Raw genomic sequence first — 57,671 nt, 5'->3', positions numbered from 1 at the left:
ATGTCAGGATATGATTTAGCTACCCCCTGATTAGTATCAGACATCATAAAAAATACGTTTTCGAATACCGCCTGTGCCATACTTACAGGTCGCAGATACAGTTGGATATCCTGGTGTTTTTCATCGCCAGAATATTTCGTCAAATTACGTTTATACGTTACCGTACCTGTAATATAGGTAACACCAGACAGATTTGAATAACTATCATTAAGAGTTTCGGGGGCATTCAAATCAATAACCTGAGTGTTATCAAAAGAGATACTAATCTCATCATCGAGATCAGTATTTGACTCCAGTACATAATATTGGCAGTTACATGTTACTGGCGCACCTGCTCCCTGGGCTTGTACAGTAAATGTCAAGTCGATCGCGTTATCGCCCAGAGCAACCTTGTTAGTTACCTTGAACGAATACTTGTACATATAAGCTTTGCCACCATCAGTATCCGTAAATTCTCCCTGACCATGTAGGTCTGCAGAAATATTGTTGCTCACCACATCCAGTTTTGTTGCGTTAGGATCCAGGGCAGTTTCTCCAGTCTGGTATTTATAATAAAATTCCAGATAAACAGTCTGCCCTTGCACTATCCCTTTCTGGGAAGGGAAGCTGCATGTTAATGCTCCTGGAGTGAGGGCGTTAACATGAGAAGTCACCGGATGAACATCTCTGAGATATTGTTCAGATTTAAACTTCTCTACAGATTTAATTTTTCGCATATTTAACATGACATCACCTTTAACTTTATTAATTACATTGTTATATCAATGAATACTTCTCGCAGATAAGAGTATTCCTGCTTATTCTGGCAGAAGTATTCCATTCTCAGCGTGCTCTGATCCACGCCCTGCGGCGGCATATCACAGCCCGCCAGATCTTCTGCGGAAATAATATCCGTCAGATAGCCCAGGTTGATATCAGCCTCTGTCACTGTGTAGAGCTGATTTAATTTCAACAGCGGGTTACTGTTTTCCATTTCCTGCGTCTGTTTATTCCACGCGTGCAGATATGCCGTGGCCATTATCTGGTCGCCCGCCACCAGGTGTTTTTGCCCGCCGGATAACGGAATGCGATATTCCAGCCCCTGATAACCGATTTCATTACGCCCGAGCAGGACATCATCTTCATCAATCACCGCGCCGTCTTTACAAACAAATTCCGGCGCCCGGTATGTCCGCTTCACCCCTTCCGGTACGGCGGGCTGCTCCTGCGGAATTTCAAATTTGATTTCCTGCAGACGAAGGTAATTCACTCCCTTGTGCAGATAAGCGTTTTCAACAAGACAGGCGTGGATGTAATAGGTCTTTCCGGCCTCAAAGTTAGATTCGGTAAAATACAGGGCGATATCGGGCGCGCCACCATCGGCTTTAAGCGGGATCTGCGTTTTTCCCAGCAACATCAACGGGGTGTAGTGGTTCTTTTTCTGTATCTCTTTTCCGGCAAACAGATAGACTGCACCGCCCAGCAGATCGTGCGCCTTGACCGCCTCCCAGTTAGAAAGCAGCGGAAATGTCGCCAGGGCATAGCTGTCATCACCCGGACGGGCCTGAGGGTTCTGTCCTTCCGTCACGCTGACAGCTGGAACACTCGCGGTTTCCCAGGCACTGTTGATAAAAAAGTTCGCGGTGTTAATCATCGTCCCGACGCCATAAATCCCGGCGCTAAACGCGGTAAGCAGCGTGCGGTTTGCCCGGGGCTGCACGTTAATGACAGCGCTCCCCTGGTCGTCCAGCATGACGTAAAAATAATCACCACTGATTCTGTCCACCGCACAGGGGACAATTTCACTGAACGACTCGTCGCTGATGATGGCGTCTTCGGTAATGCGGGTCACGAGGGGATAAAAACAGGCCTGGGTGTTTCTCAGTCCCGGTACGGTCAGCCGCCAGGTCATGGTGGGACGTGAGGATAACGGTCGCGAACTGTCATTACTGTAATCAATTAACGCGGATGTATCAGCGGCAAAAGTGACGTCAACATCGATATCGGCATCCCAGGCCACATTCCAGTTCACCGTTTCAGAGGCTACCGGAACTCCGGTATTATTAAGGCAGCAGGAAACCGTCCACGACAGCCGGTCGCCTTTCTTCAGGCTGTCATCCACAGTCAGTAAGCAGCCGCCATATAAGGTATTCCCGTCCTTCCACCAGGAAATCTCAGGAGGATAAAAAGCCCCCCGGTTTAATTTAAATGGACATTCGGTTCCGGAAAAAACTTCACCGGCTTTCAGTGCATACTGGAAAGTGGCATAAACCGTCTGCCCCGGAAAGATATTGCTGTTGTTTTGCGGGATGATTATAATTTCGGATTGGGGTTGAGAATTAACTTCCCGACAACGTAACGGTGAAGATAAAAAACCAGATGTATTAGCTCCATAGGCCCAGACGGCTCGATTATTAATTTCACTCTCAGTAAATGGCATTTTGGCTCGATTATTTTTATCTACCGGAACCCCGACCAAATCTTTATCCTCATATATGTAATCGGCATCTTCACGAAAACCAAAATACACTTTTTTACTTAACTGTGGGTACTCAAGATCATAAACTGATGGAGAGTAAATTACTGTATCAGTAATATCTCTATAGTTACCTGTAGAATTATTCACCACTGGATAGTCATCCAGAGACGAAAGATTTAGTGGGTCAAAAGTATCATCAACATTTATTACAGCTCGAACATCAACATCATCAACTATAAAAATCAATTCAACTACTGCATAAGTATATGGCCCATCTGTATTACTTTTAGTTTGATTGTTCCCTTTTTTTATCAGACAAGGGAGCAAGCCAGCGAGATATTCACCATTACTGTCAATATTTACATTAGTCCAGACACCAACCTCAGGGTTACTTTTCTTTAAATCTCCAGAGTAGTCTATTACTGATTCAAAACCGTTATAATCAGAGACTGTATGAAATGTAATAGCATCTACGCGTAGCTTTATTTGTTTTCCAGAGACGGGATTACCATATTTGTCATTTATCTTAAGAAGATAATAAATATGATATTTTTCGATATCCCCCAGAACCTCCAGTTCAGCATTGTCGAAGTATACTCCTCCTCTATAAACACCTTTACGCATGCTTAATGTCACTGTTAGTCCATCATACGTAGTTTTTTTTTCATATACTGTTGAAGTCATATCAAAACCTTGAACCCTTTCTTCTCTGATAGATTCAACAAGATTAATAAAAATCAAAATAAACAAAAAACCATAAAACAGTTATAATTAACAGCAATAAGCATTACAGGCTATCGTTTAAATTAATTATCAAAAATATAATAAAAAAACACCCCATATAAACTGGTTAGAAATGGTACTTAAAAGGGGGAAGAGCCTTGATTGAAACAATGGATATATAATTATAGTATCAGCCGTGCATATGCATAATGCTATGAATTTAATCCTGAAGATATTGTCGATATAAAAATAACCAAATCTTAATAATAATATATATCCACATATGCTTTGGCAGTAATATCTCTGGGGTTCCCGCTGTTATCCCTGATTTTCCATCGCGTGATGTAGGTTTTTGTCTTCACTGTCTCCCCCTTATTAAACCACATAACATCACTCATAGTAAAACCGGTTTGCGGGTCATCGCCGGGATCAGCAACACAACCAAAATAAGAATGATATTCACCCAGTAACGAACAATCAGTAGAACAATTGAATTGACTAAATCGCACAGAATAGCCCAGTATAGTTCCCTTCGTACTGGTGGCTGCCCCAGAACAACTAACCCCAATATTAATGATCACCTGTTTCGACTCACTATTTGGTTTTATAATCCCCATATCAGTGGTGTCTGGAGGAGTAATAAGATAACAGAAAACAGAACCAGTCTCTGCTGGTACGGTCTTATAATTGATTACGACATAACTAGGCAATTCCCATACATCAGGCTGGTTTTTAAAATTACTGAATAATCCAGCAATGTATAACCCGGGGTATTTCATTAGGTCGGAATTATTAAAAGATATCTGACATAAAACTTGCCCTGCCCCCACATTAAACAAATACCCCGAAGAGTATAGAGCGCTTACATCCTGTTCTGCAGGGGGGGACGTAGTGTTAATCACTGTTCCCAATGGTGAAGATTGCAAATTCTGGGATCCATTACAGTTCACAGAAACAGCACCAGGAGCAGGAGCAGGACCAGACCACCCCAGAGTCAGGGCAAATATTCGATTATTTTGTGTGTGGTAACGACAGAGAACACCAAGTTCAGCAGGAGAAGTAGCACCTTGTGTATGACTTATACCAGTAATTTCGCATTGTGCCTGACTTCCATCAGAGACAGATTTTGCTAAGAATGATGATGCATAGGAACAAGAACAGACTATAAGGAACAGCAGAAGCATAAATCTGAACATAAGTTTACCTCGAGGAAAAAGGGTGTTGATGACAAGTCAGGGTTAATTCATCTAAATAACGCCCGGAATCATGCGGGAGATTGAAAGATGCACTGCACTGTTTATTTATTTCATTACCCCATATAACCTTTAAGTCTCCTTCATCAGTTAATCCTGATAAGTAAACTTCACCATTTTCGCCGACAATCCCCGCATTCCCTTTATTATGATCCGTCGCTAAACTTACCATCGCACCAAAAGGAACAACACCTCGCTGATAATGCAACGTTATAATGGCCTGCCTTCCGGTGCGTACAGGATATTCTGCAACAACAACAGCCCCTTTTGTCGGCACAACGCGTCTTCCGGTTTCCGTTAACATAACATGGCTATCCAGACCATCAGGATCGAGATTAATCGCGTTATAGCGATAATTAGTGAGTGACGGAACCACGGCATAACCTTGCCAATCGGTATTTTCGTGAGTATTTACGATATGAACCCCGGAAGCGCCGGGGGCGCGGATCAGAGCAATACTTTCCCCTAAAACAGGTGCAAGCGTCACTCCCCAGGAATGGATGACAACGCCGCCAGTAGCACTGGCGCTCGCTGTCTTCTGATGATGACTCCAGTCATAAGCAAATTGCGCATTACCCGTACTTCCGTCATATCCCATGTTTAACATTGTCATCGCGTCCTGACCTTGTGACGATGACTGTCCAAACTCATAATTCCAGTTGTCATTTAACATTCCGGAAAGGCTGGCCATTTGACTGAAATTCCCCCGAGGGTCGCGAATTGCCTGGTAACTGAGATCACCATAACGGGAATTTGAATTGGATGAGAAGGCATCAAGCGGTACTGAAAGGTTGAAAGAAACCTCACAATTCTTTTTCTGCCCTGGCATGGTGAGCTGATTTTTATTAACGGAAATGTTAATCGACATAGAAACTGCACTAACAGACAATCCATATCCAAAACTAAAACGGTTATCAGTTTCACTTGAATTCCAGTAATCCTCATGAATTGCGCTAAGATTCATACTTCCCCAATGACTAAAATTTTGTCGCAAAATGATTTGCTGCGAATTCCGCTGACGCCTTCTGTTTCTGTATAATTCGCCTGATACCTGACTCCCCGTTAAAGAGCTCATAACCGGTAAAGTCTGACTATCCATAAAGGATATATAACCACGCGACGCATAACGAAAATCATAGATATCAATAGTTGTACCCGTAGTAATAAGATTTTTTGAGTACTTAAGTCGCCATGCATTACCCGATATCGTAGAACTCTGAGGCTGGCTTGCATGCGACCAGGTATTATCAATCGATACAGCCCCCAACTCTCCCAGTGAAACGCCAGCACCTGCCGTCATGGCTATATATTTTCGAGAAAGCAAAAATCCTCCATAGCCAGTAGTGTTTGCAGGTAAACCATAAATAAGAGTTCCCTGGCCGAATGTAGGTTGAACATCCTTATGATAAGAGTTAAATATAGCCCTCCCTATCTCAACCTCATATTCAGCATGGCCATTTCGCTGCATGATGGGGAGTCCGGTGTAGGGCTGAACCCACTGCTGGGTATTACCATTCGCTTCCCTGACAATTACCGTCAACTCACCGCTATTCATTGTCTGTGGAATATCTGTTAAGCGGAAATCTCCAGCGGCAACGGATGTCTGATAGATGAGATTATGGTTCTGATAGATACTAACTTGCGCACGCGAGCTGGCAATACCAGAAATAACAGGCGCAAAACCACGTTGATTGTCAGGTTTCATGCCATCACTGGATTTCAACTTAAGACCTGTAAAATTAACACTGTCCAGTATGTCATTTTGTGTCCATGTTTCACCCAGAGTAAGTTCACTCTTTAGTTTTTTTAGATCTCTCGCAATATATCGGTTAGAGAATATCGGTGAATTTGCCTGTTGCGACCACGTAATGGAACTGCGTAACCGCCATGGCCCCCAATTTGCACCGCCTTGCGATGAAAGAAAAAGTGAACGCATTCTTGCATGTCTGTTGGAGAAATCAGCATCACTTTGCATACCACTGAACATATAATTAAACATCAGAGCTGGTATGCCGTCATCCCATTTGTCGACTGCAGGAAGCTGAGAAGATTCGGATGGTTTCATTACTATTTGTGGAATCTCAACATTAAGTTTTAGTTTCTGCTGTTCAAAACGAATCGTTGCGCCGGGAATAACACGTGACAAATCATCAACATATTCACCGTTTTTTAAAGCTGCAAGGGCATCATTACTATTAGTATTAACTCCCCAACGGCTAAGTTGTTCGCGGTTTAACTGTGCGGTTAGTTTTCCTCCGCGAGGAGATACTTTAAACTTAACCATTTCTGAGGATATCCATACAGTATTAACAATAACATCAACAAGATATGTTCCTTCAGCAAGTGATGATTCCTTTTCAAACTGACTAAGATCTATTTTTTCTATGCTTCCCTGCTGGTCGGTCATCAGAAGGTCAGGATCGAAATAATCTTCAGCGTGGCTCGATTTCTGGAAAAGAAAAGGCCCAACAATCATTAATATTAATGATAATCTAAGAAGGTTTATTTCGACTCTGAATAAGAGTAGATCAATAATTTTCTTATGATTCATGATTAGATGAAGAATAATGAGATATCTAATGCAGCGTGAAATTGACCATTTCCTGAATCACCATCAGGAGGAATGCAAATACCTGTGAATAGTTTTGCCTTACTATTATTCAATGAGTGGAGTTCACCAGAAGGTGCAGGCTTTACAGGCCAGGGAAGTAAATTTGCAGTAAGATTATTATAATCAATTACATTAGCCTGGCTGCAATGTGCAATGTTGGGTGTCGTTAATTGATCGGTAAAATTAAAAACAGCGGATAGCTTAACATTTTTCGAATCTGCTGCACGGAAAGTATAGTCGGTATCGGCCTCCTGCCCACTAAAACCAACCATCACATTCTTTCCCGCATCAATAAGGCCTGTGCAGTTATTCAAAGTTAGCTCGAGAATCTCAAGTGGATAAACATTATTAGGACCTATAGTAGTCAGTATTGATTTGTTTATCGACGTTTCAACCTCCGTTTTATCCAAAGAGATATCGCATGTTGTAGCTTCAACAATTGCATGAAAGTTTAAATATGCGTATTCCTGTAAAGGAGTAGATGCCAGAGTTGCCTGCTCAAAAACAGGGACAACAAACATCTGAATGCCACAAAAAATAAAGGAAAATTTTCTTATCAGAACATTCATACCATAACTCGCTAAAAATCCATTTGATATAAGTCAGATGGCATACCAGAGTCATTCCGAAAACGCCATGAAACCTGATGCACACCTGGTGAGCAATGTTGAACAGAAGTATTTATTTCCAATTTACCATAAGGTGGTACGGGTCTAATGAGTATTGACTTTTTGATCCTAAACTTATCAATAAATAGCTGCGCCACTTCCCTGTAATAACCTGAGCGATTGAAAATATTCAACTCACCATTATCGCAAGAAAAGTAAATGTTTTTTTCATTAATTGGATCAAGCATAGGGCGCCAGTAAACCCTGATGTTATAGGCAGTGACTAAATGTAATTTAGCTGAGTTGTACACTTTAATTTCAGAGGGTATTAACCTTAGCGTCAAATAGTATAAACTCTCTCTATTTGATGGTAAGAGCGTTGCGCGTGATGGCACGACAAGTAAAGACAAAAAAATATCATCACCGGCACGTAGTTCGTGAAGTGGAGGCGAAACTATAAAGGGTGTAACTTGATTATCATTAACTGCCATCCCCGTTTTAGGGTCGTAACTTTGAATTACTGCCTGTAATAAATAATGATCGGCAGTATTGTTAACCACCCTGAGAACAATTTTATTTAAATGCGAAGAGAAGACCAGTTTGGTTTTATTAATGAAAATACCCTGCGTACCCTCATCACACAGCCCTTTGTTTGTTATTACTATTATCAGAAACATAACTATCTGGCGCAAAAAGGGCATATATATCCTTCGTTATAATAAATTGCAAGTCATCATCCTGGTTTCACCGCCCTGATCGTTGATGATAGTCCATTTTATTTCATCCCCTGGCGATGTTATTACCTTATCGAGAATAATTTTACTAAAAGGGGTAATCATTCTCTGTTTACCCTCTAACGCTATTTCTGTTCCATTGACAAAAACTCTGCTAAGCGTCAGAAAGTAAGGACTGGTATTGCTGATCGTCAATGCATGTACATTTTTCGTAAATGATAATAATGAAACAGACTTCTCCCACGATACATCAAGTTCCGCAGGACGTGAAAGAAGCTTAATAATTAAACTCAGTGATACCGATAGCTGCTGTTTTACCTTGTTCAGTTCAAAAAATGTTTTATCAATCGCCGGTATACTCTTGAAAACAATATACTGTAATGTTTCTTGATTATGTTGTTCTATAGGTTGTCGACGAATTATCCGTACTGTTTGCGACTGACCTGATGGTAATTTGAAAATTGGCGGTAAAATGTAAAAATTTGCCGATGGCGTTAGTTTCTCTGCACTGCCAGAAGAATTAACAATTCTACTCTGCACAAGCCAGGTATATCTGCTGGTATTGCTAATCACAATCTCTGTGCTGTGCAATGTAGAGCTCATAATAACTCTGGTATGATCAATACTTAACCCATCAGCATGACTTGTCACAGGTAAACATAAGATAATTAACAAAAAGTAAAGGGCGCGCATATTAATGAATTTTTCGCTCATGCATTTCTGCCATACCAAGATCGTTGAGAGTCACCCATGACACCTGTCTGCTATTCGCTATTTTTGTGGAAGTTAACTCTATAGACTCAAAGGGGGAGATCATCCCCATATTTTTCAGACCAAGAGTCGCTATACTATTGTGATCAAAAAAGAGGTCATGAAGCGAAACGTAATACGGACTATTATTCATGATTTTGACGCCCGTAACAGTTCGGTTAAATACGATTTCTTTGGCTGCTTGATCAGCCCCCTCTTCCGTTAATCCAGCTGGGCGGTAAAACATCTTTATTTGTGAGGATAAGGAAAATATAATCCCAGCCTGCGTTTTCGTTGAGATTTCTACTTCTAATGGGTTTGATGCGACAATGCCTCGAGAAATAAAGTAGAATACTGACTCTTTATCACCAGGAAGTTTATCAGTTTCCTCTGTCGCAATAACCCTGATGGTTGCGCTATTTCTTGGAGAAATTTTTTCAATCCCAGGAAGAACCTTAAAATACTGCCCGTCTGGTTTGCCAGCACTCACTCTTGTAATATAACTCTGCATCAACCAGGTACTGTCAGTATTATTTCTCAAACTTACTGAAACTGACTTCTTTTCTGCTGGATAAATTATTCTTAGCGCATTAATCCCAATACCATCTGCCCATGCAGATGGCAGCAGGAACAAAAACAAAAATAAATACCTTTGCAAAAAATTAAGCACTATAGCCTCTTACCTCGTGTCTATTGGTAGACCATCATGAAATCTACAGGTACTTTAATATGCTGTGCAGCAGCAGTATAAGCAGTTGTCGCCTGCAATGATGCGGTTATAATTGCTTGTTTTCCATCAATTGTACTTACGTTCGTTCCTGCAGAGACATCTGCTAACTGAATATAATCATTGTTTTTAATATCTGCAGTAGTTGATGTTTTAGTAGCAAAGTCATACACACTGCCTCTAAGAACGACACCTACATCATTCTTCCCTGTGTTACTCCATAATGTTGTTTCACCGGGAATAGCCATTCCTGGACTAAATAAAACTTCTGCATAAACACCGCCTGCACTATTGGTTACCCCTGTAGGGCTACCAGACTCGGCACAATTAGAGGCACTCAAGGAAAAAGATTTTCCGCCAACATTTGTTTTCGCTGTTGCAAAATCTTTTGCAGAGAAAGTGCCTAATATTATGTTCTCATCTGATACATTTATATCACATGTTGTTTCCGAGATTTCTGCATAAACGTCTATATGCGCTGGCTTGCCGATTGCAACAGCATTATTCCACATTCCCATAGTAACTATGGCCATCAGAATATTAACTGAATACCAGTATTTCACAATAATTACCTTACTCATTATTTATAACGATATATAAATCCCCCCTGTCATTCCTGAATCTAGTTACAAAACTAAACTCATTTTCAGGAAAATATATCGTTCACAAGCAAAAAATTCTTGTAGTTGAGTATATACAGCTCTGTAAATCAGAAATAGTATCGGAAACATAATAAAAAAAGAAAAAAAGAAGATATATATCAAAACAATAATTACGTCTTTTAGCTAAATTCCTGGAATAAAATTATTCACTAAAAAAAACAAAATACTGTACCTGTACTCATTGGAGCTATTTGATTTTATCATTTCTGCGGATCATGCTACGCAACTTGAAGTTTTCAACATCCATCAACGATAAGTCGAGCCTGGAACACCTGAACATCAGGAGGTGTGTTCAATGTGCTGGCGATTGTATTGACGACTTCTGAACGATGAAGCTCCATTATGATTGCCCAGGCTCAGTGCCAGCATTAAACCATCGCAGATTGGTCACCTTATCCACGACTTGATGAATACAGCTGTAAATAGTGGTTCTGCCGTAGATTCGGTTATGGCGAGAGACGAAATCTCAGCGGGTCATTGGTTGGTATGCACCATCAATGTGTTTCGTATCCCTGCTTTATCAATGAGGTAAAAAAGATCTGACTGACATTATCAATATCAGCCCATGTCTTATCACTGTACAGTCTTCACCTGAATCCGATACGGTGAATATGGAAATTAATGAATGGGCATACTTGCAACAATCTGCATTTTGCCAGTGTGCAAGAATTCAGGGATTCGATGTCGTTTTTTTACCTCCTTTCTGGAAATAGCGATGCTGATAGCATCCAGAATTATTGCTAATTTTAAAATAGTGAAAAAATCACCTTAGGTTCTTTGTGTATACTTCATTTCGTCAAGTAACTTTTATCTTGCTTATTAAACTTTTGATTTACATAAGTGCCTGCCAAAATTCACAAAAAAATCACCAGGGACATAAAAATAATTATGACAGTATCAGAATTCTGTTATCAGGTGGTTATTAATTATTTTGTTTTAACCAGTTTCACGTATTGATAATAGATTAATGTTTATATGGTAATACATATTTGGCAAGGAGATATAATATGAACTCTGAATTGAATTTTGATGATGAAACCGGTGTACTTATGTTTGGTAAAAAATCGACCCGATTAAGCCCAAAAGAAGCGGCATTGTTTTCGTCGCTGATGCACAAGCAGCAGTCAGATAGTATTCTACCACGAAATGAACTTGCTCAATCTGTTTGGGGAGAACGATGGGAGGTAATCAGTAATAATAACATTCAACAGCTTATTCTTCAGCTTCGTAGAAAAATTGATGCTGTAGGTGGACCAGTGATAATCGAAAATATTTACAAGCGAGGTTATAAAATGACCATTCATGCACAAGGAGCTGGAAATGCGATAAGACGTAATTTAATTACTCGCTTTGTTTCACTAATATTAAATTTTATTTGAGTTCAATCCACACACCCTATACCTATAATTATTTATTTAGCCTAATAGTTTAGGCCCTTATTAATGATATTCAAACAATTAAATTTCAATATTACGCAATGCTTCAGCTATTGTTCCTCTGTGCATTCGGATGGCAGGGGAATATTTTTATTAGCACTACAATATAGCAACCACAGTATCATTCCAGACGAAACATTTACAGGAAATATAATTAACACGTAAATCATTTTCTAACTAATTTCTCAGCAGAAAATGCAACTCTATTGCATCTTTCATCTTCTTTAATGGCAAGGTTGTATCACGGCCAACAAGTTCGGGTTACTGACGAGGCGCACCTTGCATGATTCCTCAGTTCCCCCCGGTATCTTTGGTTACGTCCAGAGATACATGGTGAATTTTAAACATGTTCCTTGATATCGTTTATCTCACTTATAATGTGCATTTCATTACGTTATAACCAAAACAACATTTCCCAGCAACTTGTTATTCTTCATTGATGTAATTAAATGACAGGTAATGCCAGATTTCATAATTACCATCAAGATTTTATTATTTTTCGTGCAAAAATGAATGTATCTGATAGTTCAATAATTATGGATTATATTGTTTTTAATGGAGAATTACATGATAACAGCTAGATTCCTTTTTACCGGTGCACTAATTCTTCCCACAATTGCCTTTTCTTCAGTTCTTACTACACAGCAAAAAAATTATCTTGAAGAAATCATGACAACACAAATCAGTAATGAACAAGATAGAACGGTAATCAAGAACGAGTGGACTGAAGCACATCAAATAGCAGAATTCTTATGCCGCCCCGTTGCAACGACTGTTATACAAAGACAGGAATCTCTCGTCGAGAAAGTCATTCTCAGTGACGGGGAACAAAATACTTTAACTTTACATAGTCCTATCAGACTAACTGGTAATGGCCAATACCTTATTTCCGGGGAGAAATGGATTCCATTTTATTTCCGCTGCGATTTATCTTCTATAACCGGCAAAGTTACCCGTTTTGTTATTGATCACCATACCCCGTTTCCTCATAGAAATGCCGTTTTACAATAAAACTAACCCGCAAGCTTAACATTTATCATTGATAATTCATTCCTGTCACCAGACGGGAATGAGTATTATTGCTGTTCTTCACTGAGAAGATATCCTTATTTTTTGTTACGGTAACTTCATGCTTCCCGCATCCACGATTTTCCGCCGTATATGCCCCTGTTGTTTCTCTTATTTTTCTATGACCATTCCATACTCAGCCATAACTGAGTTTACGTTCTGAACTATCGTATCCTGGTTTTCGTCATCATTTCGTAACAAGGGTGATAACAACTGTCTGATGCCAGTTAGCGTCTAAGCACCTGAGGATTATGACATATTTAACCACCTTCAATGATCACAGACATAAGTAATCAACTGTATTGAATATCTGATACAAATCTTCTATTTTTATATTTTTCCATTATTTTTATTACACAGGTCAATAAGATAATTTTCGCTTCGACGATACTGTTCAGTTAGACAAACGTAGTGTGTGTGATATAAGAAGTCGATACTCAAACAGAACATAAGGAACATGATATGAAAAAAATACACTTACTACTATTCTCATTCATATTATCAGGATGTACAACAGAATGGCAACGCACTCGCTATGATGCCCAGGATCTTTCAACTGCACAATATGAATGCGGAACATTGGCTGAAGAGAAATATCCCGTTAAGAATAGAGTCGCGGAAAGAACAGTTTATGAAACACACGTTGAAAAATGTCGCAACAACAAGCACTGCAAAAAAAAGTATGAAAGCTCACCAGCCTTACGAAGTTATGTGATTGATGTAAATGAACATACTCGTTATGAGTGGATGGAACTTTGTATGCAACAAAGGGGATGGATATCCAAAGTCAAAGTACTTATGTAAGGTAAGTGATAAGAATAATTATCAAACTAAATTTCGTCAGGCAATGGCCCTATATACACAATTTTTAATCCTGTTAATAATGATTCTTGTGTGAGGTAACTCCTGCTACAACCGTCCTACTCATTGTTCGATTTCCCCACCATGTATCATGGTGGGTATTTTTTTATCTAAAAAATATCATCTAAATATGATTACGTTCGATTATCTTTATCGTTAGAATTTTAGTCATTGCGCTTTTTGTATTCTTCCATATATCTCTGTTCATTACCGGTACATTATTGTATTGCTATATAGCTCCCCCTACTGACATCATACATCGACAGCTTGCCACAAAACTACGGGCATACGCTTCACTATATTTTTCACAGCGCCGCTATATGCCCAAACTAAAACAGCAATATGTTACTGTAAGCCCCGGATTCTGGTTTCTGTCAGAAAGTCTCGCTCAACTGGGCTACTGCACCGTACGTCCGGCCAGCACCTACCAGACCAGCCAGATCAAGATGCACCACATTGAATGGAGAAATGCCGATACCGGCAGTAAATGCGTTGCCCTCTGAAGAGGCGATATTCTGACGATACCCCGCACGTAATTGCACCCAATTCCAGGCATTAAATTCAGCCCCCAGACCCGCAAACTGACGCTTTTTATCACGGATAAAACCACTGGCCGGCGTCAGATCTACATCCAGCGCAGTCGTCACGATTCCGTTATGCCATGAGCCCCCGGCAGTCACCTGCGGGCGAATTCTGAAGGTTTCTTTCAGCCCATTAACCTCTTTCGTATCAATGCTGCGGGGAACAATATTTTGTCCTGCCAGCCCCAGCATCCAGTGTTCATTCAGTTCTGTGGTAAAACCAATGTCGGCATTAGCCCCGCCAGTCGTGTTACGGTATTCACGGCTGCGGAAATCGTGGCTGTCGTAATGTTGTACCGTGGTATTGTAATTAAACAAATCCACACGCTGATATTTTGGTGTCACACCAAGGGAATACCTGAATCCGTTAGTCTCAAATGCCCTGGCAAAGGCAATTCCGACATCACTTACCGCCGCCGCTCGACCGTAAGCCCTCGATGTCAACGTATCAGGGTCATCCGCTGTTGGAATAATTTTACCCTTAGTCACATCATCCAGATATTGCAGATCATGATTACTGACTTTTCCCTCTACCGTTGCTGTCCCCCATGACTTCATCATCAGGGCAAAAGGCAATTGACTGTTAGGGACCGCCGCGACCATGCCCACACTGGCCTGTACATTCACCTGTGTATTTTTAAATTTCTCCAGTTGATGTTGCAGATCGGTCGCTGCCTCCGGAGGTGTCCCAGTCGCAGACAGTTCTGCCTCATAGCGATCCCATGCATCTTTCACACCATCCACGCCATCCTGCAGATGGTCAGGATCGGATGCCTGTACTCCGACTGACGGCATAATCATGCTGAAATCATCGGAAGCAGTGGCATTTGTCATCAGTGCCGGGTTAGCGAGTGCTGCCGCACAATAATGCGACGATGCTACCCCCGTTCCCCCCACTACGCATCATTACTGGCTTCCATATAGGTCGTAGCCGCCTGAGTATTACCAGACAGCGCAATAAAAAAAGCACAGGTCAGCAGAGAATACTGACTTAGCGTAAATTTCATTTTTATTTTCCTGGCTAAAAGAATAGATTGTTTTTAATAAATATCCCATCGAAGCTATATACAGGTGTCGTCCCTCAAAAAAGGCATGCAGTTTTCTCGACGAAAGACACTTATATTTAATCGATGCCAAAATAGCTTGTTTTCAATAACTCAAGACACCTAACCAACCGGTAAGTTCACAGATATTAATCGCAGTAACTAATAATATCTTTTAATACTCCGAAGCTGATACATCACCACCACAGCCGTCACTGGACAAGCTTACCCATTGATTTTATTGAGTATAAATTACGTGGACGGCAATCTGTGTTTAATTCACTACTTACAAGCACTTCATTCCTGTGTTAACCAGGACATGCATGCCTTGCGTATTTTACAAGTAATTTGATTTATATTTATTTAATTTCATTCAGTTACTACTGTTTTATAAAATATCTAAATCCAAACTTAAATAAAATAGAATCACTATCAGCCGTACAATTCATTAACAAATAAATCACTGGTGATATCTCTAAATGGCCACGCCAATGAGTAGATTACTTTAAGGAAACACAGCCCGGATTCCACGTTCTCACCATCACCGAATAGCAAAGTAGATTCATTGTAACAAGTCCTGCTTTATGATTTCTCATCAGAATTTCATCACGACACCATCAGGATATTCCTGTCTCACCTTGCAATGATAGACGTACAAAATCCGATCTTTTCTACCCGTTCAAAAGTCGGTCCAGCGTTAACGGTTTTACACATCGTGCCAATTCTCGGGTTCAAAGAAATCTTAAAGAAATCATCGGATGAATTTACAGCATCGGAATTTCTACAAATTAACGAGAGGTCTACATTATGTATCGACATCATCGTTCTTTATTGTTTTTACTGATGTTAGGTTACCATGCCTCAACACTGGCATCACCGGTCCACCACGTCAGACACACTCCTGTCGTCAATCATCATCGCAAAACAAAAACATCCCACTCGACATTAAAATCGACAAAACAACATAAATTGTCGCCCAATACAATCTTCATTAATACGCTGATGGCACAGCTGGGTAAACCCTATCGCTGGGGAGGCGCTTCTCCTGAAACCGGATTTGATTGCAGTGGTCTTATCTGGTACGCGTGGCGTAAGAATTTTCACATTACCCTTCCCAGGACCGCCGCCGGTATGTATTCCATGCCACAGGCACACCATGTGCCTTATATGCTTCTACAACCCGGTGACATGGTGTTTTTCTCAATGCATGGGGAACGAGTCGATCATGTCGGTGTGTATGTGGGAAATGGTCATTTCATAGAAGCGCCACATACGGGGCAAAATGTCAAAATTGTCAGCCTGGAAAAAGATTTTTACCGCCGCCATTATCTGGGAGCCAGGCGTCTGATGATTTCCTGAGGCGTTCAATCCCTGTGTGCGGACAACACAAAAAATTGGGAGGACTTCAGGACATCCGATGCGTGGATGGACTGGAGATCTCCCAAGAAAAATATAGATAGCTCAGTTTATCACTTTCCACGTACTGCAGCTTGCTCTGGAACGGCAATGACCTTCTCACTCTTTAGATCAACAACTTTTTGCTTTGCTGGATTAGGGGTTAATACTTCAGCCTTACCAGTCAAAACACCGCCTTTTTTAATAGATAAAGAAACATAAACTAATGTGCCATCAAGTCGTCCGTTTTCATAAATATCGACAGAATCAGACTGACAGTGCCCTTTTATAACGCCATCAACAATTAATTCCCGACTGGTAATATTGCCTTCCACCACGCCATTACGCATTATTTTAACCAGTCCATCCTTAGCAAGGACATTCCCATTCACACAACCATAGATATATATTTGTTTATTAGAGTTTATATTTCCATCAAAGACGACATCACTGGCAATAACCGTACTATCTGTTCCACTCTCACTAGTTGAATTTCTGTTTTCAATTTTCTTTAAGGGACTACTGATGTCTGCACTTTCCTTTTCTGACACTATTTCTAATTTATCTTTTGCTGCTTTAGATTTATTAAACATCATGAGTATCCTTTTCTGTAAAAAATGAGTGGAGAAAGAGCAAATTATGAAGAAAAATAATATGGATGAGATAAACAGTTTTCCTGAATACCAGAAAATTAATGCCAGGGTCCAGAACATTATTCCCGCGTTGAGAAACCTGTAGTCAGGTCTGTAATCATGAGCCAGAGATTTCATTGGTAAATTCATCAGTAAACGATATCTTCGGGAAACACCGGCTGCCAGATGATATTAAGACCATACACCCTCCCCAGGAATAGCGCCTTCTTCATCGCTATTGTGCTCGCTGCATCTTCGCTGAATAACGGCGATGTGTTGCTTTTCATCTCAACATACTGACTCTGATTTTCGATAATCATGGTTCGGGACATAACATACTCTTCTTCTGTGGGTATACGCATAAAGCCAGACTGCAATGTTGCCGTCACGAACATTGACTTACTGTACAAATCGGCACAAAGGGAAAAATTCTAAAGAGTAAAAGTCACGAACTTAAGCGGAAAGCGCCAGGAAGGCTGTTCTCAGGGGATATCAATAGTGGATGGAGGCGTTTGTATCGAGGATGAACCGATACAAAGTCGATGAAATGCTTATGTGAAAAATATCTGAGGAATGCCCTGAGCAGGTAATCCCAGCCTCAGGGATAGTGAGTCACACGGCGTTGTAACTACCCTAACCCTTCAATGAAAATGGCAGCGCCACGCTTTATAAGTTCATTACCGCTATTCTTATAATAAATTACTTGCTCAATGATTTGTTTAACTTCGAACTCAAGAGAAGAGTCAACGGCAGGGACAATATCATGACTCTGACAAATAAATTCAGTTTTCTCACAGCTTAAATAGCAACGTTCAGCCTCAGCAAGAATCGATATTTCTGTACCAGATTCAAAATTGTAATCTGCCAATTTCCCATTTATTAAGATGGAAGGAATGCTAAATTTTGCTTTAATTTTACCATGACTATCCATGGTAAAGCCTTTTGAACCAAGATACCTGCTGGCAACAACAGCATAGTCATCACCTAAAGCATTTAGCCCCGCAGCAATCGCCAAAACAGCACTTATATAGTCCTGTATAGTCAGTGTGTTATCTAAGAATTTTTTTGCATAATCTATGTACTGTAATGACCACTTTTTGCCATTTTTTATATTCTTCATTTCTGTTCTCATGTTCCTTTTTTACAACATCTATATACTGATAAATCCTGTTAAAATTCGCCTCTATGTCATTCAGCTCAAATACGCCAGAAATACATTGCGTTATATCGTGCAATAAGTTCGTAATTGATTCATTAAGCTTATTATTAGCTTTCTGGTAACGTTCTGCCCCGATTAAAGCTTGCTGACGTGCTTTATCTAATTTTTCTGCTATTCGTGCGATACCGACAAAATCACCTTCAATGGTGCATTCATGAGGATCTGGATAGTAATATTTTTTGATAAATGACAGCACGTAAGTTTTTTTACTTACATCGTCTACCTGAATGGGAAACTGGACAGATGTTGGTATGTCACTACTATCGTGTGATGAAGTCTCATTACGAAAAACTAATGTCCCGCAAATCCCTGTTTTTTTTGCCTCCTTATCATCAACACCATGCATAAAGAAGTTGATATCGATGAGCTGAAACGTCTGCAGCAAGTTCTGTTGATAATCAGCGTTTTTTTGCAATATCAAGCAATCGGTTTAATAGTCGATGATTGATGCAATCAACTTTATCATTTACGGATACAAATAACGTTAAACTGACATGCTTCTGAGAGACTAAGTAACGCAATGTTCCAGCATAGTTTTTTTGAGCACGTTGTTTTTCTTACGCTTTCAGGCATCTTTGTTATTTGCGACGATACCATGAATAAACCCGTAATGACCTGCGCTTCTCTTTTTTGTCCCTTGCCAAAATTTTGGTTAATGACATGCATGATGATGTTAGAGGCGGCATTAATTACATAATCGGCAATAGTATTAACGCTGCCACAATCTACATTTGCCGCTGCAGTTTCCATCCCGCATTTAGTCGAATACGCATCTGTTCCATTCAATGCAACGGTGTCTGAATAACTCATCACACATACAGAAGAGCATCTCTGGCCATCTTTTTCTGACATATGCGATATCCTCCTTTCAACAGGATCAGCACACTGAACTTTAGATGTCTGCACAACTACTCAACAAGCACAGAACACATAATCAGTGGCTCCCACGGCGCCAAATCCTTTCAGCCCTTTTATTCAAACTTACCAATATTCATAAAGGCGCCACAGGCTCAAACATCCGATAGCGCAATACCATTTACAGGCAAACAGTTCAGTAATTATCTGTACGCTTCTTCTCTCTTTCCTGAAAAGTCACATGCGGAACTCGTGGTATACAGTAGCCATTACATTCTGAAATAAGCATCTTTTCTATCAGGTTATCGCCTTACGATAATCTATCTTTTAGCAATGCAGTTTTACCCTCAGAAAAATTATGCGCTTACAGCCCCATTCTTTGTCGTGAACGTTCAGGAACTTTCGCCAATCTTAAATGTGAGCAATCCATTGATTTACTGCATTTTTTCAAAAAATTTCAGGGTGAAATCGTCAAATGCAGCGTAATGCGGGATCAGCATACTTTTGTCAGCCCTTTAACATACGTCGAATCAGCTCTTACTTCGGGCACCTCATCACATTTATGACAACATTAAATATAAATAACCTTTTAAGCGAGCACGATTTAAACCAACTCATTGTCTCTTATTTTTACGAGGTCATTCATTGGCTATTCAGTTAACCGGCTCATTGATCTACTGTGTAGTTCACAAATTTGACGTAAGAATTTCGCCTTCAGCTCCGGATTCAATGCACAGGTAATAAAAATCTGGCTAGTTGTGCTAAAAATCACAAAGTGACAGGCTACCGCATCATCTGTTGTCTCTGACGATTTCGCCATAGAAAAACCATCAATAACATATTGATTTATATTGTTTTTACACATCAATTTCACGGTGAAATCGGCACAGTTACACTCAGCTAAAGCAATTAGTTGATGTTTGTTCGTCGACAACACGTATCGAGCGAAGAAAAGGTTGATTATGGTTACTAATAATTGAAAGTAGCATATGAAGTGAAAAATAATGCCATAGTTCCACAAAGTGGCGAACTAAACTAAAGGCAAAAGCTTAGGAAAGAATACAGATGCTATTATCATCACTTCAGACAACAGACTATGAGGTATCAGAAACGAACTAAAAATCGCAAGCAAAGAAGATTAATTCCCATACAAAAATTAGTACTATAAAAGTGGTTTAACTACAGACAGGTACAAGCAAATGAGGAAAACAATCCTGCTAATAACTGATTGAAAGGAAAAAAGACATTGGAAACTGTTAGTAGGTTGTAGTGATCCGTATTAATACCTGAATCGATTATTTATATGCTTACTGATGATAATAAAGAATTCTGCATCTTATTATAAACTATAGACAGAACACATCTGTTCAGGATGATAAGCTACAGTGAGTAACACGCCATCATTAACAAATGAGGGTAGTAGAAATTTACATAATCAATAGCTATCCAAACCAGTTATGCAAGAAGATAGTTATCACTATGAATTATTTACGGTTTATTAATAAACTCATTTAGAATGATACAAAGATGAGTCGGCTCAAACGAAGCTGGAGATAAGCATATTATTACAATCTAAACTATATCGAGCAGCATAAACTATAGAGAGTAGATATTATGTTATGGAAACCATCAGAGTGACCTTTCATTTTTTGTAATAACGAGCAGCCACAAAAATATGCATGATAAATCATACAGATATCACAGATACCTTAGCTAATCCCCCCATGAATATGCTCCCCCGATCAATGTAACAGCACTCTATAAGCACTTTATCAGTTATCGCTCACTCTTTACCTGATAACCACGCCGCGAACCTTCACTTCTGAGCTCGGTTATCCAAAACCTTTCTCTATCAGCTTTTTCCGGGATATCAGTACGTTAGTTTCACCTAAATAAACTATAGGCAGTAATATAAGCTATAGACAGTAACATAAACTATAGCTAGTAACATAAGCTATAGAGAGGATGCAGGGTCGATATTTATAAGATAAATATAAGCTATAGTCAGTATTAATACTGACGCTCAAACCTGACACATTTACCATTACTGATTGATTTAAATGATTTTTATTGTTTATCGCATATAAAGCGGTACAGCTTAACTCGTCGATACAAACACAATTGAGAAGAGCAGACTATGCATAACGTAGTTTAAAAGACATCAACAGCAATACAGGCCTGTACCACTGCTGATGTAAGAAAGTGAAGAATAATATATAATTTTCAATAAGTTATATGAGATATAAAAATGCCAGTTTTGTAAATCTGAGAAGCACTATCCCATTGAATATAAGCTATAGTGAGCATCCATGAGTATGTTACTGACTACAGCTTATGTTTTACGAAGATTCAGAAGCGCTTCCAAATCTTTGAGATCAATTCCCAGCTTTTCAAGCAGCTTAACTTTTTCAATCAGCGAAGAGTCAACCGAATCATTTATATGCTCAGGTTGCTCGTAGGCATCGCTATCCGAGCGGGGCGCTTTTAACTTAGGCCGACGGTAATGCACGTTAAAATACACGCTACGGCCACGTTGCAGCTCCGTGTAATCGAGGTATCCAATCTCTTTCAACTGCTCCATAGCTCTGCGAACCGTCTGATTTTGCGAAAAAACAGGCGATTTCAGATTTAGTCGGGCACGCAAACGCGCTATTGAGATAGGCGCAGGATTTTTGGGCAGGCTTTCTATATAGGTGTAAAGCGCCTGTGCAGACTCCCGTCTCTTCAGCGCGTTTATCGCTTTCAGTTGCAAAAGGACTTTCCGATCAAACTGATAAAGTTCAAATAACCGGGGATCGGCCTGAAGTATGACAATATCTTTAGCGGTGTCGTAGTACGCGGATTGAACCAGATGAGTCGTATACTCTTTAGTCTGGCTGGTAAAAGAAATGACTGTCCCGGCAATTCGTTTTAATGAAGGGCTGATGCGTTCACGAAGCTTTTTAGAGGATCTGCTTGAGGGTATCCCGCAAAGCTTTACAAATTCAACAAAAGAAAGTTGAACCTTATCACCTATAACCTTATGTTTTGCAAAGGAATGAATGATTCCAACCCAGGTTTTAAAATCATTATCCATATCCAGTCGCGGACCAATGATTTCCACTTTGTCAAAGCCTTCAGCCTTAGCAAGTGAGAGCCTGGTCAGCTCTTCAGTAGCATCTGTCGTTGAGAGTGTATTTTTTTTTACTGTTTTTGAGCGATTTGAGGGTAGGCACAAATACCCCCAGACGCATCAGAGCAACAGGTTGTACTGTGTTATTTGCATTTGGAGTAAGAGAAACGACTTCTCCTGTTCGTTTATCCACCTCATCAAAAAAGCTTTTAATATCAATATCTTTTTCCAAAACCAGCTCCAAGTTTGGGCACCCAGTCCATATAACCGAGCTAATAGCACAAAAAAATGCGCTGTTGATACAGCTGTGCATAACCTGTTGATACTATTGTATAACGTTATCTTATTGTATGTATCTCATTATAAAATAAGGAAAAATTTCATTATATGTATCGCTTCATTTTATAGTGAATGCACACTATAGCTTATATAGATAGCAAACTACAGCCTGGGTTTATCTCACTACAACTTATATATGTGCATACTATAGCTTATATTTTACAAACTATAGCTTATCGATATCGTCTGAAAGGCAGAGTGGGCGCAGGCTACAGCGATCGGGGATCTATTTAGGATCTTAAATGGATCTATTTAGGATCAACTTTTATGATCTAAACGAACATAATAATTACCCGCAACTCCTTACGACGTGAGTAAACTCTGAACCAGAGGTGACTCCACATAACAGAACAGTATCAACCAGCAGGATACCCCGTAACAGCACTTACCCTGATTTCGCGGCAGCGCACAGATGTTGCGGTTACTGCCATGAACTCGATCCTGCCTATCCACACCACGACAGCAGTTCCGTTAGTACTACAACACCGTTATGTGCAATGTTCTCCGTCAGGCAACACAACCCGATGGTATAAAGAGTTCAGGCACGAGAAAACTCCGCCAGAAACAGCCTGGTTAGCTACTGTAAGCATCGTCTGGCAGTAATGGAGAACCTGCTAAAACAGAACGTCATCACATGATTACGTACAAGTGAAGACTAACTGTACCTGTTGGAGGTAAACGACTTTTGGCCGTGTTGAGGCATCCACTGATGGATATCATCGTGGATGATGGTGTTGCTGTCCTGTAATGCTCTGCAAATGACGCAGTGGAGGCAAGCCCGAAACTGACTATATGGTCAGCGGATTATCAGGTGCTGCGGAAGGGACGTAATCTACATAACGGTATGCAAGTGGTAGGTTACTGGACGATGATATTTATGAAATAAATCACTATCTAATGGTGTAAACAACAAGGTAACTCTGTTAATAGCGAGTCCAACAGCATTGAGCAATTATCAGGGTAGATAGTTGTTCTGATAAACGACTAACACTTATTAAATATAATTATATTTTTATGAGCGGATGTTTACACAGGATTATAACAGTTATTATGAAATACAAATCATATTCTCATCATGACTATATAATTTGTTTTTTTTACAATCAATAGGGTTAATCACCTAAAATTTGTAGGGTGATCCAGGGATTCGCCAGAAAAGGAAGAAAACAATGAAGAAAATTAGTGTGGTGGTAGCTGATAAATATCCACTGATGTTAAATGGAATTGTAACATTCTTATCAAAGTATCCATCTCTTTATGATATATCATCTACCTTCACTGATGCTCTGAGTGCAGCTGAGTATTGTTCACAATATCAACCGGATGTATTGATTCTTGGTGAGTTCTCTGATGGTCTGGAGGGCATTGAACTGATACGCTGGATACGCTCTATGAGAATAAAATCAAAATTAATATCATATATGGAAAAAAAACCGTATATAGATGCAAACAAATTCATTGATGCCGGTGCTATGGGCGTTGTCTGGAAGACCAGCCCTCCTGAAAATTTAAACCATGCGATTGATAATATTTATAATAATACTCATTATTTTGATGATGGTTTACTTCAGACATCGCCCACCACAAGAAAACCCGTCCCTTGTAATTTTCTCACTATGCGTGAAAGACAAATTCTGCAACTTATTGCAGATGGGCAAACAAACAAACATATCGCAAAGATTTTGGACGTCAGTAATAAAACAGTTGAAACACACCGCTTAAATCTGATGAAAAAAATGGATGTGCATAGTGGCATTGAACTGTTAAAAGTAGGTCTGAGAATGGGAGTCTGTACCATATAGTGTAGAAGGGAAGGGTATAGCGCCTGGTAGTCAGAATGAATTTTGCGTATTTAGGGCGTTTTTAGCTGCATAAGAGTACGAACCCATTCCGGGAAGTGCTGTCAGAACACTGTCACTGTAGTGGTCATATAATAAATATTGACCACTATTTTACGGCAATAGCAATAACGGCTCTCTGATCCTTCACGCGCTAGTCCATCGTTGGAAAAGAGAGAGCCGGCACTATAGTCGTCGTTCACTACATAACCGCTGTTTTACTGTCAGACCTTATCTTTAATGGCTTAACCATTTACTGGTCCCCATTTTGTTTTCAGACCTCTGAAGAGCATTTCACGGCGCTTTTCATCCTGCTATTTTCCTGCTTACCGGTGATGCTAAAGGCATAGTACTCCTGACGTTTTCGTCTGAGATGGCGTAGCTGTGCCTCCTGTCGACGTTTTTCACTTTCACTACCTTTCCTGTTTGAATGACCTGATATCAACGAAAAGCAGCAATGCATACAAAAATAAGTATTTGTCTGATAACTCAATTGAAAGGTGGATGACAGCTTTTAAGAATGAAATCACTTTAAGCCAGTTGAATTTACTGTAAAGTATCATTTCTCAGTACAAGATACTTAATTATAACTTAAACATCATTAGGAATGTTTTTATGTTACGCATGTAACATGTTGTTTTTATTGAAATAACATTTTATCATGAAATGATTCCTAAGGTCTTTTGATAGCGAGATCATTTGTTTAAAATCTAACTCATGAAATAACTCAACGGCATTTTGCTTTTCTGGAAATAACCCATAGTTATCACCATTCATAAGAGTTATGACCTTTTATGTAAAATTGAAATCATCCTCACAGTGTTGTGATGCCATATCGACATTTATGGTGACTACCATAAGAGTGGCATGTCTGCGTATACAGTATAAATTTTTTCTTTTAAAATAATATGTTAGATGGCTTTTTTGCATTTAATAGCAAAAAACATAGGTTTCCCAACGCCAGAATATTATTTTGAAGCAGTCATCTTTAAATATTTATCAGTAAGCCAACCTGATGTGTTTAGTAGAATCAGGTGATAATATAATGTTTTATTTTGTGTCTAAATATTAATAAACGAACTCGATAAGAGTCTGTCTGGAGAAATAACGTAATGAATGCGATTGAACTTTCTGAACAATCACAAGCAATCCATGATTTGAATCTGACTTACCTTTTATTGGCACAACGATTAATTTTGGAGGACAAAATATCTGCCGGGTTCAGACTGGGACTAAATGAAGCGACAATGGAATCTCTGGTAGGTTTATCTCTTCCCCAGTTGATTAAACTGTCATCTACCGGACAATTAATTTGTCGTTTACGTATAGACAGTGAAATGATACTTAATTGTTTAACCAGAGATTCAAGGATTGATGCTCTGCAACGTATTCACACTGGAATTATTCTTTCCACAGAATTACTGGATTCCTTGTCCGAACAGAAAAACATTGCCATTTGAGGGTACGATTATGAGTGATAAAAGCATTATTAATGAAGTTAAGGATGCTCAAATTGCAATGGAACTGATTAATCTTGGCGCCAGAATGCAGGTTCTTGAAAGTGAAACTAATCTGAGTCGTCGGTGGTTATTAAGACTTTACAAGGAAATTAAAGGGTGTTCACCTGCAAAAGGTATGCTGCCATTTTCTGCTGACTGGTATATGTCATGGGAACAGAATATTCATTCTTCGATTTTCTATAACATCTATCGCTTTTTGCAAAAGAAAAACTTTGGCCGTCCAGTCGAAGTCATGCTCAAAGCTTACCGACTGTATCTGGACCAGATCCAGAAGGAATCCGGTGAAAAGTCTATCCTGAGCTTAACCAGAGCCTGGACGCTGTTACGCTTTATTGACTGCGGAATGGTTGAATTGACGCGTTGTTGCGGTTGCGGTGGCAGTTTTGTCACAACACCAGGATACAGTTTACACACCTTTACCTGTAGCCTTTGTTTTCCACCTTCTCGCGCAAGCAAGAAAATGAAAGAACAATCACTTGAACATGTAAGCAATGAGATTTAATGAAAACTAATACGCATATCTTCCTGCCATCTGTGGATTTTAAATGCACAGAATGGCAGGGATGGTGGCGATTATAAAGGCGCGGAGTGACAGAGGTTTTCTGGCTGCTATCATCGCCAGATTCATACAGAAATCCGGTAACTATTTCCAACATGATGATAAGAATGATCGCCGTCTTCTCCATAAAGTGATGGCATACTTCCGGTTTGTACTATTAATTTTCTCAGCGTGGTTACTCTTTCCATATGGATTTCGAGTAATTGATTGCTCTTTTGATTCAAATCACTTGCACGACGTAGCACCAACGTAATTCCTTCCCAACGAGTGGCAAGTCTGGCATTATTTTTATAAGGAATATAAAGCTGTGCATTTTTTTCTGCATGCTTACGTTCTTCATCATAAAAATTAATTGCAGCCAACAAACGACTTTTATTGTCAGAGATAACCTGAAGCGAGACTGGATTTATTCTCGCGCGGCTGAGCTGGGAAACTTCTTCCAGCAAGGTCCCCTCCAGCTCATCAAGAAGTGTTTGTAATTTAATAAGGTTTTTTTCTAACTGATCTTTCACTTTGTTGCTCCTGGTTTATGAAAATCGAATAATCTCATCAACCAACCGGGCGGCGATATGATCACTGTCCAGGGTTAATTCTCCGGCTGCTATTTGCGCAGAGATTTTGGCGAGGCGGGCGTGGTCTACATCGTTGGAATCATCTGAAGTAAACATGTCAGACAGATGACTTAATTCAACATGCACACTGGCATCTTGATCGTCGGATCGCAGTGATCCATCCTGCGGTTGAGGCTGACGTGAATCCGTTGATTGTCGGATATCAGCTCCCTGTACAGGAGAGGTCTGGCAAATACGCTCGATACTCATAGTTATCCTGATTCGAAATAATAATGAATGGTTACTATGGATATCGGCGTACAGGGAAATAACTGAAGTCAGTCGTTCTGGCTGATAAATGCCTTACCGTTACCTACGGCTGTCGCCAGCAGGGTTTGCCCGGAGTGCATTTGTACACGAAATGACTCTCTGAGGGTTGCATTGTCTAATGCTTTTCCGATGGTATGAATCTCATAATCATCGCCTTTGGTCATAACATCAACTTTTTCACCTGTGTGGATCACCCATTGTTGGCGTAGTTCGCTGAAAGTCAGAGGATGATTTGGTTGTATCCATCGGGTTGGTGTCGCACCAATAATCTTCTGTGGGTCGAGGATGAGATCGGCTGGAAGATGGTCAATATTCCCTCGCTGTGACTGGATATCATTCTGACTTACCGTTTGCCCTGGCGTAAGTTCATGTGCTGCCAGCCAGTATGTCGCGGTGGCGCTTACAGAAACCTGGATGAATTTCTGATGTGTTCCACAAGAGGCAATAACGCTGTGATTACCGCTTAGTTTTGTTGGATGGCCAGGCAAACGCAATGCCGGATTCTCACACAATGATGCCATCTGAGTGGCAGGCGTCAGGATCGTAACCTGTAATTGTGGCATTCCCTGACTATAGGGGGCCAGCAGCAATGCGATACGTGACGGCAGCGACTGATTGGTTGACTGTGAGGCATGAGCCAGGATTGTCAGATTAAGATAAACGATCAGGAAAAGTAATAAAACCAGGGGTAAACGTTTAAATAACATTTGTTATCGACCTTTCGTCAGAAAAGCTTTCGACTTAAGAAATGCACAATAATATATCCTGATAAACAAAATTTTTACTCGCTAATGTGATGGCATAAAAGCGCTTGTTTACCGGATAGACATTTCAAAATATATCAAAGTGTTTTTTGTATGCGATTTTGGGGAACAATCTGGTTAATTGACGTCATTGCTGTCGCATATTTGCGTTATGGTTTTTTCGACCTCTCACCATAAAATGCACCGCAATATTGTTAATAAACAAGAAAGGTTTTATCTCATGCTGGATAAACTCGACAGTGAATTCCGGTTTCAGCAGCATGCGTTGAGTCTGCTGACGCAACGCCAGGGCATCCTTGCTTCTAATATCGCGAATGCTGATACACCAGGATATCTCGCACGGGATATCGATTTTTCGCAACAGTTAAAGGAAGCCGTTAACCGCAGTCAGGCTGCTGACAATAATATGAGTCTGACGGTCACCTCTGAAAGACATATTGCTGACAGTACGCATTTAATGAGTGATCCGCGACCTCTTTATCGTATACCCGATCAACCCAGCGCTGATGGTAATACCGTAGATATGGATCGCGAGCGTGTTAATTTTGCAGATAACTCAGTGAAATATCAGTCCAGTTTAACGTTTCTGACATCACAGATTAAAAACATGATGACTGTTGTTAGTCAGGGATAAATAAAATTATGTCACTTCTAAGTATTTTTGATATTTCCGGTTCAGCGATGGCCGCTCAGTCTCAGCGTCTGAACGTCAGCGCCAGTAATATGGCCAATGCCGACAGTATCGCGGGGCCGGACGGTAAACCGTATAAAGCCAAACAGGTCATTTTTAGCGTTGATCATGCTGCGGATCAGGAGATCGGTGGAGTGAAAGTCAGTGATGTGGTGGAAAGCGATGCGCCGGATCGTCTGGTCTATGACCCTGACAACCCTCAGTCAGATAACAAAGGCTATCTCCATATGCCGAATGTCGATGTGGTGGGCGAAATGGTTAATACCATCTCAGCTTCCCGCAGTTATCAGGCCAATGTCGACGTAATGAACACCGCCAAAACCATGATGCTCAAAACACTGACTTTGGGTCAGTAAGGAAATAGTAATGTCGGTTTTACCCGTCATGACACAACGCAGTTCTGCCGCAGCAAATAAAGCCAGTGAAGCAGCAACCAGTAATAGCGCGGCCTCCGCCACCAATGGCAGCAGCGCCGAAGATATTATGAACAACTTCATGCAGTTGCTGGTTGCGCAAATGCAGAATCAGGACCCCACCAATCCGATGGATAACAACCAGCTTACGACCCAACTGGCGCAGTTTAATACGGCGGCGGGTGTACAGCAGTTGAATGGCACTGTGAATAGTGTCGGGATGCTGGTTACCAGTATGCAGCAGATGAATGCTGCCGAATGGGTAGGGCGCCAGGTATTGGTAGAAGGTGATACCACTGTTTCTACCGCACAGGGTGGCAATAATCAGTTTGCGCTCTCTGTCAATCAGGATGCGAGCGACGTCACTGTCACGCTGACTGATGATGCAGGAAATGCTTACACCGGAAAACTGAAAGATGTTAAAGCCGGCGTGCATGAATATACCCTGGACGATCTCAGTGATTTCGAGCCTTCCGATCCACGCAAAGTAAGCGATACGAATTTTACCGTTTCGTATTCCGCGACCAATCCGGACGGCAGTACTCCTGACATCGTGTCGCTGAAAAAATCAAAAGTAGACAGTGTTTCTTTCACCCAGACAGGGGCTGTTCTGCAGTTAGGTAATGATGAGACGGCCACTCTGGCCAATGTCTATCTCATTGAATAATCAATTTCACACAACTTTTACTACGTTGTTTTTCGGGAAATAAAATGAGTTTTTCACAAGGTCTTAGCGGGTTAAACGCCGCATCACAGGCGCTGGACGTCGTCGGCAACAATATTGCCAACTCGCAAACTGTCGGGTTTAAGTCCGGCTCTATTTCATTTGCCGATGTGTTTGCAGGTTCGCAAATCGGTATGGGCGTTCAGGTCGCTGGCGTTGATCAGAATTTCAGCGATGGTGTTCTTGGCGCTGGCGCCAGCCCGCTGGATATGGGTATTCAGGGCAACGGTTTCTTCCGTATGGAAACCGAAGCGGGAAAAATATTTTATAGCCGTAACGGTCAGTTTAAGACCGATGCCAATGGCTATATCGTGAACAGCCAGGGGATGCGCCTGAGCGGTTATATGGCCATTGGTACACCGCCAACTGTCCAGGCTGGTTCACCGGTCGGGCCTTTGCAGATCCCAACGGGCGCGATGCCGGCAAAAGCCTCTGATGCAGGTAGCCTGAGCGGTAACCTGGATTCCGGCAATACAAAAATTGATCAGCTGGCTCATCCTTTCAGCACTACCGATGGCGATTCTTATAACTACTCCACCCAGGTGAATGCGTATGACAGCCAGGGTAATGAGCATGCCATTAATGTTTATTTTGTCAAAACGGCCGATAACACATGGTCCGTCTACTCTAATGACTCCACCGCTCCGGGCGCTACACCGCAAAAACTTGACATAACATTTGATCCCAGCGGAAAACTCGTTACGACTCCCGCTAAACTGAAAGTCGATGGCGCTTCATATAATGGTGCCGCACCACTTAGCTTCGATCTCGATTTATCCAAACTGTCGCAACAAGCTTCCGATAACTCTATGGATAGCCCGGAAACTACGGGTTATGCGCCGGGTACGATGACGGGTTACGTTGTTGGTGATAACGGTCAGATTGTGGCCTCTTACAGCAACGGGCAGCAGCAGTTACTGGGCCAGGTTGTTCTGGCTAACTTCAATAACCCCGGCGGGCTGCAGCCAGCAGGGAACAACTGTTGGTCTGCGAGCCCTGAATCCGGCCAGCCGGTCGTTGGAATTTCCGATACCGGGAACCTCGGTACGCTGCGTGGTAACGCACTGGAAGCCTCAAACGTGGATCTGAGTAAAGAGATGGTCAACATGATCGTCTACCAACGCAACTATCAGTCCAACTCTCAGACCATCAAAACACAGTCTGAAGTCCTGCAAACGCTGGTTAACCTGGGTTAATAGCAAAACATGGATCACGCGATATATACCGCTATGGGGGCCGCAACGGCGGCCCTCGATCGCCAGGCCGTGGTGTCTGATAACCTGGCTAATGCCTCGACGCCGGGGTTTCGCGCACAGATTGCCGCTTATCGTGCCGTTCCGGTAGACGGCCCGTCAATGGCGACCCGCACGCTGGTGACCGAATCGACTCCTGGTAGTGACTACTCCTCGGGAACAGTCGAAAAAACCGACCGACCGCTGGATGTTGCGCTGCCGAAAGAAGGATGGCTGGCAGTACAACTGCCCGATGGCACCGAAGGTTACACCAAAAACGGCAATATTCAGATGACGGCGGACGGGCAACTGCAAGTCCGTGGTCTGCCACTGATGGGCGATGGCGGTCCGCTGACCGTACCTACTCAGGCAAAGTTAACTATCGCGCCAGACGGCACCATTTCTGCGTTGGGTGCCGGTGAAGAACCGTCAGCCGTAGCGCAAACCGGGCGCATCAAGATTGTCAATGCGCTACCAGGCGAACTACAGCATGGCGATGACGGTGTATTCCATACCCGTGATGCCAGTTCGCTGGCGGCGGATACGAGTCTGCAGCTTATGCCGGGGATGCTGGAAGGCAGCAATGTCAGCCCCGTCAATTCAATGGTGAACATGATCACCACCGCGCGCAGCTTTGAAATGAACATGAAGGTCATCACAACCGTTGATGACAATGAACGTAACGCTAATCAGTTATTGAGCGCCAGCTAATCACTGGTAAGGAGAAATAACGCATGATCCGTTCCCTGTGGATTGCAAAAACGGGCCTGGAAGCACAACAGACCAATATGGATGTTATATCCAACAACCTGGCTAACGTAAGTACCAATGGTTTTAAACGTCAGCGAGCTGTATTTGAAGATCTGTTGTACCAGACGCTACGCCAGCCGGGCGCTCAGTCATCTGAACAAACCACTATTCCTTCCGGTTTACAGTTAGGAACAGGGGTAAGACCGGTGGCCACTGAGCGAATTCATAGCCAGGGCAGCCTGGCCCAGACCAACAACTCGAAAGATGTGGCTATTGAAGGGGATGGATTCCTGCAAGTGATGATGCCGGATGGCACCACAGCGTATACCCGTGATGGTTCGTTCCAGCTTGACCAGAACGGTCAACTGGTGACTTCCAGCGGTTATCCGGTTCAGCCGGCGATAAACGTACCGCAGGATGCGAAATCTATCACCATCGGCAACGACGGTATCGTCAGCGTCACCATTGCCGGGCAAGCGCAGCCACAACAGGTTGGGCAGCTTACCCTGAGTACTTTTATCAATGATACCGGTCTGGAAAGCATTGGTGAAAACCTGTACCGGGAGACGCAATCTTCCGGTGCACCGAATGAAACAACGCCTGGTCAGAATGGCGCAGGTACGCTGCGACAGGGCTACGTGGAAACGTCTAACGTCAACGTGGCCGAGGAACTGGTCAACATGATTCAGACTCAGCGTGCCTATGAGATTAACAGCAAAGCTGTCTCTACTTCGGACCAGATGCTGCAGCGTTTAACGCAGCTTTGATTTGTGCCTTTGAGCCGCAGGTGGTTTCGCGGCTTTTTTTTTATTATGTGATCGTTATGACCTATCCGATAGATTCTGGCCGCTTACTGCGGCGTCTGTTAACGCATGTTGCCCTGATGGCGCTTCTTTCAGGATGCGCGTATATCCCTCATAAACCGTTGGTCGAAGGTGCAACATCTGTGACGCCGCAGATCCCGTATCAGCCTGCTAATAATGGCGCGATTTTTCAGCCTGGCGGCACGATGAACTATGGCTTTCAGCCGATGTTTGAAGATCGTCGCCCAAGAAATGTGGGTGATACATTGACCATCGTGTTGCAGGAAAATGTCAGCGCCAGCAAAAGTTCGTCTGCCAATGCCTCTCACGGCGGTTCGACGGGACTTTCATTCAAGACAATCCCGCACTTTATCGAAGGATTGTTTGGTGGCGATCGGGCTAATACGGAGATCAGCGGCAAAAATGAATTCTCGGGTAAAGGCGGTGCGGCTGCTCGAAATACTTTCAGCGGTACGCTCACCGTCACGGTCAGCGATGTCCTCGCTAACGGCAACCTGCGCGTGGTCGGGGAAAAGCAAATAGCGATAAACCAGGGGACTGAGTTTATCCGTTTCACCGGTGTGGTTAACCCACGGACAATCAGTGGTAGCAATACAGTGGTTTCCACGCAGGTTGCCGATGCGCGTATCGAATATGTTGGTAACGGTTATATCAACGAAGCCGAACAAATGGGCTGGTTACAGCGTCTGTTCCTGAATCTTTCTCCGTTCTAAAGGTGTCGGTGATGAATCGTTATTTTTGGCATAAATTTACCCGTCTGACCGGCCTGTTATTGTTAATCATGCTCTCCCTGTCGGTCAGGGCAGAGCGTATCCGCGATTTGGCTTCGTTGTCAGGTGTGCGTGGTAACTCTTTGATGGGGTACGGTCTGGTCGTCGGTCTGGATGGTACAGGCGACCAGACCATGCAAACACCGTTTACGACGCAGACGCTGAACAACATGCTTTCGCAGCTGGGGATCACCGTCCCGCCTGGGTCGAGTATGCAGTTGAAAAACGTTGCTGCAGTAATGGTAACGGCAGAACTGCCGCCTTTTGCCCGTGCGGGTGAAAAATTTGATGTGGTCGTCTCATCGATGGGTAACGCCAAAAGTTTGCGTGGCGGCACACTGCTTATGACGCCGCTGAAAGGCGCGGATAATCAGATCTATGCGCTGGCGCAGGGCAATTTGCTGGTTTCCGGCGCCGGAGCTCAGAGCCGCGGAAGCAGCGTACAGGTGAATCAGCTCAACGGCGCACGTATTACCGACGGCGCAACCGTTGAACGTGAAGTGCCGATGGATTACGCCAGCCAGCGCCCGTTAAAACTGCTGCTTAACGCGAGTGATTTCTCTGTTGCCCAGAAGATTAGCGACACCATTAATCGCCGTTTCTATTCCGCAGCTGTGGCTGAAGATGCGCGGACAGTAAAACTGTATGCGCCAAATGGCGAGGCTGCCAGAGTCCGTTTTCTGGCTGCGGTGATGGATTTGTCACTGAATGCTGGTTCCGGAGATGCTCGCGTCATTATTAACTCGCGTACCGGGTCGGTGGTCATAAACCGCCATGTCACGCTTGATACCTGTGCTGTTGCCCAGGGTGATCTGAGCGTGGATATCGCCCATTCCAGTCAGGTGAGCCAACCGGATACTCCATTGGCTGGCGGACAGACGGTGGTTGTGCCGCAAACTCAAGTCTCTGTTCGTGAACAGGGCGGTTCTTTGCAACGCGTCAGCACCAGTGCCGATTTAAGTCATGTAGTACGGGCGCTGAACAGTCTCGGTGCGACGCCGAATGATTTGATGGCGATCCTGCAAGCGATGAATGACGCGGGTTGCCTGCACGCACGCCTGGAGATCAATTAATGAACAGCCTGTCAATGATATCTAATGGTGCCGCATTTGATGAACACAGCCTTGACGGGCTTAAGCGGGACGTAAAAAGTAATTCGGCAAATGGTCTGAGAGTCGCGGCACAACAACTCGAAGGGTTGTTTGTACAGATGATGCTGAAAAGTATGCGCGATGCCTCGTTGGGAAGCGGGGCGATGGATTCACAACAGTCCTCGATGTTTACTTCGATGTTCGATCAGCAAATTTCGCAGAACATCGCGCAAACGGGGAAACTTGGCTTTGCGGATCAGATGGTCGCCCAGATGGGCGGTGGTGTTCATCCGCATACCGCCACTTCTCAGCCGTATGTCCCGTCCACGTCGCATTTTAATGCGGCGCTGCCTCATTCACCGGCGCATCCTTTCTCGCTATCGCAATTAGTGCCTCGTTCTGTTCGGGAGCTACCCGAAACGGCACTACGGGAAGGGGGCGGTTTTATTTCACGCCTGCTGCAACCTGCTCTGGCTGTTGCCCGCAAAAGTGGGATCCCGCATCAGCTTATTATTGCACAGGCCGCGCTTGAATCAGGCTGGGGAAATCGTGAAATCCCAACACAAAGCGGCAAACCCAGCCATAACCTGTTTGGCATAAAAGCTGCATCTGACTGGCACGGTGAAACGACGGAAATAACTACCACCGAATATAAACATGGGGTGGCGAATAAGACCAAAGCGCGATTTAAGGTTTATCCGTCCTATACAGCGGCGCTGGAGGATTACGCGTCATTACTGGTTAATAACCCGCGTTACCGACATGTCTGCAATGCCGTAAAACCAGAGGCGGCGGCAAAAGCGCTTCAGTCAGCCGGTTATGCTACCGATCCTGCATACGCACATAAATTAATTAGCATTATTCAACAAGTTAAAGGTCGGGCTGAGCATGCTGTGAATGCCTATAACACGGACCTTTCATCAATATTTTAAATACAGGCTTTAGGGAATTTCACTCAGGCCGATTTATTAGTAAAGCAGAGTTTTTATAACCTAAAGATTTCAATCAGCGTCGACATGGCGGGTACTTTATGAATTTATTATATCTGGCTCAGAATGGATTAAGCGCGGCGCAGTGTGCCCTTAACGTCGTCGGAAACAACCTGACGAATGCCGTAACGGCAGGGTATAGCCGTCAAAACATTATGCTTGGAGAAGCGGGCGGCCAGTCTACTAATTATGGTTTTTTTGGTTATGGTGTCGCCGTGGATGACGTTCAGCGCATGTATGACGGATTCCTGAATAATCAGGTACGTGGTGCAACAACAGAATTTACCACCATGCAGGGCCGCTATCAGCAGGTCAGCCAGATTGATGACATGTTAGGGGATGATACCAATAACATCTCCACGACACTTGGCAATATGTTTACGGCAATGGAAGCGGTCAGTGATAACCCGCTCGATCCTGCTGCGCGTCAGGGTGTGTTGTCGCAATTTGAAGCGCTGGCGAATCAGTATCGTTCTAACAGCAAGACCCTGAACGGCCTTGATAAAAATACCAACACGCAAATCAGTCAAAGTGTTGAAGATATCAACTCCTGTACCACTCAGTTAGCAAAACTGAATGCGGAGATCGAAAAGATTCATGGTCAAACGGGCGGAATGCCTTCCGATCTGCTCGATAAACGCGATCAACTGTTAAATAAACTGAGTACGCAGATAGGCATTAAGGTCACGGAAAATAAAGAAACGGGCAGTGTGAATGTCTCAATGCAAAACGGCATGTCACTGGTCAATGGCAGTAAGTCTTACAATTTAAAAGCCACTCCGTCAGATAAAAATCCGTCTCAGATGCAGGTTGCTTACATTGATGCCACCGGTAATCCCCAGTTGCTGGATGAAGATGCCACAACAGGTAATCTCGGCGGTTTGTTTAAATTCCGTAATACCGATCTGGTCGATGCCCGTAATCAGCTTAATCAGTTAGCGCTGAAAATGGCGTCGAGATTTAATGAGGTCAATAAAGGTGGCTATGATCATAACGGTAATCACGGTGGCGATATTTTCAGTCTCGATGCTCCGCAGGCAACAGGCTATAACTCCAATAGCGGCAGTGCTTCCCTGGGAGTGACCATAGATAACGCCTCAGCGGTTAATGCCGAAGATTATACCATCACCTGGAATGGCACATCTAATGCCTGGGAAGTGAAAAACAGCGAGGGTAAAGCCGTTACGCCAACCGTTAATCCTGGTGGTTCACTCTCATTTGACGGTATCACCGTGACGCCGACAGGAACACCTAATGATGGTGACAGTTTTACGCTGAATCCTGCTTCCGGCGCGGCAGATAGTATTAAGGTAGCGATTACCGATGGTGATGGGATTGCCGCTTCCGACTCGCAAGATGTGTCAGAAGAAATCAACAAAGGAAATATTAAGAAGTTTCTCGATATTAAGGATGAAAAGATTGTCGGAGATATGACCCTGACAGGCGCTTATGCCAACCTGGTAAGTTCTGTGGGATCGACGGTCAGCACCCTTCAGGCAGAACAGGATACCGCCGGAAAAGCCTGTGACCAGTGGGCAATGCAACAGCAGGCGGTTTCAGGGGTGGATATGAATGAGGAATACGTCAATTTACAGATGTTTTCTCAATATTATCAGGCCAATGCCGAAGTGCTTAAAACAGCTAACAGTCTTTTTGACACGTTGTTAAGCCTTAAATAATACGTCACTGACAATATTCTATTTTGAGATAATCGCTATGCGCCTTAGCACCAGTTTTATGTATCAGCGTCAGTTAGACAGTATGTCTAAAGCCATGACCAATTATAACGATCTCTCCGTGCGCCTTTCTGCCGGTAAGACACTGTTGAAACCTTCTGACGATCCAGGTCAGGCATCACAGGCGGTGATGTATCAAAATGCGCTTGCACGTCTGGGCGAGTTTGATACCGCGAGAAAATATGCCCAGGATGCCCTCGGACAGGAAGATAACAATCTGACGTCTATATCCGGCTTACTGACCGAAGACCTCTCCGGCAAAATTGTTCAGGCGGGATCTGAAACGTACAGCAAAGCGGACCGCGAAGCGCTGGCAACAGAATTATCCGGGATCCGCAGCCGTTTGCTCGACCTGGCGAACAGCAAAAACAGCGATGGGCAGTACATTTTTGCGGGCTATAAAACAGGTGCTGCACCGTTTCAGGCCGATGGCACCTACGTTGGCGGTACGACGCCAATGACACAGAATGTGTCAGACAGTACGGAAATGCAGACCAGTACGACAGGAGATGCGCTTTTCCCGACTGATGCGGGAACGGGGGATAATATCCTGCAATCCTTACAGAAGACCATTGATGCGTTAAATAATCTGCCGGAAAACCCGACCGACGCTGAACGAAAAGCGTTTGAAGCGACCATTGGGCAAACCAATACTGATGTACATAAAGCGATTGATAACCTGGGAAAAGTTCAGGCGCGTGTAGGTTCAAACCTGCAACAACTGGAGACGCTGGGAAGCAGTGCTGATACGCAGGCGATTACCGTACAGAGCCGACTGCAGGAATCAACGGGTTCTGACTGGGACACCATGATCAGCGTATTATCTGAATCAAAAATGTCTGAGTTTGCTTTAAATTCATCTATGAGCGTTTTTTCAGGCAATGCAGCAGCTTTCTATATTCAAAACGCTTGGGTAAATATTTAACCCTGACCTGACTCAGGGAAGGGTAAATATAGCTATTATTACGGGTAATTGTTTACCAGTAGGGTATTTTTTACTTTGGTTAAGAAATCATGTTAAAACACTTTAATATTTCGACCTGGATGAATATCCTGCTGGGTATATTCATCTTATTTCTCGTGTTGGTATCCGGTTTGAGTTATGTGAACTCAAATAACGCATCAAGGAACTTTGACAGGGCTATCTTATCTCTGGATAAAAATGAATCCCTGATGATGGCGGCTATCTATACTCTTGACAGTTTCAGCGGAATTAATTCGCTGATGATGCACAATATTACCAAACAAGAAATTACTCAGGATGAAATAGATACTTATCGTGATGTGTTAAGTAAGTCACGTAAGTTAATCAGCCAGTTTATGGATAAGCCGTTCACCACCGAGGAAGAACATAACCGTGCGCTGGCGGTCAAGAAAAGCTTTGATGATGCTCTGGACAGAGAAACCAATAAAATGGGGTTCATCACTCATCCGGAAGATTATCCAGGTAATATCGTTGCTGACGATATGGATGTGCAACATGCGCTACGTACCAGCATTGACGCTTATCTGGATGAAGCCGCTCGTGTTACCAACAAATTTAATGTCGAGTCAGACAGAGAAACGCAAAGAATAACCACCATCTCAGTGATTACACTGTTGCTGGGTCTTATTATCTTTTTTGTGTCACGTATCTGGTTGAAACGTAACCTTTTCCAGCGCCTAGATATGGCAAAAGAAGCATTCAGAAAAATCGCCAGCGGCGACCTGAGTCATGAAACAAAAAATTGGCAATCTGAATGAAATCGGTTTTATGCTGGCTGAAGTGGAAAAAATGCGATTATCGTTGACGGAAACCGTTAATGGCATCCGTGCCGGCGTGAAGCAGATTTACCACAATGCCCATGAAATTGCTAATAGCAACAATGACTTGTCATCACGTACAGAAGAGCAGGCTTCTGCACTCCAGCAAACTGCTGCCAGTATGGAAGAGCTAAAAATCACCGTTCGTCAGAACGCCGATAACGCGCATAGCGCCAGACAACTCGCGGAAAGCGCCAGCATTAGTGCACGTAATGGCGGTGATGTGATGAGCAATCTTGACGGTATTATGCGTGAAATATCAGACAGTTCCCGTCAAATTGCGGACATCAACGGCGTTATCGACAGCATTGCGAATCAAACCAATATTCTGGCGTTGAACGCGGCAGTAGAAGCGGCGCGTGCAGGTGAACAGGGGCGCGGATTTGCCGTTGTTGCCGGTGAAGTTCGCAACCTGGCTAAACGTAGCGCAGATGCAGCAAAAGAGATTCGTTTGCTGATCAATACTTGTGTCGCCAACATGAATACCGGTTCTCAGGAAATGGTTGTCGCCGGGGAATCGATGAAAGAGATCGTCAAATCTGTCATTCAGGTTACCGATATCATGGCAGAAATTACCTCAGCCTCTGATGAGCAAAGTATTGGCATAAGCCAGATTGCGCAGGCAATCAATGAAATGGATCTGGTTACGCAACAAAATGCGGCTATGGTGGAGCAGGCAGCTAAAACTACCAGTGATGTCGAAACCAATGCCGGTGAACTGGATAATATGGTTTCTTCTTTCGTTGTCGAAGAAGAAAAAGATAAACGTTCCTGGAATGTTAAAAAACAAACCAGAAAGCATTTATTACCCGATGTAACGAAAAAAATACCAGTCCAGTCGGATGATGAGTGGGAATCGTTCTAAATTAAAATAATAGTAAAATACATATCAGGATAATTATTAGGTATATAAAAGATGAATTTACCTTTGATTATTGAACTCCTGATATGTTTCACTTTAATCGCTTTTATCAGGCTATGTGATTGCCCGGGAATGTCGAATAATAAGCCTTCATTGCAATAATACGGAATATGGTAAAGTGAAGGGGTTATATAATCTGGCTGTAACATATAATAAGAGTGATTTATGGGCGCAATTTGGCGGATTGGTTCGCCACGAAGCCCTTAAATTGCAAGCTCGACTCCCTGCCGGTGTTGAACTGGATGACCTGATGCAGGCAGGTGCAATAGCAGTGATGAACGCAGTCGATCAGTTTGATCCCAGTATGGGGGTGAAACTGAAAGTTTTTCTGGCGCAGCGTGTTCGCTGGGCATTCATTGATGAACTGCGTGAAAATGACTGGGCGCCGCGCCGCATAAGACGAAAATCGCGTGAAGTTAGTGCCGCGATTGCCCGCGTGGAACAGCGAACCGGCAATGCAGCGACCGAACAGGAAGTCGCAGCGGAACTGGAAATGTCACTGCAGGATTACCAGACTGTTTTACAGGAAACAAACTCAAGCCTGATATGTTCGCTTGATGAGCTGATGGAAGATGGGGCTGAAGGGTTTGAACTTTCTGAATTTCAAACTGATGAGGAAAATCCTCTGAACGATATTCTGCGTAAGGATCTTATGCAGAAAATTAGCGAAGAAATTCAGTTGTTACCCGAGCGGGAGCAGTTTCTATTAAACCTGTATTATCAGCAGGATCTTAATATGAAAGAGATTGGCCTCTTGTTATCTGTGACAGAAACACGCATCAGCCAATTACACAGTCAGACAATCAAAAGATTAAGAGCACGGCTTGAAATGCATGCAGATATTAATCTGCAATAACTTGATGTCCTGAGGTTGGTCATTCAGTTACAGATATTATTATCTAATATGTGATTGTCGTACCTCCTGTACAGATATGCAACCATGAGCATTCGCCTTCGTGATTTTATTACCACGAGAGAAATTTCTCATTGTCGTTGTTTACGCTGCCGTCGGGATGTTCGGTAGTTTTTCATCGTAGTGAACATCTCTGTCAGCCTTTTTCATACCGGGCATGACCGATGGTAAGGAGCGAACATGCTTGTTTTATTAGGATATTTTGTAGTTTTTGTGACTGTGTTTGGTGGTTATGTCCTCGCCGGAGGATATCTGATGTCATTATATCAGCCTACCGAATTTTTGATTATCGCAGGTGCTGGTCTGGGTGCATTTATCGTTGGTAATAATGGCAAGGCTATTCGTTCAACTATAAAAACATTTCCTGTCTTATTCCGGGCTAAGGCACTTTATTCAAAAGAAATGTACATGGATTTACTGGCCATGATGTTTTTACTGCTAAGTAAAGGACGTCAAAAAGGGCTAATGTCACTGGAAAATGATATTGAAGATCCTGAAAGCAGTGATATTTTTTCCTCTTATCCCCGCTTATTGAAAGATAAAAGCGTGATGAATTTTATGGTTGATTACCTGCGGCTGATGATCAGTGGCAGTATGAACGCCTTTGAAATGGAATCTTTAATGGATGAGGAAATTGAAACCTGCGAAATGGAATATGAAACAACGGTTCACAGTTTGCAAACTGCAGGTGATGCTTTACCGGCATTCGGTATTGTGGCAGCCGTTATGGGGGTCGTAAACGCCCTGAGCGCAGTAGACAAACCCGCTGGTGAACTCGGCGCTTTGATAGCCCATGCGATGGTGGGAACCTTTTTAGGGATCCTGCTGGCTTATGGTTTGGTGCTTCCGCTGGCGTCTCTGTTACGACAGAAAAGTGCCGAGCAAATAAAAATGCTTCAGTGTATTAAAACCACGTTGCTGTCATGTATTCATGGTTCTGCGCCGCAAATTGCGGTTGAGTTCGGTCGAAAAACTCTCTTTACCAGCGAACGTCCGGGCTTTGCCGAGCTTGAGGAACATGTTCGCCAGGCGAAATATTCGGCCAATAATTCGTCCACAGGTGAGGCACCATGAAGAACAACGGGACCGGCAACATTGTTGTCGTAAGGCGCTCAGGGAATAAAAAAGAAGGTTTACATGGTGGCTCGTGGAAAATCGCTTATGCCGATTTTATGACTGCCATGATGTCCTTTTTTTTGGTTATGTGGCTGGTTTCTTCCTCCACGCCAGAGCAGCGTCATCAGCTTGCAGAGTATTTCAAAATACCTATCGGCGTCCCTATGGCCGAACATGGCGACAAAGATACTCAGAGCCAAAGTATTATTCCTGGCGGTGGCGAGGATGTTGTTCATCAGAATGGGGAAGTTCAGAAAGCTGTTTTGCAAAAGCAAGAAGATCATTTCTATTCGGGAAATAAAACGCTGAAGCATGCTGAGTCAAAGCTGCACGACATCATGAAGACGGATGCCCGTCTGAACAAATTCCGTTCAAATTTACGCTTATCGTTGACCCCGAATGGACTGTTGATACAGATAACGGACAGCCAGGAACGCCCGATGTTTAAAGTCGGTAGCTGGACACCGGAAACCTATATGGTCGGAATTCTGGAGGCATTAGTGCCTGTTTTGAACCAATTACCGAATCACATAATGGTAACCGGACATACTGATTCGTTGCCTTATGCCGGCGGTGAAGCAGGCTATAGCAACTGGGAACTTTCCGTTGATCGTGCTAACGCGGCGAGAAGAATACTTATTAATCATGGACTGGAAGTTGGCAAATTCTTACAGGTTGTCGGTGATGCTGACAGTATGAATCAGACCGGTACAGCGAAAGACGATCCCGTCAACCGTCGCATCAGTATCCTCGTGCTGAGTGAAGAGAAAGAAAAAGAAATTATGAACGAGGATAAGTTGCTTGACAGTGATGTGACAGCACAAAAACTCTCTGTGCCATCCAGTAAACCTGGTATTGCTCCATCCAGCAAACCTGGTACAGCCAACTCGCAGTTACACTCAGCGTCCGAAATTCCTGTTCAGGAGAAGACGAAATAAGATGGATATCAGCGATTTTTATCAGACTTTCTTTGATGAAGCCGATGAACTATTGGCAGATATGGAAGGGCATTTGCTCGAGCTTAATCCGCGAGCGCCTGATAAGGAAAGCCTGAACGCCATCTTCCGGGCCGCCCATTCGATTAAAGGCGGCGCGGGTACATTTGGTTTTACCATATTACAGGAAACGACACATATTCTGGAAAATATTCTGGATGATGCCCGCAGCGGAAAACTCCAGCTCAATGAAGGCATCATTAATCTTTTTTTGGAAAGTAAGGATATTATGCAGGATCAACTTGATGCATATAAATCTTCCCGCACGCCGGATGAGGACAGCTACCGATATATTTGTGAGGCGCTGAGACAGTTAGCCCTGGAATCCAAAGAGGGCTCTGTAAACAATAGTCATCAGGCCGAGCCGATAAAAGAAAGTAAAAAAGATACGGGAACGGGAGAAGATGTTTTAAAGATTACCCTCAAGGATCTAGGCGAAAAGGATTTCGAACCTCTTGTTGAGGAACTTAAGAATCTTGGCATGTTGCAGGATCTTAAAATTGAAAAAAGCAGCCTGCAGGCTCGTATGCTCACCACTACCGCTGCGGATGATATTCTGGCGGTATTATGTTTTATTCTGGAACCAGAACAAATCACGATTGATGTTTGTGATGAAGATTTTGTAGAAAATACCTGTCTGGATGCAGACGGTGTTGCGAAAGAAACAAACGATAATGGTTTTTCTGCGACAAACAGTTCCCCGATTGGCGCTGCGCCATCAAGAAAACTGCGTAGCGCCAGCGAATCCCGTAAACAAAGCACTGAATCCGGTAGTATTCGTGTCGCCGTAGAAAAAGTAGACCAGATAATTAACCAGGTCGGTGAACTCATTATTACCCAGACCATGTTGACACAGTTATCTGCGGGGCTGGATCCTGCTCAGTATGACTCGTTGATTAATAGTATTGCGCAACTCGAACGTAATGCCCGGGATTTACAGGCATCGGTGATGTCGATCCGTATGATGCCAATGGAATATGTCTTCAGCCGTTTTCCCCGTTTAGTTCATGACCTTGCTAATAAATTAAATAAACAGGTAGAGCTGACGCTGTGGGGCGGTTCTGCGGAACTGGATAAAAGTTTAATCGAGCGAATTATCGACCCGCTGACTCATCTGGTACGCAATAGTCTGGATCACGGTATTGAGCCGATTGATGTCAGGCTAGCTAATGGTAAACCTGCTACCGGTAGCCTGACGCTATCGGCAGAGCACCACGGCGGTAATATTGTTATCGAAGTCGTGGATGATGGCGCCGGGCTCAACAGAGAAAAAATTCTAGCTCGCGCTCATGCGCAGGGCGTCGCTATTAGTGATAACCCCAGCGATGAAGAAGTCTGGATGCTCATTTTTGCAGCGGGTTTCTCCACAGCAGAGAAAGTTACCGATGTTTCCGGTCGTGGCGTTGGTATGGATGTCGTGAAACGAAACATTCAGGATATGGGCGGCCATGTGACAATCCATTCTGAACAGGGGCGCGGAACCACTATCCGAATAATATTGCCTCTGACGCTGGCTATTCTGGACGGCATGTCTGTACGCGTTGGGGCTGAAATTTATGTGCTCCCTCTTGGCGCGGTGATGGAATCACTGATGTTACTGGAAATGCCGCTAAACAGAATGTCCGGCGGTGAGTTGGTATTGAAGGTCAGAGAGGAATATCTGGCCCTCATCGAGCTGAATCGTCTTTTCGGTATCCAGAGTGATTTACAGAGTGTAAATGAAGGTATTGCGGTCGTCGTGCAAAGCGCAGGTATTCGCTATGCACTACTGGTGGATCAACTGATTGGCCAGCATCAGGTCGTCGTCAAAAATCTCGAACAAAACTATCGTAAGGTGCCGGGAATTGCTGCCGCCACTATTCTGGGGGACGGCAGCGTAGCTATGATCCTGGATGTTGCTGCGCTTTATTCCAGAACATCAATGACGCCTGCAATAGTGGATTCCGGCAAGGTTCTCAATTAAGGGAAACATTATGAAACTCACAGATAATGATAAACAATCGGCAAAAGAAAATGTCGGTAATGAATATTTGATTTTTACTCTTGGGCAAGAAGAGTATGGAATCGAAATATTAAAAGTACAGGAGATTCGCGGCTACGAACGCGTTACGCGCATTGCGAATACCCCTGATTTTATTGCCGGTGTGACAAACCTTCGCGGTGTTATAGTGCCTGTCGTTGACTTTCGCGTTAAATTTCATCTCGACACTGTCGCATTTGATGAAAACACGGTCGTTATCGTGTTAAGTTTTTCTAACAAAATCGTTGGGATAGTGGTCGATGGTGTCTCTGATGTGCTCTCTTTATCACCCGAACAAATTCGTCCGGCACCTGATTTTAGTGGCGCAAAACTAGCGACAGATTACTTGCTTGGCTTAGGCACGCTTGATTCCAGAATGCTTATTCTTGTCGATATTGAAAAATTGCTTAACAGCGAAGAAATGCAATTGGTTGAACGTACAGCAGAAGTATCAGTTGACTAAAATGTTGCTTTAGTAATTTTCATGCTTACAGGTCAGGTGCATAATGATTTTTTCATCAAAAATCAGCGAGAAGCTCAGGTTTTTACCTGACTCATTATCTCTAAAAACAACGTTTATTATTGCCGTTTCTTTTGTTGTTTTACTCTTCACTATGTCAAATATTATAACGTTATATCACTTTATTGAGATTAAGAATAACGTTTTCAGGTTAACGACAGGTTTAGATCAGATCAATAAATTATCAAAGACACGGCAAGCGCTTGAACTTGTCTTTGAAGAATGGGATTACCGTGACAATAGTAAATCCATGCATAACATGGAGTCTGCTAAAAATTATTTTCATGAGTATCTGAATATAATTTCTGATGATACTAAAGTTGGTTCGAAATCCACTCAGACAGTCAGTAATGCTTTTGCAAATGTTGAAAAGGCGTTTAGTTCGGGTCGACTGAGTGAAGTGCAAAAAGAGGTCGATAATTTTGTTATTCAGGAAAATGCTCTGGATGATTATGTCTATAAATATGATGAACCTGAAGCTAAGGACATTATTAACTGTCTGATAACTGACTCTTATTATGTTAGTATACTCTCTTTTGGTTTTTGGATAATATTATCGGTTGTTGGCTGGCTATGGTTAAAAAATAAAAGTATTCTCACGCTTTGAATACATTAAAGAATGCTTTTCTTTAATTTCTAATGGCGAGCTTAATCATACCTTAGACATTGGTCAGAAAAACGAAATTGGCGAGGTTATTGAGCAACTGGACAGCATGCGGCTCAATTTAAGCAACATCATTACAACGTTTAAAAATTCAATTGTGCTAATTAGCGACAGTACTGATGAAATGGCGCATGGCAACAGCGACTTGTCGAGTCGTACTGAGGAGCAAGCGAGTGCATTACAGCTTACGGCTGCCAATATGGAAGAGATTAGTACAACGGTAGCGCATAATGCTGACAACGCCAAAAGAGCTAATGAATTCGCCAGTGCCGCCAATACGACGGCACAGGAAGGGGTAACGGCAGCGCAAGAGGTTACGGAAACCATTCATACCATCGAACAGAGCGTTAAAAAAATATCTGAAATTAACAAAGTCGTGGATGATATCGCTCGTCAGACATATATCCTGGCGCTTAACGCTGCTGTTGAAGCGGCAAGAGCCGGAGATCATGGGCGTGGATTTGCCGTCGTTGCCAGTGAAGTGCGGCATCTTGCTCAAAACAGTGCCAGTGCAGCAAAAGAAATCAATAAACTGATAACGACAGCCGTTGAGCATGTCACTATGGGCAATACGCTTGCCTCCAATGCGGGTAAGACGATTAATGAAATGGTGGTTGCCATTTATGATGTCAACAACATTATGAATGATATCTCACTGGCGTCAGAAGAGCAGAGTAAGGGAATTCAGCAGGTTGCGTATGCACTCACAGAAATGGACAACGTGACGCAGCGTAATAGCATATTGGTGGGAGAATCAGAAATCATTGCGCTGAGTCTGCATGATCAGGTCAGACAATTGCAGGAAATGATCTCTTTCTTTAAACTACCGACTAATCCTTTTTGATTACCTTCTATGAACTTCAGATATAGCATTCTGACAAGGTGCTATATCTGAATCGTCGTCGATAACTACGATTACTATTCCTGGTTCTCTCGCTACAACTCCTGGTCTGTACTGGTTGATTTTTAGCAGTGTTCTTAATCTATTTATATAGGATTAATATAAATGTTTTTATATTAGTCAGGGTAAACACCTGACTTAATCTTATTAAATTTCTTAAATTAGTTTCTTTTTGCTACAGATTTAACTTATTTTGAGGTTAATAATATGGAAACAGATGCAACAATTGAAGAGGGTGTTAATATCTGCATATAACATGCCGTTTTTGGAGCTAATTTTTATGCAGAAACCTGTCGTTCGAGTGGGCGAATGGTTAGTCAGCCCTGATGTTAATCAAATCAGCCGAAATAGACGGCGAATAACACTCGAACCGCGATTAATTGATCTTCTGGTTTTTTTGGCTCATCACCCCGGTGAAGTCCTTACACGCGATGAGTTGATTGACCATGTATGGAAGCGAAATATAGTCACCAGCCACGTTGTGACGCAAACTATTTCTGAGTTGCGTAAGTCATTAAAAAATGACGATGATGATGAGAATAATGAATATATCATTACTATCCCTAAACGTGGATATAAACTCACCGCGCCGGTAACATGGTGCGCTGAAGAAGGGGAGGTGACGGCATCCTTATCCCCTGAACAGCCCGACATTGTGTCAGATACGCCGCTACCGACCAATACTCCCATCATTACCGCGCCTCGATTATCTGACAATCAACTGCGTAAATATCATCATCTCCGTGTTTTTATCGTTTGGGCTATCTTTTTACTGGCTGTGCTTAGTTGTGTATTTATGGTTGCAAAAACAGCAATTAAATCTAATTTAACGACGACCAATACTCAGGTTCTTCTGAACCCACTTGATATAGACATCCACCTTGTTAACGGAAATGCATGTAATAACTGGAATTTGCAGCTTTTTTTATGCTGTTGGCTTAGGAAGCCTGGTGACATCTACGCTTAACACATATTCTAATTATATGGTGCATGACAAAATAAACTACAGTGGCCATGTTTCGGGAAATTCAGGGAAAACGTTAACGCTGGAGTTTCTCAATCAACGTCACTATCGCGCACAGCAATGTTTTATGTCTGTCCGCCTGGTCGATCATGCGAACGGCGAGGTTATGCTGGATAAACGTTACTTCATTACGGGGTCTAATGAGGTTGCGATCCAGAATGATTTACTGAGCAATTTATCATCGGCGCTCTCGCTATCCTGGTCAGACAAAATGACGGAAATGATGAGCCATTATCAACCCATTAAAAGTCAGTCTCTGGCACATTTTTTTGAAGCACATCAGTTGTTAATGCAGGGGGATGCTGCATCGCTAAACAAAGCCAGTGAAATCCTCGAAGACGTGGCGAAACAGTCCCCGGAATTTACCTATGTTAATGCTGAAAAAGCATTGATCGATATTTTTCGCCATACGCAGCAGTTGCTTGATGACAAACAGCTTAAAACGTTATATGCCTCGATGGAGAAAATTCGTAACAGCCCAGGGATCAAGGATTCAGCGATTTACTATCAGATTAAAACTGTCGATTTGTTAGATCGTGGCAACGTGGAGGAGGCGTATCAGGCAATTAATCTTGGTATCAGAAATGAACTCTCCTGGCTAAACTATATCCTGCTGGGAAAAGTCTACGAAATGAAAGGCGAAAACCGTCTTGCTGCTGATGCCTATATTACCGCATTTAATTTGCGTCCTGGTGAAAACACGCTGTACTGGATTAAAAACGGAATATTCCAGACATCGCTAAACCGCATCGTACCCTACCTTGAAAATTATTCTTCAGTAGAATAAATGAAGCCTTATCATATTTTTTCTTAAATAATATGATAAGGCGTTTTTTTCATGTCATCAGTCACCGTATTTATATTTTACGTAATCCATCATAAGTCAGAAAAACTACGGTTTTACCCTTAAGGAGATTGCTTTAACTGGTTGATAATCAATAAAATTTATCTTTTCATGATAACCGTAGATAATCCAGATAACCTTTATGATTCTCTAAAAAACATCATTTATATATCGTTTATTGTTTATTCATTTTATCTTTAGGACTTCATTCTCCTGAATTAGTACCCTTTTCTGTAGTCGGCCAGTTTGCAGCGTTGTTTACATGTTGACTTGTGCCTTGAATATTAAATCCAGGAGAGTGAAAATATGAGTTCTGCCAAACAGATCGGGCTATTTGCCTGTACTGGCGTGGTAGCCGGTAATATGATGGGAAGCGGGATTGCATTATTACCCGCGAATCTTGCCAGCATTGGTGGTATTGCCATCTGGGGATGGGTTATCTCTATTATTGGCGCGATGTCGCTGGCTTATGTTTATGCCCGCCTGGCGACAAAAAACCCGCAACAAGGTGGCCCAATTGCTTATGCGGGGGAAATCTCTCCGGCATTCGGATTCCAGACGGGTGTTCTTTATTATCACGCTAACTGGATTGGTAACCTCGCAATTGGTATTACCGCGGTTTCTTATCTTTCTACCTTCTTCCCTGTATTAAATAGCCCAATTCCAGCCGGTATTGCCTGTATTGCTATTGTCTGGATCTTTACCTTCATCAACATGCTTGGTGGTGCCTGGGTTAGCCGTTTGACAACTATTGGCCTGATGCTGGTACTGATTCCTGTCGCGCTGACTGCTGTTATTGGCTGGCACTGGTTTGATCTGGCGACTTACCAGGCAAACTGGAACACCTCCGGTACGACCGATAGCCGCGCTGTGATTAACAGTATTCTGCTCTGCCTGTGGGCTTTCGTTGGTGTTGAATCTGCTGCGGTGAGCAGCGGCATGGTGAAAAATCCAAAACGCACCGTTCCACTGGCAACTATGCTCGGAACGGCAATGGCCGGTCTTGTTTATATTGCTGCGACTCAGGTTCTTTCCGGTATGTTCCCTGCAGACCGCATGGCAGCGTCTGGCGCTCCGTTCGCCGTTAGCGCCGCGACCATGTTTGGTGGCTGGGCCGCGCCAGTGGTTTCTGCCTTTACCGCGTTCGCCTGTCTGACTTCCCTCGGTTCCTGGATGATGCTGGTTGGCCAGGCGGGTGTCCGTGCGGCAAACGACGGCAACTTCCCGAAAGTTTATGGTGAAGTTGACAGTAACAACATCCCTAAAAAAGGCCTGTTGCTTGCAGCGGTGAAAATGACCGTCCTGATGGTGCTGATAACCGTGATGAACTCTACCGGTGGTAAAGCTTCTGACCTGTTTGGCGTGCTGACCGGGATCGCAGTGCTGTTGACCATGCTCCCTTACTTCTACTCCTGTGTTGATCTGATTCGTTTCGAAGGCGTCAACCTGCGCAACGGCGCCAGCCTGGTTTGTTCAGTGCTGGGTTGTGTCTTCTGCTTCATCGCTCTGTCAGGCGCCACGTCCTTCGAGCTGACCGGTACATTTATCGTCAGCCTGATAATCCTGATGTTTTACGGTCGTAAATTGCACCAGCGCGAACATGCCGCTGACGACGTTAACGGCATAGACACCCACTAATTCCCTTCCTTTATCTGTGCTCCTCTCGTTCTCCCACAACGAGACGGGAGGAGCCTGTTCTATCAGGAGATATAAATATGAACGTTATCGCGATAATGAATCAGATGGGTGTTTACTTCAAAGAAGAGCCTATTCGTGAGTTGCATTGCGCCCTCGAAAAACGGGGCTTCCAGGTTGTCTATCCAAACGACCGTGAGGATCTGCTGAAGCTGATTGAAAATAATGCTCAACTTTGCGGCGTGATCTTCGACTGGGATAAGTACAATCTTGCGCTGTGCGAAGAAATCAGCGCCATGAATGAGTACATGCCACTGTATGCGTTTGCAAATACTCACTCTACCCTGGATGTCAGCCTGAACGAGCTGCGTATGCAGGTGCGTTTCTTCGAATACGCGCTGGGCGCGGCGGAAGATATCGCCTTAAAAATCAAACAAAACACTGACGAATATATCGATACCATTCTGCCGCCACTGACCAAAGCCCTGTTCAAATATGTTCGTGAAGGTAAGTACACATTCTGTACCCCTGGTCATATGAGCGGTACGGCATTCCTGAAAAGCCCGGTCGGTAGCATTTTCTATGACTTCTTTGGTGCAAACACCATGAAGTCAGACATCTCCATCTCGGTATCTGAGCTGGGATCTCTGTTGGATCACTCTGGTCCGCACAAAGAAGCGGAAGAGTATATTGCTCGCGTGTTCAACGCTGAACGCAGCTATATGGTCACCAACGGTACGTCAACCGCTAACAAAATCGTCGGTATGTATTCCGCTCCGGCGGGCAGTACTGTGCTGATTGACCGTAACTGCCACAAATCGCTGACTCATCTGATGATGATGAGCGATATTACGCCGATCTACTTCCGCCCGACCCGTAATGCTTACGGTATTTTAGGCGGCATTCCGCAGAGCGAATTTCAGCATGAAACCATCGCCAAACGCGTGAAAGAAACGCCGAATGCCACCTGGCCTGTACATGCTGTTATTACCAACTCGACTTATGACGGCCTGCTGTACAACACCGACTACATCAAGAAAAACGCTGGACGTAAAATCCATCCACTTTGATTCCGCCTGGGTGCCTTACACCAATTTCTCGCCAATTTACAAAGGTAAATGCGGGATGAGCGGTGGTCGTGTTGAAGGTAAAGTGATTTACGAAACTCAGTCTACGCATAAATTGCTCGCGGCGTTTTCTCAGGCATCCATGATCCATGTGAAAGGGGATGTCAACGAAGAGACGTTCAGCGAAGCCTATATGATGCACACCACGACTTCACCGCACTACGGTATTGTCGCATCGACGGAAACTGCGGCGGCAATGATGAAAGGAAATGCCGGTAAGCGTCTGATTGATGGCTCTATTAATCGTGCAATCCGGTTCCGTAAAGAGATTAAACGCTTAAAAGGTGAATCAGAAGGTTGGTTCTTTGATGTCTGGCAGCCAGAGCAGATTGACCAGGTTGAATGCTGGCCGCTCAATTCTGACAACGGCTGGCATGGTTTCCAGAACATTGACAACGAGCATATGTATCTGGACCCGATCAAAGTCACTCTGCTGACGCCGGGTATGACGAAAGACGGCACGATGGACGATTTCGGTATTCCGGCGAGCATTGTGGCGAAATACCTTGATGAACACGGCATTATCGTTGAGAAAACCGGTCCTTATAACCTGCTCTTCCTCTTCAGCATTGGTATCGATAAAACCAAAGCTCTGAGCCTGTTGCGTGGTCTGACCGAGTTCAAACGCGCCTTTGATTTAAACCTGCGTGTGAAAAACATGCTGCCGTCACTGTATCAGGAAGATCCTGAATTCTATGAAGACATGCGTATTCAGGAGCTGGCGCAGAATATTCATAAACTGATTTCTCACCATAATTTGCCAGATCTGATGTATCGCGCGTTCGAAGTTCTGCCTGAAATGGTGGTAACGCCGTATCGTGCATTCCAGAAAGAACTGCATAGTGAAGTGGAAGAAGTTTATCTGGATGACATGGTCGGTCGCGTGAACGCCAATATGATCCTGCCGTATCCTCCGGGTGTACCGCTGGTGATGCCTGGCGAAATGATCACCGCTGAAAGCCGTCCGGTACTGGAGTTCCTGCAGATGCTGTGTGAAATTGGCGCGCATTATCCGGGCTTTGAAACTGATATTCATGGTGCGTATCGCCAGCCCGATGGCCGTTATACCGTGAAGGTACTCAAGTAATTAAAGTGACAAGTTGATATAACAGTTTATTTCCTTCTGTCTTATATCGATCCATTGGAAGGGGCCGGTGAATACATGCTGTCGTTCACCGGCTTTATTTTTTTCCGCTGCCCATATCTGTTTTTGCACTATTCTTAATATCCATCTATTATTTTATGGCCTCACAACTAAGGTTAAATCCTGATGGTTTTCTTTTTCGTTGAATGCCAGTATGTGATAGTGCATATATAAAATCTTACTCAGAAAATCAAAGGCTATTTAAGTTATAAGGGAAAGATGTTCCCCTACTTAAGTACCACAGATAAATGTTGTTCTGTAAAAGAAACACCCGGTGTTAATCAGAGTAAACAAGGAGAAGCAAGATGGAAGGATATGAAATTACGATCAGCAACCGAAAAGTTAAGTTTAGCCATCAGGTATCGATTAGTTTTTTACTCAGTGTTATCGGTTTTTTTGCTTTTACGGCAGCAGTAATTTTGTTATGGCACAATTACAATATATAGGTAATGACTGGAAATTACGTATCACTATCAGGGATTCGATTGTGGAGATAGCTGACGTGAAGGTTTATTTTCTTTCACGTCAGCGAGTTGCATAGTCTGATGTTCACCAGACATGACCCGTTCAAACTATCACGGGGTATCAAATTGTCAAATTGTCTTATCGCTTGAGATAAGTGGGTACATTTATAATGTGGTTATTTAATTGCCTGGTCTGATTTATATCATGTAATCTGATATAAATCAGAGGGTTATGTTTTTATTTAAACACTGCACAAGCATTTAAGTCTAAATGACCAATCTCCGAAAAACAAGAGCTTCCCCCATCGCAACAATATGCTTTACCATTATCGAAACCGTGTGTTGCTGCGATATCAGTATCACTATACGCGCTAATCCAACCGTAAATTACCAGTTTCCCCCACTCTTTAAATAGCCCTCCATTGACCTGGCGATATGCAGGGGTCATTACATTATCCTGGAGTTCCACTACATGTGGCAGTTGCCCGTTTACACTTGCCACCCATAACTTGGTTTCTTCAGGGTTAAGTTTTTTCTCTGTATTGTGTTTGAAAAACTTTTCAATTGTAAAGCTATATACTGATATGCGACTAGTATTTTTATCGATTGCTTCTATATAAAATGTGTGTCCAACAAAGCTTTCATCAGCGTTATTAAATTTTACGACGCCATCCTGATTCACAGAAACAGGATTTCCGGATAAATCTTCTCTACAACGCCAGATAACGTTTCGATTATTCTTAACGTCACCATCAATTACCATTTGAAAATAAGCTTCCGGGAAAAGTGTTGTGGGGAAGTGTTTTTCTTGCATATCCTCGATGCAGTTAAACATATGACCGTTGACTAAAACATCTGTAATAATATTCATTATTCATCTCTAAAAGTTATCGATTAGTGTTACTGACATTTTTATCCACTCCTGGGATACTAAATGTACGAGGTATAGTTTGCGCTTTTTCTGGAAGAGAAGAATGTATAAGGTTATTATTTTCCCATTGTTAATAAATAACAAAGTAATTATGTGGTTGTTTGACTATTATATTTTTTATTATTTATTTAATATTATTAGTGCCGTCTGGTTATTGATGACTGGGATTGGTGACTTCACGGGAAATTCAGAGGAAAATATATCGCCGTGGGCATGACAGCGACGACAGTACGGATGTTTTTGCAATACCTTGAATTTACATGGTTTTATAGGCCGGATAAGGCGTTTACGCCGCATCCGGCAGGAAACTACGGACACTTTGCCTGTAGGTTAAATGCCAACCTTTTTTCTACACCTACTCAAGATGTCTGGCGAGCACGTCATTAATTGACTGTTCCAGCTCATCCATGACCTCTTTTGTCAGACGATTAAATTCAAAAGAGATTGTTCGGCCATTAATGCGTTTACGCGCGTATCGGTCTTTGTCATCAAAAGCCCACAGCGAAACCACCTTCGCTTTCTCTTTTTTAGGCAGCGAGATCAGCAAAGACGTTTTTTCTGAATAAGCTTCAGCAGCTTATTTTTAATCTCATCTTCCGCAAGGCCACCTTCGCTCAGAATAAGATCAATATCTTCTGAAATTTGTTCGATCAGCGTGCTCAGTTCGACATTTTTCTCGGCGAGACTTTCGTCCACCGCCGCCAGTAATTTGTAATCGGAAAAATGAAGTTCTGACTGCACCGGGAACAGTGAAACCAGCTCCTGCGGAACGGAGGCCGCCTGCATGGCGCGGGAGACTTTGGCCGGCGACAGTTTTTCCTGTGCGGCTATCTGTTTCTGATTCAGACCAGACGCTTTAAGCGCCATCAGGCGTAACCCGACTTCACGCAGGTTATGTTCTTTCGCCGTCTGAATATCTGCCGCCAGTTTACGGGCTTCATCGGCAGATACCGTTGAAGTGGTGACCAGTACTTTCAGCGGGGTATGACACAAAATGGCCGCCGCGCGTCTGCGGGAACCATCAATTATTTCCACGCCGTCTTCCCGCTCGATGCCGATGCAAGGGAAAAACTGTTGCAGACGAAGCGTGCGGGTAATGTCTTTCAGGGACTCGCTGGTCAGCGAAGTCTGATCGCGGCCATTGATCTCCTGAATGACATACGTCCCGTTTTCGACTTCATTGGCCGGGATTGTGCGCAATGAAAAAGTAACATGACGCCCAGTGGAGAGTGTAAAGACTTGCTCCTGAGACGGTCCGCCATCATCCTCGTGCAGTGCAGGGGTTTTGAAGGTACGGCCTATGGTGACTCTCTTGGCGCTCATCATACACCTCCATTGGTTCTGATAAATTCAATGCGGTCGAAGACTGCCCGGGCGAAATCTTCGGCGGCGTGGCGGGCATTTTTCAACGCCTCGCTGCTGCCGATATAGGTGGCTGGGTTTGCCGAGACAACGGTGTCGAAAGACTCGCCGCAACGCTCAAAGCCATCCAGTCGCGGTAACGCGACATCGAGCATGTCGCCGCCAAAAATTTCTTTCGCCAGACTATGGCAAAGCTTATGGTCGGCCTTATTCGACAGTTTTGACATAAAGCCGATATTGCCTTGCAGATTACACTTCATGCCAGATTCATTAATAATTTCAACCAGTTCAGGGAGTCTGGTTAAATATTTCAGCGTCGAGTGGAAATCAACCTGCGCAGGCGGAACCGGCGTTAACAGCAGATCGGCTGAGGCGATAGCATTTTTGAGAAACGCGTCAAGGTGTGGGCCGCTGTCGATAAAGATGAAATCGTAATCTTTGCGCAGTTTATCAATCACATTCTCTTTCAGCACCGCGTGAACATTTTGCCCCGGCAGGTGTTCGGCGCATAACTCATCCCAGCGTGAGGCGATAAACGCATCTTCAATTGAGGCTGGCAGTACGTCCACGCCCGGCACAATGGAAGGCACGATAAATTCTGAGAGTAGCTCTTCACGCGACACATTTTGCAGCATGGCCTGTGCGGAGGTGGCATCTACCATGCCAATGGCCCGTGTATGGTTGAGGAACATGGTTGCTGAAGACTGCGGATCGAGATCAACGACCAGGATGCGTAAGTCTTCATAAAGCAGGTGAGGGTGGGTGCGTAGCGCATGAGCCAGCGAAACGGTAGATACCGTTTTTGATACGCCACCTTTCAGGTTGCCGATGAAAACGGCAAATGCCGATGGATAGCGGTCGCGATATTTGGGAACCCCACGGTGATGGTAAATGTCGATAATGTTCTGAATCGACATCGCGTATTTGGTGGAGCTACCGGCGGGGCGCTTATCAAACACATAGCCGCTTTCTTCCATCTCGTTGACGGCGTAGTCAACGCTGGCGCGCGTGAGACGGGGCAGCCGGGCAAGCGCCGCCTTGGCATAGACCTGATAAAACTTGTTTTCCTGCAATTCTTCTTTCTGTGATTGAATTTGTTCGGTAAGAGAAAACAGCATTTTCTCTGAACGTTGCGCAACTTTTAACAGATGGACAGGCGTATCCATGATTTTCTGCCTTTATGCTGGAATGATGAATTTCGTCAAGAATGCTACATACAAGTGGCAAAGTAAACATTTCAGATGCAATAAGGTAAAAATAGCGGGTAGCGTCTCACTTATCCGCTGAGTAGTGAGCATCTCTGGGCGTTATTCGCCAGATCGGAGTGGGGCAGAAGGCCGGGTTACGTAGTGCTGATGACGTACATAAAGCGTCTGTCTGGATAATATCGTTGTTGCGTTGCGTTCAACCTGATGGAACTCTGATAGCACTATTTTC

Annotated in this window: 47 protein-coding genes and 5 pseudogenes (1 of these 52 running past the window's edge); 30 read left to right on the top strand and 22 right to left on the bottom strand. The window is 43.2% G+C overall.

The window, feature by feature from the left end:
* The 9 genes from CRI63_RS18695 to CRI63_RS18655 all read right to left on the bottom strand — a co-directional run.
* Positions 1-725, bottom strand: partial view of a hypothetical protein gene (locus CRI63_RS18695; RefSeq protein ID WP_135520383.1) — the 5' portion only. It extends 1,054 nt beyond the left edge of the window; 725 of the gene's 1,779 nt are visible here — the first part of the coding sequence; the start codon lies at positions 723-725; the stop codon falls past the left edge of the window.
* Positions 726-748: 23 nt separating this feature from the next.
* A complete protein-coding gene (locus CRI63_RS18690; RefSeq protein WP_135520380.1) occupies positions 749-3,208 on the bottom strand; it encodes a hypothetical protein in 2,460 nt (819 codons plus the stop codon).
* 233 nt (positions 3,209-3,441) lie between these two features.
* Entirely contained in the window at positions 3,442-4,377 is a 936-nt protein-coding gene (locus CRI63_RS18685; protein WP_135520377.1) for a hypothetical protein, read from the bottom strand.
* 4 nt (positions 4,378-4,381) lie between these two features.
* Positions 4,382-6,985, bottom strand: coding sequence for a fimbria/pilus outer membrane usher protein (locus tag CRI63_RS18680; protein ID WP_135520375.1), 2,604 nt, complete (start codon positions 6,983-6,985; stop codon positions 4,382-4,384).
* Positions 6,986-6,987: 2 nt separating this feature from the next.
* A complete protein-coding gene (locus tag CRI63_RS18675; protein ID WP_130224492.1) occupies positions 6,988-7,614 on the bottom strand; it encodes a hypothetical protein in 627 nt (208 codons plus the stop codon).
* Positions 7,615-7,625: 11 nt separating this feature from the next.
* A complete protein-coding gene (locus CRI63_RS18670; protein ID WP_130224490.1) occupies positions 7,626-8,354 on the bottom strand; it encodes a fimbria/pilus periplasmic chaperone in 729 nt (242 codons plus the stop codon).
* Positions 8,355-8,366: 12 nt separating this feature from the next.
* Complete coding sequence (locus CRI63_RS18665; protein WP_135520373.1) at positions 8,367-9,101, bottom strand: molecular chaperone; 735 nt, start codon at positions 9,099-9,101, stop codon at positions 8,367-8,369.
* A complete protein-coding gene (locus CRI63_RS18660) occupies positions 9,082-9,777 on the bottom strand; it encodes a molecular chaperone (protein ID WP_135520371.1) in 696 nt (231 codons plus the stop codon). Before CRI63_RS18660 ends, CRI63_RS18665 begins: the two co-directional genes overlap by 20 nt.
* A 50-nt stretch (positions 9,778-9,827) precedes the next feature.
* Complete coding sequence (locus CRI63_RS18655; protein WP_130224484.1) at positions 9,828-10,427, bottom strand: type 1 fimbrial protein; 600 nt, start codon at positions 10,425-10,427, stop codon at positions 9,828-9,830.
* 1,106 nt (positions 10,428-11,533) lie between these two features.
* On the opposite strand from CRI63_RS18655, the gene CRI63_RS18650 reads away from it, so the two are divergent.
* The 3 genes from CRI63_RS18650 (at position 11,534) to CRI63_RS18640 (ending at position 13,834) form a co-directional block, all read left to right on the top strand.
* Positions 11,534-11,905: a winged helix-turn-helix domain-containing protein gene (locus CRI63_RS18650; RefSeq protein WP_130224482.1), complete on the top strand. Its 372-nt coding sequence runs from the start codon at positions 11,534-11,536 to the stop codon at positions 11,903-11,905.
* Between the two features lie 624 nt (positions 11,906-12,529).
* Positions 12,530-12,973: a hypothetical protein gene (locus CRI63_RS18645; RefSeq protein ID WP_135520369.1), complete on the top strand. Its 444-nt coding sequence runs from the start codon at positions 12,530-12,532 to the stop codon at positions 12,971-12,973.
* A gap of 519 nt (positions 12,974-13,492) precedes the next feature.
* Positions 13,493-13,834: a hypothetical protein gene (locus CRI63_RS18640; RefSeq protein WP_135520367.1), complete on the top strand. Its 342-nt coding sequence runs from the start codon at positions 13,493-13,495 to the stop codon at positions 13,832-13,834.
* Positions 13,835-14,265: 431 nt separating this feature from the next.
* On the opposite strand, the pseudogene CRI63_RS18635 reads toward CRI63_RS18640, so the two are convergent.
* Positions 14,266-15,479, bottom strand: a pseudogene (locus tag CRI63_RS18635) (conjugal transfer protein TraF).
* An 843-nt stretch (positions 15,480-16,322) separates the two neighbouring features.
* On the opposite strand from CRI63_RS18635, the gene CRI63_RS18630 reads away from it, so the two are divergent.
* Positions 16,323-16,874, top strand: a complete 552-nt coding sequence (locus CRI63_RS18630) for a C40 family peptidase (RefSeq protein ID WP_135520365.1) — start codon at positions 16,323-16,325, stop codon at positions 16,872-16,874.
* A gap of 110 nt (positions 16,875-16,984) precedes the next feature.
* Here the strand turns inward: CRI63_RS18630 and CRI63_RS18625 are convergent, their stop codons facing one another.
* The 6 genes and pseudogenes from CRI63_RS18625 to CRI63_RS18600 all read right to left on the bottom strand — a co-directional run bounded on the left by CRI63_RS18625 (position 16,985) and on the right by CRI63_RS18600 (position 22,921).
* Complete coding sequence (locus tag CRI63_RS18625; protein ID WP_165383557.1) at positions 16,985-17,506, bottom strand: polymer-forming cytoskeletal protein; 522 nt, start codon at positions 17,504-17,506, stop codon at positions 16,985-16,987.
* Positions 17,507-17,691: 185 nt separating this feature from the next.
* Positions 17,692-17,904, bottom strand: a complete 213-nt coding sequence (locus tag CRI63_RS18620) for a hypothetical protein (RefSeq protein ID WP_135520363.1) — start codon at positions 17,902-17,904, stop codon at positions 17,692-17,694.
* 266 nt (positions 17,905-18,170) lie between these two features.
* Entirely contained in the window at positions 18,171-18,662 is a 492-nt protein-coding gene (locus CRI63_RS18615; protein WP_135520361.1) for a hypothetical protein, read from the bottom strand.
* Positions 18,592-19,176 carry a hypothetical protein gene (locus tag CRI63_RS18610; protein ID WP_135520359.1) on the bottom strand — a complete coding sequence of 195 codons (585 nt, stop codon included), beginning with the start codon at positions 19,174-19,176 and terminating at the stop codon, positions 18,592-18,594. Before CRI63_RS18610 ends, CRI63_RS18615 begins: the two co-directional genes overlap by 71 nt.
* A gap of 47 nt (positions 19,177-19,223) precedes the next feature.
* Positions 19,224-19,613, bottom strand: coding sequence for a hypothetical protein (locus CRI63_RS18605; protein WP_135520357.1), 390 nt, complete (start codon positions 19,611-19,613; stop codon positions 19,224-19,226).
* 2,335 nt (positions 19,614-21,948) lie between these two features.
* Positions 21,949-22,921 (bottom strand): annotated as a pseudogene (locus tag CRI63_RS18600) (RepB family plasmid replication initiator protein).
* Between the two features lie 1,315 nt (positions 22,922-24,236).
* Between CRI63_RS18600 and CRI63_RS18595 the strand changes: the two are divergent.
* From CRI63_RS18595 to flhC, 3 genes are all read left to right on the top strand, one after another.
* A complete protein-coding gene (locus CRI63_RS18595) occupies positions 24,237-24,869 on the top strand; it encodes a response regulator transcription factor (protein ID WP_130224466.1) in 633 nt (210 codons plus the stop codon).
* 1,148 nt (positions 24,870-26,017) lie between these two features.
* The gene (flhD, locus tag CRI63_RS18590; RefSeq protein ID WP_130209555.1) at positions 26,018-26,365 is read left to right on the top strand and encodes a flagellar transcriptional regulator FlhD; all 348 of its coding nucleotides are present in this window, start codon (positions 26,018-26,020) and stop codon (positions 26,363-26,365) included.
* 10 nt (positions 26,366-26,375) lie between these two features.
* A complete protein-coding gene (gene flhC, locus CRI63_RS18585; RefSeq protein WP_130224464.1) occupies positions 26,376-26,927 on the top strand; it encodes a flagellar transcriptional regulator FlhC in 552 nt (183 codons plus the stop codon).
* Positions 26,928-27,049: 122 nt separating this feature from the next.
* Here flhC and flgN read toward each other — a convergent pair whose 3' ends face one another.
* The 3 genes from flgN to flgA form a co-directional block, all read right to left on the bottom strand.
* Entirely contained in the window at positions 27,050-27,496 is a 447-nt protein-coding gene (flgN, locus tag CRI63_RS18580; RefSeq protein ID WP_130224462.1) for a flagellar export chaperone FlgN, read from the bottom strand.
* A gap of 15 nt (positions 27,497-27,511) precedes the next feature.
* Entirely contained in the window at positions 27,512-27,805 is a 294-nt protein-coding gene (flgM, locus tag CRI63_RS18575; protein WP_130224460.1) for a flagellar biosynthesis anti-sigma factor FlgM, read from the bottom strand.
* A gap of 68 nt (positions 27,806-27,873) precedes the next feature.
* The gene (gene flgA / locus CRI63_RS18570) at positions 27,874-28,572 is read right to left on the bottom strand and encodes a flagellar basal body P-ring formation chaperone FlgA (protein ID WP_130224458.1); all 699 of its coding nucleotides are present in this window, start codon (positions 28,570-28,572) and stop codon (positions 27,874-27,876) included.
* A gap of 277 nt (positions 28,573-28,849) precedes the next feature.
* Here flgA and flgB point away from each other — a divergent pair, with 277 nt between their 5' ends.
* From flgB to cadA, 23 genes and pseudogenes are all read left to right on the top strand, one after another.
* Entirely contained in the window at positions 28,850-29,263 is a 414-nt protein-coding gene (flgB, locus tag CRI63_RS18565; protein ID WP_130224617.1) for a flagellar basal body rod protein FlgB, read from the top strand.
* A gap of 8 nt (positions 29,264-29,271) precedes the next feature.
* Entirely contained in the window at positions 29,272-29,676 is a 405-nt protein-coding gene (gene flgC / locus CRI63_RS18560) for a flagellar basal body rod protein FlgC (protein WP_130209545.1), read from the top strand.
* Positions 29,677-29,686: 10 nt separating this feature from the next.
* A complete protein-coding gene (locus CRI63_RS18555; protein WP_130224456.1) occupies positions 29,687-30,400 on the top strand; it encodes a flagellar hook capping FlgD N-terminal domain-containing protein in 714 nt (237 codons plus the stop codon).
* A gap of 44 nt (positions 30,401-30,444) precedes the next feature.
* Complete coding sequence (flgE, locus tag CRI63_RS18550) at positions 30,445-31,653, top strand: flagellar hook protein FlgE (RefSeq protein ID WP_130224454.1); 1,209 nt, start codon at positions 30,445-30,447, stop codon at positions 31,651-31,653.
* A 9-nt stretch (positions 31,654-31,662) separates the two neighbouring features.
* Entirely contained in the window at positions 31,663-32,400 is a 738-nt protein-coding gene (locus CRI63_RS18545; RefSeq protein ID WP_130224452.1) for a flagellar basal body rod protein FlgF, read from the top strand.
* 23 nt (positions 32,401-32,423) lie between these two features.
* Positions 32,424-33,206: a flagellar basal-body rod protein FlgG gene (flgG, locus tag CRI63_RS18540; RefSeq protein ID WP_130209537.1), complete on the top strand. Its 783-nt coding sequence runs from the start codon at positions 32,424-32,426 to the stop codon at positions 33,204-33,206.
* 56 nt (positions 33,207-33,262) lie between these two features.
* Complete coding sequence (locus tag CRI63_RS18535; RefSeq protein WP_130224450.1) at positions 33,263-33,976, top strand: flagellar basal body L-ring protein FlgH; 714 nt, start codon at positions 33,263-33,265, stop codon at positions 33,974-33,976.
* 68 nt (positions 33,977-34,044) lie between these two features.
* A complete protein-coding gene (locus CRI63_RS18530; protein ID WP_276320030.1) occupies positions 34,045-35,106 on the top strand; it encodes a flagellar basal body P-ring protein FlgI in 1,062 nt (353 codons plus the stop codon).
* Positions 35,106-36,056: a flagellar assembly peptidoglycan hydrolase FlgJ gene (gene flgJ, locus CRI63_RS18525; protein ID WP_240726356.1), complete on the top strand. Its 951-nt coding sequence runs from the start codon at positions 35,106-35,108 to the stop codon at positions 36,054-36,056. Before CRI63_RS18530 ends, flgJ begins: the two co-directional genes overlap by 1 nt.
* A gap of 98 nt (positions 36,057-36,154) precedes the next feature.
* Complete coding sequence (flgK, locus tag CRI63_RS18520; protein ID WP_130224446.1) at positions 36,155-37,792, top strand: flagellar hook-associated protein FlgK; 1,638 nt, start codon at positions 36,155-36,157, stop codon at positions 37,790-37,792.
* 37 nt (positions 37,793-37,829) lie between these two features.
* Complete coding sequence (gene flgL / locus CRI63_RS18515) at positions 37,830-38,774, top strand: flagellar hook-associated protein FlgL (protein WP_240782768.1); 945 nt, start codon at positions 37,830-37,832, stop codon at positions 38,772-38,774.
* An 89-nt stretch (positions 38,775-38,863) separates the two neighbouring features.
* Complete coding sequence (locus CRI63_RS24130; RefSeq protein ID WP_205713428.1) at positions 38,864-39,592, top strand: Tar ligand binding domain-containing protein; 729 nt, start codon at positions 38,864-38,866, stop codon at positions 39,590-39,592.
* Positions 39,564-40,517, top strand: coding sequence for a methyl-accepting chemotaxis protein (locus tag CRI63_RS24125; RefSeq protein WP_205713426.1), 954 nt, complete (start codon positions 39,564-39,566; stop codon positions 40,515-40,517). The genes CRI63_RS24130 and CRI63_RS24125 overlap by 29 nt, the downstream gene beginning before the upstream one ends.
* A gap of 175 nt (positions 40,518-40,692) precedes the next feature.
* A complete protein-coding gene (locus CRI63_RS18505; protein ID WP_130224613.1) occupies positions 40,693-41,430 on the top strand; it encodes an RNA polymerase sigma factor FliA in 738 nt (245 codons plus the stop codon).
* Between the two features lie 237 nt (positions 41,431-41,667).
* Positions 41,668-42,561: a flagellar motor stator protein MotA gene (motA, locus tag CRI63_RS18500; RefSeq protein WP_130224440.1), complete on the top strand. Its 894-nt coding sequence runs from the start codon at positions 41,668-41,670 to the stop codon at positions 42,559-42,561.
* Entirely contained in the window at positions 42,558-43,541 is a 984-nt protein-coding gene (gene motB, locus CRI63_RS18495) for a flagellar motor protein MotB (RefSeq protein ID WP_130224438.1), read from the top strand. The genes motA and motB overlap by 4 nt, the downstream gene beginning before the upstream one ends.
* Position 43,542: 1 nt before the next feature.
* Positions 43,543-45,561 carry a chemotaxis protein CheA gene (cheA, locus tag CRI63_RS18490; protein ID WP_130224436.1) on the top strand — a complete coding sequence of 673 codons (2,019 nt, stop codon included), beginning with the start codon at positions 43,543-43,545 and terminating at the stop codon, positions 45,559-45,561.
* A gap of 10 nt (positions 45,562-45,571) precedes the next feature.
* Positions 45,572-46,081 (top strand): chemotaxis protein CheW, encoded by a 510-nt coding sequence (locus CRI63_RS18485; RefSeq protein ID WP_130224434.1) that lies wholly within the window; start codon positions 45,572-45,574, stop codon positions 46,079-46,081.
* Positions 46,082-46,124: 43 nt separating this feature from the next.
* Positions 46,125-46,745: a hypothetical protein gene (locus CRI63_RS18480; protein WP_135520355.1), complete on the top strand. Its 621-nt coding sequence runs from the start codon at positions 46,125-46,127 to the stop codon at positions 46,743-46,745.
* A gap of 106 nt (positions 46,746-46,851) precedes the next feature.
* On the top strand, positions 46,852-47,646 hold the full coding sequence (locus CRI63_RS18475; RefSeq protein WP_135520353.1) for a methyl-accepting chemotaxis protein: 795 nt from the start codon (positions 46,852-46,854) through the stop codon (positions 47,644-47,646).
* A 337-nt stretch (positions 47,647-47,983) separates the two neighbouring features.
* A pseudogene (gene cadC / locus CRI63_RS18470) lies at positions 47,984-49,514 on the top strand (lysine decarboxylation/transport transcriptional activator CadC).
* Positions 49,515-49,877: 363 nt separating this feature from the next.
* Positions 49,878-51,209 (top strand): cadaverine/lysine antiporter, encoded by a 1,332-nt coding sequence (gene cadB, locus CRI63_RS18465; RefSeq protein ID WP_130224430.1) that lies wholly within the window; start codon positions 49,878-49,880, stop codon positions 51,207-51,209.
* A gap of 77 nt (positions 51,210-51,286) precedes the next feature.
* Positions 51,287-53,420 (top strand): annotated as a pseudogene (gene cadA, locus CRI63_RS18460) (lysine decarboxylase CadA).
* Positions 53,421-54,179: 759 nt separating this feature from the next.
* Here cadA and CRI63_RS18455 read toward each other — a convergent pair.
* From CRI63_RS18455 to CRI63_RS18445, 3 genes and pseudogenes are all read right to left on the bottom strand, one after another.
* A complete protein-coding gene (locus tag CRI63_RS18455) occupies positions 54,180-54,812 on the bottom strand; it encodes a hypothetical protein (RefSeq protein ID WP_130224426.1) in 633 nt (210 codons plus the stop codon).
* 415 nt (positions 54,813-55,227) lie between these two features.
* Positions 55,228-56,198: pseudogene (locus CRI63_RS18450) on the bottom strand (ParB family protein).
* Positions 56,195-57,400, bottom strand: coding sequence for an AAA family ATPase (locus CRI63_RS18445; protein ID WP_130224424.1), 1,206 nt, complete (start codon positions 57,398-57,400; stop codon positions 56,195-56,197). The pseudogene CRI63_RS18450 and the gene CRI63_RS18445 overlap by 4 nt, the downstream one beginning before the upstream one ends.
* Positions 57,401-57,671 lie beyond the last annotated feature (271 nt).

This window comes from Escherichia sp. E2661 (assembly GCF_004745185.1).
Classification (GTDB): domain Bacteria; phylum Pseudomonadota; class Gammaproteobacteria; order Enterobacterales; family Enterobacteriaceae; genus Escherichia.
The sequence above is the reverse complement of the archived record's forward strand: the minus strand, read 5'-3'. Positions and strand labels throughout refer to the sequence as shown.

Excerpts from the sequence above, each read along its gene's own strand:
- CRI63_RS18685 (WP_135520377.1), bottom strand. The coding sequence starts at position 4,377 with ATGTTCAGATTTATGCTTCTGCTGTTCCTTATAGTCTGTTCTTGTTCC.
- CRI63_RS18680 (WP_135520375.1), bottom strand. The coding sequence starts at position 6,985 with ATGAATCATAAGAAAATTATTGATCTACTCTTATTCAGAGTCGAAATA.
- CRI63_RS18675 (WP_130224492.1), bottom strand. The coding sequence starts at position 7,614 with ATGAATGTTCTGATAAGAAAATTTTCCTTTATTTTTTGTGGCATTCAG.
- CRI63_RS18670 (WP_130224490.1), bottom strand. The coding sequence starts at position 8,354 with ATGCCCTTTTTGCGCCAGATAGTTATGTTTCTGATAATAGTAATAACA.
- CRI63_RS18665 (WP_135520373.1), bottom strand. The coding sequence starts at position 9,101 with ATGAGCGAAAAATTCATTAATATGCGCGCCCTTTACTTTTTGTTAATT.
- CRI63_RS18650 (WP_130224482.1), top strand. The coding sequence starts at position 11,534 with ATGAACTCTGAATTGAATTTTGATGATGAAACCGGTGTACTTATGTTT.
- CRI63_RS18645 (WP_135520369.1), top strand. The coding sequence starts at position 12,530 with ATGATAACAGCTAGATTCCTTTTTACCGGTGCACTAATTCTTCCCACA.
- CRI63_RS18640 (WP_135520367.1), top strand. The coding sequence starts at position 13,493 with ATGAAAAAAATACACTTACTACTATTCTCATTCATATTATCAGGATGT.
- CRI63_RS18630 (WP_135520365.1), top strand. The coding sequence starts at position 16,323 with ATGTATCGACATCATCGTTCTTTATTGTTTTTACTGATGTTAGGTTAC.
- CRI63_RS18625 (WP_165383557.1), bottom strand. The coding sequence starts at position 17,506 with ATGATGTTTAATAAATCTAAAGCAGCAAAAGATAAATTAGAAATAGTG.
- CRI63_RS18620 (WP_135520363.1), bottom strand. The coding sequence starts at position 17,904 with ATGCGTATACCCACAGAAGAAGAGTATGTTATGTCCCGAACCATGATT.
- CRI63_RS18615 (WP_135520361.1), bottom strand. The coding sequence starts at position 18,662 with ATGAAGAATATAAAAAATGGCAAAAAGTGGTCATTACAGTACATAGAT.
- CRI63_RS18605 (WP_135520357.1), bottom strand. The coding sequence starts at position 19,613 with ATGTCAGAAAAAGATGGCCAGAGATGCTCTTCTGTATGTGTGATGAGT.
- CRI63_RS18595 (WP_130224466.1), top strand. The coding sequence starts at position 24,237 with ATGAAGAAAATTAGTGTGGTGGTAGCTGATAAATATCCACTGATGTTA.
- flhD (WP_130209555.1), top strand. The coding sequence starts at position 26,018 with ATGAATGCGATTGAACTTTCTGAACAATCACAAGCAATCCATGATTTG.
- flhC (WP_130224464.1), top strand. The coding sequence starts at position 26,376 with ATGAGTGATAAAAGCATTATTAATGAAGTTAAGGATGCTCAAATTGCA.
- flgM (WP_130224460.1), bottom strand. The coding sequence starts at position 27,805 with ATGAGTATCGAGCGTATTTGCCAGACCTCTCCTGTACAGGGAGCTGAT.
- flgA (WP_130224458.1), bottom strand. The coding sequence starts at position 28,572 with ATGTTATTTAAACGTTTACCCCTGGTTTTATTACTTTTCCTGATCGTT.
- flgB (WP_130224617.1), top strand. The coding sequence starts at position 28,850 with ATGCTGGATAAACTCGACAGTGAATTCCGGTTTCAGCAGCATGCGTTG.
- flgC (WP_130209545.1), top strand. The coding sequence starts at position 29,272 with ATGTCACTTCTAAGTATTTTTGATATTTCCGGTTCAGCGATGGCCGCT.
- CRI63_RS18555 (WP_130224456.1), top strand. The coding sequence starts at position 29,687 with ATGTCGGTTTTACCCGTCATGACACAACGCAGTTCTGCCGCAGCAAAT.
- flgE (WP_130224454.1), top strand. The coding sequence starts at position 30,445 with ATGAGTTTTTCACAAGGTCTTAGCGGGTTAAACGCCGCATCACAGGCG.
- CRI63_RS18545 (WP_130224452.1), top strand. The coding sequence starts at position 31,663 with ATGGATCACGCGATATATACCGCTATGGGGGCCGCAACGGCGGCCCTC.
- flgG (WP_130209537.1), top strand. The coding sequence starts at position 32,424 with ATGATCCGTTCCCTGTGGATTGCAAAAACGGGCCTGGAAGCACAACAG.
- CRI63_RS18535 (WP_130224450.1), top strand. The coding sequence starts at position 33,263 with ATGACCTATCCGATAGATTCTGGCCGCTTACTGCGGCGTCTGTTAACG.
- CRI63_RS18530 (WP_276320030.1), top strand. The coding sequence starts at position 34,045 with ATGCTCTCCCTGTCGGTCAGGGCAGAGCGTATCCGCGATTTGGCTTCG.
- flgJ (WP_240726356.1), top strand. The coding sequence starts at position 35,106 with ATGAACAGCCTGTCAATGATATCTAATGGTGCCGCATTTGATGAACAC.
- flgK (WP_130224446.1), top strand. The coding sequence starts at position 36,155 with ATGAATTTATTATATCTGGCTCAGAATGGATTAAGCGCGGCGCAGTGT.
- flgL (WP_240782768.1), top strand. The coding sequence starts at position 37,830 with ATGCGCCTTAGCACCAGTTTTATGTATCAGCGTCAGTTAGACAGTATG.
- CRI63_RS24130 (WP_205713428.1), top strand. The coding sequence starts at position 38,864 with ATGTTAAAACACTTTAATATTTCGACCTGGATGAATATCCTGCTGGGT.
- CRI63_RS24125 (WP_205713426.1), top strand. The coding sequence starts at position 39,564 with ATGAAACAAAAAATTGGCAATCTGAATGAAATCGGTTTTATGCTGGCT.
- motA (WP_130224440.1), top strand. The coding sequence starts at position 41,668 with ATGCTTGTTTTATTAGGATATTTTGTAGTTTTTGTGACTGTGTTTGGT.
- motB (WP_130224438.1), top strand. The coding sequence starts at position 42,558 with ATGAAGAACAACGGGACCGGCAACATTGTTGTCGTAAGGCGCTCAGGG.
- cheA (WP_130224436.1), top strand. The coding sequence starts at position 43,543 with ATGGATATCAGCGATTTTTATCAGACTTTCTTTGATGAAGCCGATGAA.
- CRI63_RS18485 (WP_130224434.1), top strand. The coding sequence starts at position 45,572 with ATGAAACTCACAGATAATGATAAACAATCGGCAAAAGAAAATGTCGGT.
- CRI63_RS18480 (WP_135520355.1), top strand. The coding sequence starts at position 46,125 with ATGATTTTTTCATCAAAAATCAGCGAGAAGCTCAGGTTTTTACCTGAC.
- CRI63_RS18475 (WP_135520353.1), top strand. The coding sequence starts at position 46,852 with ATGCGGCTCAATTTAAGCAACATCATTACAACGTTTAAAAATTCAATT.
- cadB (WP_130224430.1), top strand. The coding sequence starts at position 49,878 with ATGAGTTCTGCCAAACAGATCGGGCTATTTGCCTGTACTGGCGTGGTA.
- CRI63_RS18455 (WP_130224426.1), bottom strand. The coding sequence starts at position 54,812 with ATGAATATTATTACAGATGTTTTAGTCAACGGTCATATGTTTAACTGC.
- CRI63_RS18445 (WP_130224424.1), bottom strand. The coding sequence starts at position 57,400 with ATGGATACGCCTGTCCATCTGTTAAAAGTTGCGCAACGTTCAGAGAAA.